Annotated in this window: 58 protein-coding genes and 1 tRNA gene (2 of these 59 running past the window's edge); 25 read left to right on the top strand and 34 right to left on the bottom strand. The window is 67.9% G+C overall.

Annotation, left to right across the window (positions count from 1 at the left end; genetic code table 11):
- A protein-coding gene (locus tag G6N16_RS00815; protein WP_083029259.1) for an adenylate/guanylate cyclase domain-containing protein crosses the window boundary here: on the top strand, positions 1-1,219 show its 3' portion. 380 nt of this gene lie to the left of the window's left edge; 1,219 of the gene's 1,599 nt are visible here — the last part of the coding sequence; its start codon lies off the left edge, out of view; its stop codon occupies positions 1,217-1,219.
- A 20-nt stretch (positions 1,220-1,239) separates the two neighbouring features.
- Here G6N16_RS00815 and topA read toward each other — a convergent pair whose 3' ends face one another.
- The 3 genes from topA to G6N16_RS00830 all read right to left on the bottom strand — a co-directional run bounded on the left by topA (position 1,240) and on the right by G6N16_RS00830 (position 5,079).
- Entirely contained in the window at positions 1,240-4,062 is a 2,823-nt protein-coding gene (gene topA, locus G6N16_RS00820; protein ID WP_083029258.1) for a type I DNA topoisomerase, read from the bottom strand.
- 127 nt (positions 4,063-4,189) lie between these two features.
- Entirely contained in the window at positions 4,190-4,768 is a 579-nt protein-coding gene (locus tag G6N16_RS00825) for a hypothetical protein (RefSeq protein ID WP_083029257.1), read from the bottom strand.
- 107 nt (positions 4,769-4,875) lie between these two features.
- Entirely contained in the window at positions 4,876-5,079 is a 204-nt protein-coding gene (locus tag G6N16_RS00830; protein WP_083029256.1) for a cold-shock protein, read from the bottom strand.
- 221 nt (positions 5,080-5,300) lie between these two features.
- Between G6N16_RS00830 and G6N16_RS00835 the strand changes: the two genes are divergently transcribed.
- Both G6N16_RS00835 and G6N16_RS00840 read left to right on the top strand, forming a co-directional pair.
- Positions 5,301-7,631 carry a DNA 3'-5' helicase SftH gene (locus G6N16_RS00835; RefSeq protein WP_083029291.1) on the top strand — a complete coding sequence of 777 codons (2,331 nt, stop codon included), beginning with the start codon at positions 5,301-5,303 and terminating at the stop codon, positions 7,629-7,631.
- 147 nt (positions 7,632-7,778) lie between these two features.
- Complete coding sequence (locus G6N16_RS00840; RefSeq protein ID WP_083029255.1) at positions 7,779-8,792, top strand: PAS domain-containing protein; 1,014 nt, start codon at positions 7,779-7,781, stop codon at positions 8,790-8,792.
- On the opposite strand, the gene G6N16_RS00845 is transcribed toward G6N16_RS00840, so the two are convergent.
- From G6N16_RS00845 to ssd, 7 genes are all read right to left on the bottom strand, one after another.
- The gene (locus G6N16_RS00845) at positions 8,728-9,078 is read right to left on the bottom strand and encodes an Rv3654c family TadE-like protein (RefSeq protein ID WP_110810712.1); all 351 of its coding nucleotides are present in this window, start codon (positions 9,076-9,078) and stop codon (positions 8,728-8,730) included. The two genes, G6N16_RS00840 and G6N16_RS00845, sit on opposite strands and share 65 nt — an antisense overlap.
- A gap of 37 nt (positions 9,079-9,115) precedes the next feature.
- Positions 9,116-9,427, bottom strand: a complete 312-nt coding sequence (locus tag G6N16_RS00850; protein ID WP_234805715.1) for a TadE family type IV pilus minor pilin — start codon at positions 9,425-9,427, stop codon at positions 9,116-9,118.
- 32 nt (positions 9,428-9,459) lie between these two features.
- Positions 9,460-9,654 carry a DUF4244 domain-containing protein gene (locus G6N16_RS00855; RefSeq protein WP_083029253.1) on the bottom strand — a complete coding sequence of 65 codons (195 nt, stop codon included), beginning with the start codon at positions 9,652-9,654 and terminating at the stop codon, positions 9,460-9,462.
- A gap of 72 nt (positions 9,655-9,726) precedes the next feature.
- A complete protein-coding gene (locus G6N16_RS00860) occupies positions 9,727-10,296 on the bottom strand; it encodes a type II secretion system F family protein (RefSeq protein ID WP_083029252.1) in 570 nt (189 codons plus the stop codon).
- Entirely contained in the window at positions 10,293-11,090 is a 798-nt protein-coding gene (locus tag G6N16_RS00865; RefSeq protein WP_083029251.1) for a type II secretion system F family protein, read from the bottom strand. The genes G6N16_RS00860 and G6N16_RS00865 overlap by 4 nt, the downstream gene beginning before the upstream one ends.
- Positions 11,087-12,247, bottom strand: coding sequence for a TadA family conjugal transfer-associated ATPase (locus tag G6N16_RS00870; protein ID WP_083029250.1), 1,161 nt, complete (start codon positions 12,245-12,247; stop codon positions 11,087-11,089). Before G6N16_RS00870 ends, G6N16_RS00865 begins: the two co-directional genes overlap by 4 nt.
- Positions 12,244-13,293, bottom strand: coding sequence for a septum site-determining protein Ssd (ssd, locus tag G6N16_RS00875; RefSeq protein WP_083029249.1), 1,050 nt, complete (start codon positions 13,291-13,293; stop codon positions 12,244-12,246). Before ssd ends, G6N16_RS00870 begins: the two co-directional genes overlap by 4 nt.
- A gap of 521 nt (positions 13,294-13,814) precedes the next feature.
- Here ssd and G6N16_RS00880 point away from each other — a divergent pair.
- Positions 13,815-14,690, top strand: coding sequence for an HAD-IB family hydrolase (locus tag G6N16_RS00880; protein WP_163787948.1), 876 nt, complete (start codon positions 13,815-13,817; stop codon positions 14,688-14,690).
- 661 nt (positions 14,691-15,351) lie between these two features.
- Here the strand turns inward: G6N16_RS00880 and G6N16_RS00885 are convergent.
- Entirely contained in the window at positions 15,352-16,092 is a 741-nt protein-coding gene (locus tag G6N16_RS00885; RefSeq protein ID WP_083029247.1) for a Fic family protein, read from the bottom strand.
- A gap of 108 nt (positions 16,093-16,200) precedes the next feature.
- Between G6N16_RS00885 and acs the strand changes: the two genes are divergently transcribed.
- Positions 16,201-18,165 (top strand): acetate--CoA ligase, encoded by a 1,965-nt coding sequence (gene acs / locus G6N16_RS00890; RefSeq protein WP_083029290.1) that lies wholly within the window; start codon positions 16,201-16,203, stop codon positions 18,163-18,165.
- A 5-nt stretch (positions 18,166-18,170) separates the two neighbouring features.
- On the opposite strand, the gene G6N16_RS00895 is transcribed toward acs, so the two are convergent.
- Positions 18,171-18,866, bottom strand: a complete 696-nt coding sequence (locus G6N16_RS00895; protein WP_083029246.1) for a S1 family peptidase — start codon at positions 18,864-18,866, stop codon at positions 18,171-18,173.
- Positions 18,867-19,067: 201 nt separating this feature from the next.
- On the opposite strand from G6N16_RS00895, the gene G6N16_RS00900 reads away from it, so the two are divergent.
- Positions 19,068-19,577, top strand: a complete 510-nt coding sequence (locus G6N16_RS00900; protein ID WP_083029245.1) for a phage holin family protein — start codon at positions 19,068-19,070, stop codon at positions 19,575-19,577.
- A gap of 4 nt (positions 19,578-19,581) precedes the next feature.
- The gene (locus G6N16_RS00905; protein ID WP_083029244.1) at positions 19,582-20,535 is read left to right on the top strand and encodes an alpha/beta fold hydrolase; all 954 of its coding nucleotides are present in this window, start codon (positions 19,582-19,584) and stop codon (positions 20,533-20,535) included.
- A 2-nt stretch (positions 20,536-20,537) separates the two neighbouring features.
- Here the strand turns inward: G6N16_RS00905 and marP are convergent, their stop codons facing one another.
- From marP to nth, 4 genes are read right to left on the bottom strand one after another with little or no spacing between them, the layout of a single operon-like run.
- Positions 20,538-21,725 (bottom strand): acid resistance serine protease MarP, encoded by a 1,188-nt coding sequence (gene marP, locus G6N16_RS00910; RefSeq protein WP_083029243.1) that lies wholly within the window; start codon positions 21,723-21,725, stop codon positions 20,538-20,540.
- Positions 21,722-22,489 (bottom strand): NUDIX hydrolase, encoded by a 768-nt coding sequence (locus tag G6N16_RS00915; protein ID WP_407663610.1) that lies wholly within the window; start codon positions 22,487-22,489, stop codon positions 21,722-21,724. The genes marP and G6N16_RS00915 overlap by 4 nt, the downstream gene beginning before the upstream one ends.
- A gap of 49 nt (positions 22,490-22,538) precedes the next feature.
- On the bottom strand, positions 22,539-23,150 hold the full coding sequence (locus tag G6N16_RS00920; RefSeq protein ID WP_083029241.1) for a TlpA disulfide reductase family protein: 612 nt from the start codon (positions 23,148-23,150) through the stop codon (positions 22,539-22,541).
- A 4-nt stretch (positions 23,151-23,154) separates the two neighbouring features.
- Positions 23,155-23,889: an endonuclease III gene (nth, locus tag G6N16_RS00925; RefSeq protein ID WP_083029240.1), complete on the bottom strand. Its 735-nt coding sequence runs from the start codon at positions 23,887-23,889 to the stop codon at positions 23,155-23,157.
- 140 nt (positions 23,890-24,029) lie between these two features.
- Between nth and G6N16_RS00930 the strand changes: the two genes are divergently transcribed.
- Both G6N16_RS00930 and G6N16_RS00935 read left to right on the top strand, forming a co-directional pair.
- A complete protein-coding gene (locus G6N16_RS00930) occupies positions 24,030-24,323 on the top strand; it encodes a hypothetical protein (RefSeq protein WP_083029239.1) in 294 nt (97 codons plus the stop codon).
- Positions 24,324-24,455: 132 nt separating this feature from the next.
- Positions 24,456-25,130, top strand: a complete 675-nt coding sequence (locus G6N16_RS00935) for a Crp/Fnr family transcriptional regulator (protein ID WP_083029238.1) — start codon at positions 24,456-24,458, stop codon at positions 25,128-25,130.
- Here the strand turns inward: G6N16_RS00935 and G6N16_RS00940 are convergent.
- Genes G6N16_RS00940 through G6N16_RS00950 form a run of 3 tightly spaced genes read right to left on the bottom strand, consistent with a single transcriptional unit; the run spans position 25,127 to position 26,564 of the window.
- The gene (locus G6N16_RS00940) at positions 25,127-25,936 is read right to left on the bottom strand and encodes an MBL fold metallo-hydrolase (protein WP_083029237.1); all 810 of its coding nucleotides are present in this window, start codon (positions 25,934-25,936) and stop codon (positions 25,127-25,129) included. The genes G6N16_RS00935 and G6N16_RS00940 overlap by 4 nt on opposite strands.
- Positions 25,937-25,939: 3 nt before the next feature.
- Positions 25,940-26,395 carry a RidA family protein gene (locus G6N16_RS00945; RefSeq protein WP_083029236.1) on the bottom strand — a complete coding sequence of 152 codons (456 nt, stop codon included), beginning with the start codon at positions 26,393-26,395 and terminating at the stop codon, positions 25,940-25,942.
- Positions 26,396-26,402: 7 nt separating this feature from the next.
- Positions 26,403-26,564 (bottom strand): Sp36 family protein, encoded by a 162-nt coding sequence (locus G6N16_RS00950; RefSeq protein WP_110810711.1) that lies wholly within the window; start codon positions 26,562-26,564, stop codon positions 26,403-26,405.
- Between the two features lie 47 nt (positions 26,565-26,611).
- Between G6N16_RS00950 and G6N16_RS00955 the strand changes: the two genes are divergently transcribed.
- Both G6N16_RS00955 and G6N16_RS00960 read left to right on the top strand, forming a co-directional pair.
- The gene (locus tag G6N16_RS00955) at positions 26,612-27,619 is read left to right on the top strand and encodes an ATPase BagA (protein ID WP_083029235.1); all 1,008 of its coding nucleotides are present in this window, start codon (positions 26,612-26,614) and stop codon (positions 27,617-27,619) included.
- Between the two features lie 2 nt (positions 27,620-27,621).
- The gene (locus G6N16_RS00960; protein WP_083029234.1) at positions 27,622-28,749 is read left to right on the top strand and encodes an ATPase BagB; all 1,128 of its coding nucleotides are present in this window, start codon (positions 27,622-27,624) and stop codon (positions 28,747-28,749) included.
- 52 nt (positions 28,750-28,801) lie between these two features.
- Here the strand turns inward: G6N16_RS00960 and G6N16_RS00965 are convergent, their stop codons facing one another.
- Positions 28,802-29,155, bottom strand: coding sequence for a WhiB family transcriptional regulator (locus G6N16_RS00965; RefSeq protein WP_083029233.1), 354 nt, complete (start codon positions 29,153-29,155; stop codon positions 28,802-28,804).
- 272 nt (positions 29,156-29,427) lie between these two features.
- Here G6N16_RS00965 and ponA2 point away from each other — a divergent pair, with 272 nt between their 5' ends.
- Both ponA2 and G6N16_RS00975 read left to right on the top strand, forming a co-directional pair.
- Positions 29,428-31,857, top strand: coding sequence for a transglycosylase/D,D-transpeptidase PonA2 (gene ponA2, locus G6N16_RS00970; protein ID WP_083029232.1), 2,430 nt, complete (start codon positions 29,428-29,430; stop codon positions 31,855-31,857).
- Between the two features lie 38 nt (positions 31,858-31,895).
- Positions 31,896-32,855 (top strand): metallophosphoesterase, encoded by a 960-nt coding sequence (locus G6N16_RS00975; RefSeq protein WP_083029231.1) that lies wholly within the window; start codon positions 31,896-31,898, stop codon positions 32,853-32,855.
- 14 nt (positions 32,856-32,869) lie between these two features.
- Here the strand turns inward: G6N16_RS00975 and G6N16_RS00980 are convergent, their stop codons facing one another.
- Positions 32,870-33,016: a hypothetical protein gene (locus G6N16_RS00980; protein ID WP_163787717.1), complete on the bottom strand. Its 147-nt coding sequence runs from the start codon at positions 33,014-33,016 to the stop codon at positions 32,870-32,872.
- Between the two features lie 220 nt (positions 33,017-33,236).
- Here G6N16_RS00980 and G6N16_RS00985 point away from each other — a divergent pair.
- Positions 33,237-33,310 (top strand) — tRNA-Pro (locus tag G6N16_RS00985).
- Between the two features lie 52 nt (positions 33,311-33,362).
- Here the strand turns inward: G6N16_RS00985 and G6N16_RS00990 are convergent.
- Positions 33,363-34,532 carry a tyrosine-type recombinase/integrase gene (locus tag G6N16_RS00990; RefSeq protein ID WP_067992226.1) on the bottom strand — a complete coding sequence of 390 codons (1,170 nt, stop codon included), beginning with the start codon at positions 34,530-34,532 and terminating at the stop codon, positions 33,363-33,365.
- A 168-nt stretch (positions 34,533-34,700) separates the two neighbouring features.
- Here G6N16_RS00990 and G6N16_RS00995 point away from each other — a divergent pair, with 168 nt between their 5' ends.
- From G6N16_RS00995 to G6N16_RS01005, 3 genes are all read left to right on the top strand, one after another.
- Positions 34,701-34,898 (top strand): helix-turn-helix transcriptional regulator, encoded by a 198-nt coding sequence (locus G6N16_RS00995; RefSeq protein ID WP_062657835.1) that lies wholly within the window; start codon positions 34,701-34,703, stop codon positions 34,896-34,898.
- 133 nt (positions 34,899-35,031) lie between these two features.
- Positions 35,032-36,615 (top strand): AICE element replication initiation protein, encoded by a 1,584-nt coding sequence (locus G6N16_RS01000; protein ID WP_062657834.1) that lies wholly within the window; start codon positions 35,032-35,034, stop codon positions 36,613-36,615.
- A 78-nt stretch (positions 36,616-36,693) separates the two neighbouring features.
- Complete coding sequence (locus G6N16_RS01005) at positions 36,694-37,161, top strand: transposase (protein WP_131805338.1); 468 nt, start codon at positions 36,694-36,696, stop codon at positions 37,159-37,161.
- A 5-nt stretch (positions 37,162-37,166) separates the two neighbouring features.
- Here the strand turns inward: G6N16_RS01005 and G6N16_RS01010 are convergent, their stop codons facing one another.
- Both G6N16_RS01010 and G6N16_RS01015 read right to left on the bottom strand, forming a co-directional pair.
- A complete protein-coding gene (locus G6N16_RS01010; RefSeq protein WP_133052865.1) occupies positions 37,167-37,964 on the bottom strand; it encodes a hypothetical protein in 798 nt (265 codons plus the stop codon).
- A 542-nt stretch (positions 37,965-38,506) separates the two neighbouring features.
- Positions 38,507-39,202: a TetR/AcrR family transcriptional regulator gene (locus tag G6N16_RS01015; RefSeq protein ID WP_062655116.1), complete on the bottom strand. Its 696-nt coding sequence runs from the start codon at positions 39,200-39,202 to the stop codon at positions 38,507-38,509.
- A gap of 155 nt (positions 39,203-39,357) precedes the next feature.
- On the opposite strand from G6N16_RS01015, the gene G6N16_RS01020 reads away from it, so the two are divergent.
- The 3 genes from G6N16_RS01020 to G6N16_RS01030 all read left to right on the top strand — a co-directional run bounded on the left by G6N16_RS01020 (position 39,358) and on the right by G6N16_RS01030 (position 41,024).
- Entirely contained in the window at positions 39,358-39,816 is a 459-nt protein-coding gene (locus tag G6N16_RS01020; RefSeq protein WP_275991490.1) for a PaaI family thioesterase, read from the top strand.
- A complete protein-coding gene (locus tag G6N16_RS01025; RefSeq protein WP_062655117.1) occupies positions 39,813-40,484 on the top strand; it encodes a TetR/AcrR family transcriptional regulator in 672 nt (223 codons plus the stop codon). The genes G6N16_RS01020 and G6N16_RS01025 overlap by 4 nt, the downstream gene beginning before the upstream one ends.
- Positions 40,485-40,559: 75 nt before the next feature.
- Entirely contained in the window at positions 40,560-41,024 is a 465-nt protein-coding gene (locus tag G6N16_RS01030) for a DUF6188 family protein (protein WP_062655118.1), read from the top strand.
- Between the two features lie 47 nt (positions 41,025-41,071).
- Here the strand turns inward: G6N16_RS01030 and G6N16_RS01035 are convergent, their stop codons facing one another.
- Positions 41,072-42,121, bottom strand: coding sequence for an LLM class flavin-dependent oxidoreductase (locus tag G6N16_RS01035; protein ID WP_062655119.1), 1,050 nt, complete (start codon positions 42,119-42,121; stop codon positions 41,072-41,074).
- Between the two features lie 181 nt (positions 42,122-42,302).
- Entirely contained in the window at positions 42,303-42,686 is a 384-nt protein-coding gene (locus G6N16_RS01040) for a PaaI family thioesterase (protein WP_078281697.1), read from the bottom strand.
- On the opposite strand from G6N16_RS01040, the gene G6N16_RS01045 reads away from it, so the two are divergent.
- The gene (locus G6N16_RS01045; protein WP_162291742.1) at positions 42,654-42,887 is read left to right on the top strand and encodes a hypothetical protein; all 234 of its coding nucleotides are present in this window, start codon (positions 42,654-42,656) and stop codon (positions 42,885-42,887) included. The genes G6N16_RS01040 and G6N16_RS01045 overlap by 33 nt on opposite strands.
- Positions 42,888-43,111: 224 nt before the next feature.
- Here the strand turns inward: G6N16_RS01045 and G6N16_RS01050 are convergent, their stop codons facing one another.
- The 8 genes from G6N16_RS01050 to G6N16_RS01085 form a co-directional block, all read right to left on the bottom strand.
- Positions 43,112-43,780: a transglutaminase-like domain-containing protein gene (locus G6N16_RS01050; RefSeq protein ID WP_043985051.1), complete on the bottom strand. Its 669-nt coding sequence runs from the start codon at positions 43,778-43,780 to the stop codon at positions 43,112-43,114.
- Positions 43,777-44,877: a BtrH N-terminal domain-containing protein gene (locus G6N16_RS01055; RefSeq protein ID WP_043985049.1), complete on the bottom strand. Its 1,101-nt coding sequence runs from the start codon at positions 44,875-44,877 to the stop codon at positions 43,777-43,779. The genes G6N16_RS01050 and G6N16_RS01055 overlap by 4 nt, the downstream gene beginning before the upstream one ends.
- A 271-nt stretch (positions 44,878-45,148) precedes the next feature.
- A complete protein-coding gene (locus tag G6N16_RS01060) occupies positions 45,149-46,255 on the bottom strand; it encodes an NDMA-dependent alcohol dehydrogenase (protein ID WP_043985048.1) in 1,107 nt (368 codons plus the stop codon).
- A gap of 46 nt (positions 46,256-46,301) precedes the next feature.
- Positions 46,302-47,930 (bottom strand): fatty acid--CoA ligase, encoded by a 1,629-nt coding sequence (locus tag G6N16_RS01065; RefSeq protein WP_043985047.1) that lies wholly within the window; start codon positions 47,928-47,930, stop codon positions 46,302-46,304.
- Positions 47,931-47,966: 36 nt separating this feature from the next.
- Positions 47,967-48,377, bottom strand: coding sequence for an SCP2 sterol-binding domain-containing protein (locus G6N16_RS01070; protein WP_043985046.1), 411 nt, complete (start codon positions 48,375-48,377; stop codon positions 47,967-47,969).
- Positions 48,378-48,576: 199 nt separating this feature from the next.
- On the bottom strand, positions 48,577-49,779 hold the full coding sequence (locus tag G6N16_RS01075; protein WP_043985045.1) for an NAD(P)/FAD-dependent oxidoreductase: 1,203 nt from the start codon (positions 49,777-49,779) through the stop codon (positions 48,577-48,579).
- A complete protein-coding gene (locus G6N16_RS01080) occupies positions 49,776-51,164 on the bottom strand; it encodes a cytochrome P450 (RefSeq protein WP_062655120.1) in 1,389 nt (462 codons plus the stop codon). The genes G6N16_RS01075 and G6N16_RS01080 overlap by 4 nt, the downstream gene beginning before the upstream one ends.
- 26 nt (positions 51,165-51,190) lie before the next feature.
- Complete coding sequence (locus G6N16_RS01085) at positions 51,191-51,511, bottom strand: 2Fe-2S iron-sulfur cluster-binding protein (RefSeq protein WP_043985043.1); 321 nt, start codon at positions 51,509-51,511, stop codon at positions 51,191-51,193.
- A 122-nt stretch (positions 51,512-51,633) separates the two neighbouring features.
- Here G6N16_RS01085 and G6N16_RS01090 point away from each other — a divergent pair, with 122 nt between their 5' ends.
- The 4 genes from G6N16_RS01090 to G6N16_RS01105 all read left to right on the top strand — a co-directional run.
- Positions 51,634-52,647 (top strand): helix-turn-helix domain-containing protein, encoded by a 1,014-nt coding sequence (locus G6N16_RS01090; protein ID WP_165605269.1) that lies wholly within the window; start codon positions 51,634-51,636, stop codon positions 52,645-52,647.
- Between the two features lie 221 nt (positions 52,648-52,868).
- The gene (locus tag G6N16_RS01095) at positions 52,869-54,377 is read left to right on the top strand and encodes a carboxylesterase/lipase family protein (protein WP_043985041.1); all 1,509 of its coding nucleotides are present in this window, start codon (positions 52,869-52,871) and stop codon (positions 54,375-54,377) included.
- 386 nt (positions 54,378-54,763) lie between these two features.
- Positions 54,764-55,531 carry an enoyl-CoA hydratase/isomerase family protein gene (locus tag G6N16_RS01100; RefSeq protein WP_011895438.1) on the top strand — a complete coding sequence of 256 codons (768 nt, stop codon included), beginning with the start codon at positions 54,764-54,766 and terminating at the stop codon, positions 55,529-55,531.
- Between the two features lie 2 nt (positions 55,532-55,533).
- On the top strand, positions 55,534-56,103 hold the 5' portion of the coding sequence (locus G6N16_RS01105; protein WP_062655121.1) for a TIGR03084 family metal-binding protein. It continues 243 nt past the right edge of the window; 570 of the gene's 813 nt are visible here — the first part of the coding sequence; it begins with the start codon at positions 55,534-55,536; its stop codon lies beyond the right edge, outside the window.

Raw genomic sequence — 56,103 nt, forward strand, 5'->3', positions numbered from 1 at the left:
GGCGAACTGGATGACCGGCGGCATCGTGTTCATCACCGCCGCCGCCCCGGCCGCCCACGGCGCGATCCCGGTGCTCGTGGTGGCCACCGCGCTGGGCGCCACCGCGACGGCCATCATCGGCTACCTACAGTCCGAGCGGGTACTGCGCCCGGTGGCGGTGGCCGCGCTGCGCGGCGGGGTGCCGGAGAACTTCCACGCCGCCGGCGTCATGCAGCGCCTGGTCCTGACCTGGGTGCTGTCCACCGGGGTGCCGCTGCTGGCGATCGTGCTGGCCGTCGTCGCGTCGAAGACATCCATCCTGCAGGCCAGCGCCGACCAGATGAACACCCCGATCCTGATGCTGGCCATCACCGCGCTGGTGGTGGGCCTGGCCGGAACGGTGCTGGCCGCCATGTCGATCGCCGACCCACTGCGCCAGTTGCGCTGGGCCCTCGGCGAGGTGCAGCGCGGCAACTACAACGCCCACATGCAGATCTACGACGCCAGCGAGCTCGGCCTGCTGCAGGCCGGGTTCAACGACATGGTGCGCGACCTGGCCGAGCGGCAGCGACTGCGCGACCTGTTCGGCCGCTACGTCGGCGAGGACGTCGCCCGACGGGCCCTGGAGCGCGGCACCGAGCTGGGCGGTCAGGAACGCCACGTCGCGGTGCTGTTCGTCGACCTCGTCGGCTCGACGCACCTGGCCGCCACCCGACCGCCCAGCGAAGTGGTGATCCTGCTCAACGAGTTCTTCCGGGTGGTCGTCGACATCGCCGACCGGCACGGCGGGTTCGTCAACAAGTTCCAGGGTGACGCGGCGCTGTGCATCTTCGGTGCGCCGATCGAACATCCCGACGCCGCCGGTGCCGCGCTGGCCGCCGCCCGCGAGATGCACGACCATCTGCTTCCCATCCTGGGCGACGAGTTCGGGATCGGGGTGTCATCCGGGCGGGCTATCGCCGGGCACATCGGCGCACAGGCCCGGTTCGAGTACACCGTCATCGGTGATCCGGTGAACGAGGCCGCCCGGCTGACCGAGCTGGCGAAACTGGACCCGGGCCGGGTGCTGGCGTCGGCGACAGCGGTCAGCGACGCCAGCGACACCGAGGCCTTCGCCTGGACCGTCGGGGGCATCGTGCAGCTGCGCGGACGCACCGAGCCCACCCAGCTGGCCCACCCCGTCAAGCTCGCCACCCTGCACCCCGCGGGTGATCGGGTAAGCGATCACGCGGAGGGCTGACGGGCGCAGGCGGTCCCCGGCTACGCCTTCTTGGCGGTCTTCTTCGCCGGCGCCTTCTTGGCCGCCGTCTTGCGGGCCGGAACCTTCTTGGCCGCAGCCTTCTTGGCCGGTGCCTTCTTCTTCACCGGCCCGCGGGCCCGGCGGTCGGCCAACAACTCCGAAGCCCGCTCGTCGGTGATGGCGGCCACCTCGTCGCCCTTGCGCAGGCTGGCGTTGGTCTCGCCGTCGGTCACGTACGGACCGAAACGGCCGTCTTTGATGACCATCGGCTTGCCCGACACCGGGTCGGTGCCCAGCTCTCGCAGCGGCGGGGTGGCCGCACCCTGGCGGCCCCGGCGTTTCGGCTCGGCGTAGATCTTCAGCGCCTCGTCGAGGGTGATGTCGAACATCTGCTCCTCGGTGGCCAGCGACCGGGAATCGGTGCCGCGCTTGAGATACGGCCCGTATCGGCCGTTCTGCGCGGTGATCTCCTCACCGCTGGCCGGGTCGACGCCGACCACCCGCGGCAACGACAGCAACCGCAGCGCGTCCTCCAGCGTCACCGTCTGCAGGTCCATGCTGCGCAGCAACGACCCGGTCCGCGGCTTGGGCCCGGTCGGCTTCTTGGACTTCTTGGCCCCGACCCCGTCCTCGGGATCCTCCGGCGGTGCGGGCAGCACCTCGGTGACATACGGGCCGTACCGGCCGTCGCGCGCGACGATCTCGTGCCCGCTCACCGGGTCCACGCCCAGGCTGCGGCCCTCCTGCGGGGTGGCGAACAGCTCCTCGGCCAGTTCCGGGGTCAGCTCGTCGGGTGTCAGCGCGTCCTTGAGGTTGGCGCGCTGCGGGGTCGGCTCGCCGTCCTCGCCGAGCACCATCCGCTCCAGGTACGGGCCGTTGCGGCCGACCCGCACGTACACCGGGATGCCCTGGGCGTCGTCGAACAGGAAGATCGAGTTGACCTCGCGGGCGTCGATGCCCTCCAGGTTCCCGCCGACCAGCTGCTTGAGGCCCCCGGCGCGGGAGATGGAGCCCTCCACGCCGTGCTCGCCACCGAAATAGAAGTTGTGCAGCCAGTTGGTACGCCGCTCGGTGCCCGAGGCGATGGCGTCGAGCTCGTCTTCCATCGCCGCGGTGAAGTCGTAGTCCACCAGCCGGCCGAAGTGCTGCTCCAGCAGCCCGATCACCGCGAACGCCACCCAGGACGGCACCAGCGCGCTGCCCTTCTTCACGACGTAGCCGCGGTCCTGAATGGTCTTGATGATCGACGAGTAGGTCGACGGGCGGCCGATCCCCAGATCCTCCAGCGCCTTGATCAGCGACGCCTCGGTGAACCGGGCCGGCGGGTTGGTCGAGTGCCCGTCGGGCGTCAGCGACGACGCGGCGACGGCCTGGCCCTGGTGCAGCTGCGGCAGCCGGCTCTCGGCGTCGTCGGCCTCGCCGCCGGCCAGCTCATCGACGGTCTCCACGTACGCCTTGAGGAACCCGGCGAAGGTGATGGTGCGGCCGCTGGCGGCGAACGTCACCGACCGGCCGTCGGCCGCCGAACCGGAGATCCGCAGGCTCAGCGTGGTGCCGCGGGCATCGGCCATCTGCGAGGCCACCGTGCGCTGCCAGATCAGCTCGTAGAGCCGGAACTCGTCGGAATCGAGCTCCCGGCGCACCGCATCCGGGGTGGCGAACACGTCACCGGCCGGCCGGATCGCCTCGTGGGCCTCCTGGGCGTTTTTGACCTTGCGGTTGTACTGGCGCGGTGACGGGTTCACGTACTCGTCGCCGTAGAGCTGGCGCGCCTGATTGCGCGCCGCGTTGATCGCCGACTCCGACAGCGTCGTGGAATCGGTACGCATATAGGTGATGTAGCCGTTTTCGTACAGCCGCTGCGCGATGCTCATCGTCCGCTCGGAGGAGAACCGCAGCTTGCGCCCGGCCTCCTGCTGCAGCGTGGAGGTCATGAACGGGGCATACGGCCGGCGGGTGTAGGGCTTGTCGTCGACCGAGGCCACCGACAGCGTCACGCCGGACAGCCCGTCGACCAGCGCCCGGGCGTCGGCCTCGGTCAGCACCGTCACCTCGGTGGGCTTGCGCACCGCGCCAAGGGAGTCGAAGTCGCGGCCGGTGGCCACCCGCAGCCCGTCGACGTTGACCAGCCGCGCGGAGAACACCGGCGGGGTCGCCCCCGGATCGGACACGCTGGCGTCCAGCTCGGCGACGATGTCCCAGTAGCCGGCGCTGCGGAAGGCCATCCGCTCGCGCTCACGGTTGACGATGATGCGCGTCGCCACCGACTGCACCCGGCCCGCCGACAGCTTCGGCGCGACCTTCTTCCACAGCACCGGCGACACCTCGTAGCCGTACAGCCGATCGAGGATGCGGCGGGTCTCCTGGGCATCGACCAGATCGATGTCCAGCTCGCGGGGGTTCTCGGCGGCCGCCCGGATGGCCGGTTCGGTGATCTCGTGGAAGACCATCCGATGCACCGGGACCTTCGGCTTGAGGATCTCCAGCAGGTGCCAGGCGATGGCCTCACCCTCGCGGTCACCGTCGGTGGCCAGATAGAGCTCGTCGACGTCGCGCAGGAGGCCCTTGAGCTCGGCGACCGTGGTCTTCTTATCCGGGCTGATGACGTAGAGCGGCTCGAAGTCGGCGTCGACGTTCACCCCGAGGCGCGCCCACGGCTCCGATTTGTATTTGGCCGGCACGTCGGCGGCATTGCGCGGCAGGTCACGGATATGACCGCGGGAGGACTCGACGACGTAATCCGAGCCCAGATAACCGGCGATCTTGCGCGCCTTGGTCGGCGACTCCACAATGACCAGCCGCCGCACCCTACCGTTGCCGGTGCGGGTTTTTTCGCCTGCCAACTGCCCCTACGCTCCTCATTCGCGGCCCGTGAGAGGCCTTATATATTGGGCCGCCTGCACGGTCCCGATGCGGCCAATCTTGCATTCTGCACCGGGGGACGCAAACCGACCACCCGCGCACACCGTGTCACACGCGCGGCCAATGCGCGAACGCTTCGGTGTCACCGGGTGGTTCTCCGACGTTTTCCACCAGCCTCGTCAGGCGCCGGCGACCGCTGATCCGCAGCGCCGGGTGACCGCCGCGGGTGCCGATCAGCGTCGGTGCGATACCCACTCGGATCAGCGCCGATGCCAGCGGGGAATGGGTGTCGGGGGCGTGCGGGTCCAGACCGAGCAGGAACCGGTCGGCGTCGGCGTCACCGGCGGCGAGCACCCAGATCCGCAGCTCACGCGACCCCGGCAACCAGGCCGAGGGCACCGTCTTGACCGCACCCCGGGTCCAGGCCGCCGCCATCGGGAGCAGGCGCTCGTCGACGCCGGTGCGCACCAGCGGGGTGTCCTCCTCGGTGTGGGTGATCTCGGCGATGAGCCCCGCCTCGGTGATCATCTCGGCGATCCCGACGGCGCGCCACAGCGCGTCGACCACCACCGACAGCCGCGCGCCCGCGCCGCTGATGACGATCTGGCCGGCCGCCGCGAGCAGCCCGGACAGGTCGGTGACCGCAGGGGGCACCGACTCGGCCGAGAAGAACGACAGCTGTTCCACGCCTCGACACTAGGTCAGCGGCGGGCCCATCGGGCGGCGGCGGGGCCGAGAATGCAAAATCCCCCCGTCTCCTAGGCGGAGAGCGGGGGGATTTCGGCTACCTAAGTTCAGAGGGGGCGAACGCCGGTGGCCTGCGGGCCCTTGGGGCTCTGGCCGACCTCAAACTCGACGCGCTGGTTCTCTTCCAGGGTGCGGAAGCCCGACCCCTGGATCTCCGTGTAGTGGACGAAAACGTCGGCGGAGCCGTCCTCAGGCGCAATGAACCCGAAGCCCTTTTCGGCGTTGAACCACTTCACAGTTCCCTGTGGCATTTTTCGATCATTCCTTACGTGTACTTCTCGGGTACGGCACACCACTTCGGAGCACCGTGGCCCGTTGTGACCGCCATCCTTCGCAGGAAAAACGATCGCAACGTCGATCCTGCGAAAGCTTTAACACCACACAGAAGCTGCGACCGTCCTTATCCAATCACGATCTGACGCTTCGCGACACCCCACCTGTGTGAATCTGGTGAACAATTCCGGATGTGACGGTGAACTTCGGCGACGAATTGCTCGCGACCCTGCGCCGCGGCGTTCCCGGCGCGGCCGTTCCCGCGCAGCTCGATGGCGAGGACCCGATCCGCCACATCGCCCAGCTGCCCGCCGCCACCGGGCGCACCGCGGCCTGGCCGTGGTGGGCCCCGCCGCAGGTGGTGGACGCCTTCACCGACCGCGGGATCGCCGTCCCCTGGTCGCATCAGGCCCGCGCCGCCGACCTCGCGCATGACGGCCGGCACGTAGTGATCTCCACCGGCACCGCGTCGGGCAAATCCCTGGCCTACCAACTGCCGATCATGAGCGCACTGGTCGCCGACCCCACCGCCCGCGCGCTGTACCTGGCACCGACCAAGGCACTGGGCCACGATCAGCTGGCCACCGCGCACCGGCTGTGCGCGGCGGTGCCAGACCTGGCCGACGCCGCACCGAGCGCCTACGACGGCGACTGCTCCGACGAGCTCCGCCGGTTCGCCCGTGAGCGGTCCCGCTGGGTGTTCACCAACCCGGACATGATCCACCTGGGCATGCTGCGCAACCACCCGCGCTGGTCGGTGTTCCTGCGCGGGCTGCGCTATCTCGTCGTCGACGAATGTCACTACTACCGCGGCGTTTTCGGGTCGAACGTGGCGATGGTGCTGCGCCGGCTGCTGCGGCTGGCCGCCCGCTACGGCGCCACCCCGACCGTCGTGTTCGCCAGCGCCACCACCGCCGAACCTGGCCGCAGCGCCGCCGAGCTGATCGGCGAGCACGTCGAGGAGGTCGGTGACGACGGCTCCCCGCACGGTGCGCGCACCGTCGCACTGTGGGAGCCGCCGCTGCGCACCGACATCACCGGGGAGAACGGGGCGCCGCTGCGACGCCCGGCCGGCACTGAGGCCGCGGCGATGATGGCCGAACTGGTCGCCGAGGGTGCGCGCACCCTGACCTTCGTCCGGTCGCGGCGGGGCGCCGAGCTCACCGCGCTGGCCACCCGGACCCGGTTGGCCGACATCGCGCCGGAGCTGGTGCCCACGGTGGCCTCCTACCGGGCCGGCTACCTGGCCGAGGACCGCCGAGAGCTGGAACGCGGGCTGGCCGACGGGACCCTGCGCGGCCTGGCCACCACCAACGCCCTGGAACTCGGCGTCGACATCTCCGGGCTGGACGCGGTGCTGCTGGCCGGCTTTCCCGGCACCGTCACATCGTTCTGGCAGCAGGCCGGCCGCAGCGGGCGGCGCGGCCAGAGTTCGCTGATCGTGCTGGTCGCCCGCGACGACCCGCTGGACACCTACCTGGTGCACCATCCCGCCGCACTGCTGGACAAGCCGATCGAGCGGGTGGTGATCGACCCGGCCAACCCGTACGTACTCGGCCCGCAGCTGTTGTGCGCGGCGACCGAGCTGCCGGTGACCGAGGCGGAGGTGCGCGGGTGGGCGGCCGACGCCGTCGTCGACGAACTGGTCGACGACGGGTTGCTGCGGCACCGCTCGGGGCGCTACTTCCCCACCCCGGGTCCCGACCCGCATCCGGGGGTGGACATCCGCGGGTCGGCCGGCGGGCAGATCGCCATCCTGGAGACCGGAACCGGGCGGCTGCTCGGCAGCGTCAGCGCCGACCGCGCCCCGGCGACGGTGCACCCGGGTGCGGTCTATTTGCACCAGGGCGAGATCTATCTGGTCGACGACCTGGATTTCGCGGACGGCATCGCATTCGTACACGCCGAGGACCCCGGCTACAACACCTCGGCCCGCGAAGTCACCGACATCGAGGTCACCGGGTTCGGGGAGCGCCGCGAGTTCGACGGCGTGTGCCTGGGCCTGGTGCCGGTGACGGTGTCGCACCGGGTGACCGGCTACCTGCGGCGCACCCCGGCCGGTGAGGTGCTCGACTTCGTCGAACTGGACATGCCGATCCAGACGCTGCCGACGTTCGCCGTCGTCTACACGATCGACCCCGAGCTGCTCGCCGGCGCCGGTCTGGACGCGCTGCGGACCCCGGGGTCGCTGCACGCCGCCGAGCACGCCGCGATCGGGTTGCTGCCGCTGCTGGCCAGCTGCGACCGCGGAGACATCGGCGGGTTGTCGACGGCGATCGGCCCGATGGACGGGTTGCCGACGGTGTTCGTCTACGACGGCTACCCGGGTGGTGCGGGGTTCGCCGAACGCGGCTACCAGCGGGCCGCCGACTGGCTGCGCGCCACCGCGGAGGCCATCGAGGCGTGCGGCTGTCCGGCCGGGTGCCCGTCGTGCGTGCAGTCGCCCAAATGCGGCAACGGCAACGACCCGCTGGACAAGGCGGGGGCGGTCGCGGTGCTGCGCCTGGTACTGGGCCGGATTTCAGTGTGATGTCGGTCGCTCGCGAGCCCCGCGGTGAGCGACGACACCCCGCGGCTGCGGCGGTCACCCGCCCACCTGCGGCGCACCGGCCGGGCGGGCCCGTCGGGCGCGCAGTTGTGAGCGGGATTCCGCCCGGCACAGCTAAACTCGAAAACCATGCAACACAATTGGTTGCTGTTGGAGACCCTGGGCAGTGAGCCGCTGGTCGTCGCCGATGGCCAGGTTCCCACCGAACCGACTCCGGTCAGCACCTACCTGCGGCGCAGCCCGCACCTCTCGGCGCTGCAGACGGCGATCGCCGAGACGGTCACCACCGGCAGCCCGCTGGCCAGCATCACCCCCAAGCAGAAGGCGGTGATCCGCACCGAGCCGACGGCGATGGGCGACGGCCGGGTGCACGGCGTGCAGCTGTGGGTGGGCGCTCTCGACGAGGATCCGCCCGAGCGACCCATCCCGGGGCCGCTGCTGTGGAACCTGACCACCGGCGTGGCGATCGACAGCCCGGCGGCGCTGGCAAACCGGGGCGAGGATCCCGACGCCGCGCCCGTGCACGCCCGCGCATTCGCCGACGACCTGCCGATCGGCAGCCCGCGCGCCGGCGAGACCCGGCTGCTGGCGCTGATCCTGACCCGCACGCCTGGCGAAACGCTGTGTGAAAACTGGCATCTCGTCGACCGCTACGGCGCGTCCATCGCGGTGGCGTTCGTCGCGCGGGTGGTCGAGGAGGAGGCCGAGGACGGGTCCATGCAGCTGATCGGGCGCGGCATGAACTGGCGCAGCGATCCCGACACGGTGACCGACGAGCCGGAGACCCTCGCCGAGCGCATCCTGGAAGGCCTGGCGATGCCGGGCCAGCACCGCGCGCTGATCGACCTGCACACCGGGACGTTGCTCAAATGGCTCGACCCGCCGTTCCCGGGTTACGACTGGCGCACCCACACCGTGCATCCCGACGACCAGGAGGCGCTGTATGCCCTGGCCGACGAGTTCGGGCCGCGCGGCACGTCGCGGGTGCTGCGCATGGCCACCTACGACGGCGGCTGGCTTCCGGTGCACATCACGCTGAATCGCATCGAGATCGAACCCGGGATCTTCGCCGGGCTGCTCACCCTGCGTGACGCGACCCCGTGCGACGAGGCGGACCCGCCCGAGCCGACGCCCGAGCCGTAGTCAGGTTTCCCACCGCCAATCCCACCGGTGTCTGCACGCCCAGCACGACGTCGAGGTTCTCGACGCGGCAGTCGGTGACGCTGGCCCCGTTGGCGGCGACGGCGGCTACGGCGCGTTGGCAGGCGATCACCGGGCCAGCGGGTAGTGCCTCGGCCCCGGCGAGCGCGCCCAGGTCGGCCGCGGTCTGCGCCCGGTGCCGCGCCGCGACGGCCGAGCCCAGCGTCGTGATCAGGACCGCGACGCACAGCAGCGCGACGATCATCACCGCGGCCAGTACGGTCGCCACGCCGGCTTGGCCTGTGCGGTCCCGGTCGGGCTCGTTGTCACGGTTCGGCGACGGCGACCGCGTTGCCGGTGACCGTGATCCCGGGCAGCAGCGGCGCCGGGACCGCCACCTGTACCCGGATGAGATCACCTGGGGCCCTGACGATCTGGATCCGGGCACCGGGCGGCGCGATGCCCCGGGCGACGTCGAGGGCGGAGGCGTCCCGGGCAGCGGGTTCGCCGCGGGCGACCAGGCGGGCGGCCTCGCGGGCGGCGTCGACGCAACGCACCTGCGCGGACAGCGCCGAGAACCCGGCCAGCAGCAGCACGGCCACCACCGTGAGGGTGGCGATGGCCAGCGCGGCTTCCACCGTGCTGCTGCCGGTGTCACGGGTGGCATCGGTCAGTTCCGGGTACTCAGTGCCCGGCCGATGATGTTGGTGAGCGCGCCGACGACCGAATCCCCGGTCACCACCGTGTAGAGGATCGCCCCGAACGCCGCCGCGGCGACCGTGCCGATCGCGTACTCCACGGTGGACATCCCGTCGTCGTCGACTGCGAGTGACCGGATCCATTGGGATAAACGGGTTTTCACGATGGTTTCCTTTCGTAGAATTCGTACTCCGATTACCGGCCGGGTCCGCGCCGGCCGGCGCGCCGTGTCCGCCGGTCACCACATCTCCGATCCGAGGATCCGGCCGGCCAGCCCGGCGAGCACCGGGACGATGCCGAAGCAGACGAAGGCCGGCAGGAAGCACAGCCCCAACGGCCCGGCGATCAGCACCCCGGCCCGCTGTGCGGCGGCCGCCGCGTCGTGGCGCGCGGCGTCACGGACCCGGTCGGCGAGTTCGCAGACCGATTGCGCCAGTGCGGTTCCCGAGCTGGCCGACCGGCGCGCCAGCCGCAGCAGTGCCGCGGTGTGCGCGTCGGGATCGGTTCCGCGCGGGAGCGCCCAGGCGGTATCGGGATCGGATCCAAGCGCCAACAGGTCGGCGGCGTGGACCAGTACCCGCGCCAGCGCGGGCGGGGCCGTGCTCGCCGCGGCATGCGCGGCGGCCGGCACCGACAGACCGGCGGTAAGGCAGACCGCGAAAAGTTCCAGGGTTGCCGCCGTCGCCAGCGGGTCGGGCTTTTTCGGCCGCGCGGGGCGACCGAGTCCTTTCGCGCGCCGGGAGCGGGTTCGGCCCGGTGTTGCGGTCAGCAGCAGCGCGGCCGCCAATGCCCAGGCCGACAGCATCATGGCGCGACCCGGTCGGTGATCGCCCCGGCCCACAACACCCCGGCCGTCAGGAACGCACCGCCGGCGATCAGGCACCAGCCGCCGAGTCCGGATCCGGTCAGGAACGCCAGGGGTCGGGCGCCGAGCCCGTGGCCGAGGAGTATGCCCAGTGCCGGGAGTCCGGCGAGGATCGCGGTGCTGGCCCGGGCGCCAGCGAGTTCGGCGTCGACGGCCGCGCCGTGGCGGTGCCGCTCGTCGATGTCGTGCTGAGCGGAACTCAGCAGCGCGGCGATCGCCACGCCGTGTTCGGCTGCCATCCGCCAGACCGATGCCAGTCGCAGCCATTCCTCGGCGATAGGTGAGCCGTCGGCGACCGCCGTCAGCGCCGCCGGCACGTCTCCGCCCAGGCGGGCTCTGGCCGCCACCGCGCCCAGGGTAGCCGCGGATGTCGAATCATGCTCGGCGGCAGCGGATTCCAGGGCCTGTACCGGGTGCGCGCCGATGCGCAGGCCGGCGACCATCGATTCCAGGACCACCGCCAGCGCGGCGCGGTGCTCGGCTACCCGGCGCCGGCGGGTCCGCGCTCGCCGGCGTACCGCGAGCCCTGCGGTGAGCAGCAGTGCGCACCCGGCGGTCGCGGGGGTTGCCCCGGCGGCCAGGCCGGCCGTCGCGGCCGTGACCGCGGCGATCAGCCAGGTGGCGCGAGGCAGCCGCCGGAACCCTCGCCTGGCGTGACCGCGGAGCGAGGACGGGCCCGGCAGGACGAGGACGGCGGTGGCCAGCAGGACCGGTGCCAGCAGCTGCCCGCCGGTCATGGCCGGCCCCGGTTCAGCAGGGTGCGCAGCATCGTCTCGCCCGGGCCCGCGCCGTGTTCGGAGCTCCAGGCGGTGACCGCCCGACAGCGCCGGTCCGGATCGACGGCCAGTACCGCGATCTCGCCGACCCGTCGGTGTCCGGCGCGGTCCCGGTCGAGGTGGACCAGCACCCGGATGGCGGCGGCCAGCTGCGCGTGCAGCGCCGCGGCGTCCAGGCCGCCGGGTGCGGCCAGCGCCTCCAACCGCGCGGGCACCTCGGCGGCGCTGTTGGCGTGCACGGTGCCCGCGCCGCCGTCGTGCCCGGTGTTCAGCGCGGCCAGCAGGTCGACGACCTCGGGCCCGCGGACCTCCCCGACGACGATGCGGTCCGGGCGCATTCGCAGCGCCTGGCGGACCAGCTGGCGGACGGTGATCAGGCCGGCGCCTTCCACGTTGGCGCCGCGGGCCACCAGTTTCACCAGGTGCGGGTGGGCGGGGGCGAGTTCGGCGGCGTCCTCCACCACGATGATCCGCTCGGCCGCGGGCACCTCGGCCAGCAGCGCGGCGAGCAGGGTGGTCTTGCCGGCGCCGGTGCCGCCGCAGACCAGAAACGCCTGGCGGGCCGCCACCACCTCCCGCAGTAGATCGACGGCGGGTTCGGCGATCGACCTGGCGGCGGCCAACGCGTCCAGGGATTGGTCACTGGGCCGCAGCACCCGCAGCGAGATCGTGGTCCCGGCCGCGGCGACCGGTGGGAGGACGGCGTGCAGCCGCACGTCGAACCGGCCGCCGCACCCGGCCAGCAGTCCGTCGACCCAGGGTTGGGCATCGTCGAGTCGGCGTCCGGCGGCCAGCGCCAGGCGTTGCGCCAGTCGGCGGACCGCGGTCTCGTCGGCGAATCGGACATCGGCGCGACGCAGTCCGTGGCCGTCGTCGACCCAGACCGAATCGGGCGCGGTGACCAGGACGTCGGTGGTACCGGGCGCGGCCAGCAGCGGTTCCAGCAGGCCGGCGCCGGTGAGTTCGGTGGCCAGCATGCGCAGGCCGGCAAGCACCTCGGTGTCGCCGAGGACTCCGCCGGCTTCGGCCCGGATCGCCGCGGCGACGACGGCCGGCCGCAGCGGCGTCGACTCGGCGGCCAGCCGCTCCCGGACGCGGTCGATCAACGGCGCGGTCATGCCACCCGCCCCGATGCCACCGCGCGGGCCAGGGTGCGCAGTACCCGGTCGGCGCCGCGGGCCAGCGGGCTACGCCCCGCCAGCTGCAGTCCGCCGCGCTCGAGTTGTTCGGCCAGTTGCGGTTGCGGCCGCATGGCGCCGAGCAACGGAAGGCCGACTTCGCCGGCGATGTCGGCGGCACGCAGTCCGCCGGGTGCGGGTCCGCGCACCACCAGCCCGGCGTTCGGGTTCGCGCGCCGCAGTTGCCCGGCGGTGACCGCGCCGGCCGCCGCCCCCCGGAGGGTGGCCTGCGCACACAGCACCGCCAGGTCCGCGCCGGCCACCGCGATGTCCGAGGGCCCCGGGGTTCGTACCGCGTCGCACACCACGGTGGTACCGCCCCGGCGCCCGGCGTCGAGCACCGCTTCCACCGCAGCGGATCCGGGCGCTTCGGGTCCGGATGCCAGCACACTGACCCCGCCGACCCGCGGCAGCACCTGACGCAGCGACGGGAAGTCCAGACCGCCGTGCGCGACGGCGATGTCGGCCCACCGCGGCCCGGGGCTCCGGATGCCCAGCATGCGATCGATGCCGCCGCCGAACGGGTCGAGGTCGACCAGCAGGGCGTCGCCGCTGCGCAGTGCGAGCGCGGCTGCGAACACCGAACCGCCCGCGCCGCCGTGCGCGGACAGCACGGTCAGCACCCGGCCCTCCGAGGTCGCGGGGGTGCGGCCGGCGTCGGCGAGTGCGCGCAGCAGTGTGGTGGCCGAGGCCGGGAGTTGCACCAGCAATTGCGCTCCGACCGCGACCGCAGCCGCGTACCCGGGACCGTCGGGTTCGGTGCCGCACACTAGGAAGGTGCCGGCCCGGCGCGGCAGCGCGCGTTCGGTGAGCCCTGCGACGGCGGGCGCATCGACGATCACCGCTGCCGCCGCCGTCCAGGCCTTGCGGTCGACGGCATCCGTCGCCGGCTGGTGGATCACCCGCAGGCCGGCGGCCGCGACGATCCGGTCGATCTCGTCGCGCAGCCCGGGATCGGAGACCACCGCCAGCACACCGCAGTTCATGGGTTCACTGTGCGCGGGTTTTACCGGCCGGCGCGAGGCGATTGCGGGCAACTGTGGATGGATCGCCGACTGTGGATGCCGTCGCCGGCAGCGGGTGCGCACCGCCGGTCCGACGGCGCAAATCTCGCCGCAGGGTGTGCGGGCGAACAATTGCGCCGTGCGGCAATGTGGCGTGCAGCAAAAACGACACAGCGCGCGGCCCGGAATTATCCGAGACCGACAGTCTCAGCGAATCTGGGGGGAGAAAGGAGACGACCCCCGCCAGGGGGGGAGGAGGCGAGGGTCGTCGTGCATCAGCCCCGGGGGGTCGGGCTGATACGCCCCGGCATAAGCCGGGTAATGACCACTATACACACGATCCCCCGGATCGTGACAAGTGTCGATTCGGCGTGCCACGTCACACCGGAGCCAAAGAGTGGAGTCGCTTTCACTTGGCGTGAGCTGCCATTTTGCGTGCGATACCGGAACGGCCGGCCGAGGCGCCCTATCCTGGGTCGGTGCCCGACTCCGCATCAGCACCGCTGCCCGCAATCTCCGCCGATCCCGCAGCCGACTCCGGGCAGAGCAGCCCGATCCGCGCGGCGGCGTTCTTCGATCTCGACAAAACCGTCATCGCCCGATCCAGCGTTCTCGCCTTCAGCAAACCCTTTTTCAACCAGGGACTGCTGAATCGCCGGTCCGTCCTGAAATCCAGCTATGCGCAGTTTCTTTTTCTCATGTCCGGCGCCGACCACGACCAAATGGATCGGATGCGCTCGTTCGTCACCGCCATGTGCACCGGCTGGGATGTCGAGCAGGTCAAATCGGTGGTCAACGAGACCCTGCACGAAGTGGTGACGCCGCTGGTATTCGCCGAGGCCGCCGATCTGATCGCCGGGCACCGGCTCTGCGGACGCGACGTGGTGATCGTGTCGGCATCCGGTGAGGAGGTGGTGGCGCCGATCGCCAAGGCGCTGGGGGCCACCCACGCGATGGCCAGCCAGATGGTGGTTGAGGACGGGCGGTACACCGGCGAGATCGCGTTCTACTGCTACGGCGAGGCGAAGGCCGCCGCAGTGCGTGAGCTGGCCGAGCGGGAGGCCTATCAGCTCGAGCACTGCTATGCGTACTCCGATTCGGTGACCGATGTACCGATGCTGTCCGAGGTCGGGCACCCGGCCGTGGTCAATCCGGATCGGGCGCTACGCAAGGAGGCGGCCGCCCGCGGCTGGCCGACGCTGACGTTCACCAAACCCGTGTCGCTGCGCGACCGGCTGCCTGCACCGTCCCGCGCCGCCGTTGCGACCTCGGCTGCGGTGGCCCTGACAGCCCTGGCCTCCGGTGCCATCGGCTACCTGGCGTTCAGCCGGTTCGCCGAGCTGCGCGCCAAACAGACCAAACGCAACAAAGACTCCTGACGCGGCGCGCAGGGAGAGCGGGACCGGCTGCAAACAGCACAGCCGGTTCGCCGAGCTGCGCGCCGCCCGCAACAATCCGGAGAAGTGAACCTGACGCCGGCCCGCAGGGAGAGCGGGACCGGCTGCAGACAAAAACAGCCACCAGGCTGGGCCATGTGCACCCAAATCGGCCGTGCCGGATAACTTTTCGGGCCGAAGTTCACGTTGATACTTGCTGTGACCCCGATCACGTAGTACAAAGGAAGCACGGCAGCCCGGAAGGCCAAGATCGATCCGAAAGAGAAGGGTCGGTCTCCCGTACCGGACTACCCAGCACGGACCCCGGCACCCACGCGGAGCCATAGCCGCTGACAGGGCAGAAGTGTTGCGGGCCTGCGGAATTGCGAAATACGGACGGTACACCGGACCCCAGGGGTGGGGTCGTATTCGTAGCGTGTCGCAACTACGCCGAGGCCACCCCGCGCAACCCACCTAGCACGCCTGGTAACCGGAATTCCGTGCTAGCGGGCGACGAGCCGAGTTACTCGGGTCGTCGCCCGCTTCGCATGTCCGGCTAGCCATTCCCCGTCGACTCAGAACCGGCGCAGGTGGCTATCGACGTTTTCCCGGCGTAGCGTCTGACTCAGCGCGAAATCCACACGGAAACAGCCGCTTTCGTCGCCTACTTCTTGAGATCCGCGATGGCGATAGCCTCGCGGGCACCCTCCTGCAATGCCCGGCAACTGAGCACCAGCCAGTCGGTCAGCCCCTGCTCGGTGCCGGCGGCGAATCCGGCCGCGGCCGCCCGGTAGTCGGCCGACCGGCGCATCCAGTACACCTCGGGAACGCCCAGACCGTGCGGATCCAGCCCGCTGGCGATGGTCACCAACCGGCTCACCGCCCGCGCCACCACGCCGTCGGCGCTGCCGAACGGGGCTAGCGCCAGCAACTCCCCGTGCGCGACGGCGGCGAGGATCGGCGCCGGGACACTCGAACCGCCGGTCACCAGCCGGCACAGCAGATCCAGCCGCGGCGACACCTGCGGGTCGAGTCGGGGCCGGCCCAGCTCGTCGTCGTCGACGAGGTCGGCGGCGGCCAGCATGTGCAGGCGGGCCAGCGCCTGCATGGGGGCCCGGCGCCACACGCCGATCAGGGAGCCCTCGCCGCCCTCCAGCGCCTGGGTCACCCGCAGCGCCCCGGCAAAGATCGGGTCGCTCGCCGAATCCTCGTCCAGGGCCGGCGCGCCGCCGTCGAGCACCGAGGAGGCCCGGGCCGCGCGCAGCGACGCCTCCGCCGCGGTGACCGGCCAGCCCCGCAGGTTCGCCCGATGTCGATGCGCGCGGCCCAGTTCGTCGCGCGCGGCCTCGGCCGCCTCGGCGACACCGGGCAACGCCGCGAGCGGGGCCAGTGGGTCGGGGTTCACCCCGGTCACGCTACGGGAACCGGTTCGGCCGCAACGAAACCAGCCGGGCGTCGGCCGATTCTATGACAGGCAACCCCCGTGCAACCCTCAGTGACTAAGCTCACCCGCATGACCGAGGCGCATACCGAAGCCCCCACTCACTACCCGCCGTCGGCCGCGTTCGCCGCAACGGCCAATGCCACCGCCGAGATCTACGACCGGGCCGAGGCGGACCGGCTGGGGTTCTGGGCCGAGCAGGCCAACCGGCTGTCCTGGGCCACCCCGTTCACCGAGGTACTCGACTGGTCGGAGGCGCCGTTCGCCAAGTGGTTCGCCGACGGCACCCTCAACGTCGCCTACAACTGCGTGGACCGCCACGTCGAGGCCGGCCACGGGGACCGGGTGGCCATCCATTGGGAGGGCGAGCCCGTCGGCGACGATCGCGACATCACCTACGCCCAATTGCAGGACGAGGTCTGCCGCGCCGCCAACACGCTGACCGAACTGGGGCTGAAGGCCGGCGACCGGGCCGCCATCTACATGCCGATGATCCCGGAGGCGGTCATCGCGATGCTGGCCTGCGCCCGGCTGGGCGTCATGCACTCGGTGGTGTTCGCCGGATTTTCCGCCGCGGCCCTGCGCGCGCGCATCGAGGACGCCGGCGCAAAACTGGTCATCACCGCCGACGGGCAGTTCCGCCGCGGCTCCGCGGTGCCGCTGAAGGCGCACGTCGACGAGGCCCTCGGCGGTCTCGGCGACGCCAGCCCCGTCGAGCACGTCCTCGTCGTCCGTCGCACCGGCATCGACTGCCACATGACCCCGGGGCGCGATCTGTGGTGGAACGAGGCCGTATCCAAGGCGTCCACCCAGCACACCCCCGAGGCGTTCCCCAGCGAGCAGCCGCTGTTCCTGCTGTACACGTCGGGCACCACCGGCAAGCCCAAAGGCATCGTGCACACCTCGGGCGGCTACCTCACCCAGGCCGCCTACACCCACCACCAGGTGTTCGACCTGAAGCCGGAGACCGACGTGTTCTGGTGCACGGCCGACATCGGCTGGGTCACCGGGCACACCTACATCGTCTACGGCCCGCTGGCCAACGGCGCGACCCAGGTGCTCTACGAGGGCACCCCCGCCTCACCCGATGAGCACCGGCACTTCCAGGTCATCGAGAAGTACCGCGTCACCATCTACTACACCGCCCCGACGGTCATCCGGACCTTCATGCGCTGGGGCCGCGAGCTGCCCCTGGTGCACGACCTTTCCAGCCTGCGGCTGCTCGGATCGGTCGGTGAGCCGATCAACCCGGAGGCCTGGCGGTGGTACCGGCTGGTGATGGGCGAGGACCAGACGCCCGTCGTCGACACCTGGTGGCAGACCGAGACCGGCGCGGCGATGATCTCCCCGATCCCCGGGGTCACCGTCTGCAAACCCGGCTCCGCGATGCGGACACTGCCCGGCATCTCCGCCAAGATCGTCGACGACGACGGCGTCGAACTCGCCCCGATGCCCGAGCACTCCGAGCCGGTCACCGGCTACCTGGTCCTCGACAAGCCGTGGCCGGCGATGACCCGCGGCATCTGGGGCGACACCGAGCGGTTCGTCGAGACCTACTGGTCCCGGTTCGCCGATCAGGGCTGGTACTTCGCCGGTGACGGTGCCCGCTACGGCGCCGACGGCGAGATCTGGGTGCTGGGGCGCATCGACGACGTGATGAACGTGTCCGGGCACCGGATTTCCACCGCCGAGGTGGAATCGGCGCTGGTCGGGCATGCCGGGGTGGCGGAGGCCGCCGTCGTCGGCGCCACCGACGAACACACCGGCCAGGCGATCTGCGCGTTTGTCATCCTCAAGGAACACGCCCGGGAGCGGTCCCGTGAGGAGATGATCGAGGAGCTGCGCGCCGAGGTGGCCCGGGAGATCTCACCGATCGCCAAGCCGCGGGAGATCCACGTCGTCCCCGAGCTGCCCAAAACCCGCAGCGGCAAGATCATGCGGCGGCTGCTCCGCGACGTCGCCGAGGGCCGTCCGCTCGGCGACACCTCGACCCTGCTGGACCCCGGCGTCTTCGAGGCCATCCGCGCGGCGAAGTAACCCCCTCAGGTGCCGTAGGGGCGGAACCCGGTACCGGGCCGGTCCTTGGCGGTGATGTCGGCCAACTGGGTGGTGAACGACATGGTCACCGCCGGCGTGTGCAGCGGGATGTACTTCATGACGCAGGTCGGCAGATTGTCGGTGTAGGCGCCGTGGATCATGCCGACCAGCTTGTTGTCGACGGTCACCGGCGCACCGGAATCGCCGGGCGCGCCGCACACCTGGTTGACGATGGTGCCGGGGTCCTGCCCCGGTCCCCAGGTCACGCCGCACGACTGGCCGGTGGTGCGGCCCAGCTTGCAGGCCACCTGGCCGAACGTCGGGTCCGGCCCGAGCCCGTTGATGACGAAGCCGTTCACATTGTTGGTGGGGGTGACCTTGGCCGGGTCGAAGCGGATCACCGCGTAGTCCAGGGCCTCGTTGCCGGCGACCATGGTGCCGACGACCCCGGCGGCCGGGTCGGATTCGGCAGCGACGGTGGCGCCGGGCCCACCGCAGTGCGCGGAGGTGAACCCGATCAGGTCGCCCCGGCTGTCGGTGCCGATGGTGGTCAGGGTGCAGTAGGCGTCATTGTCGATGACGATTCCCGACCCGCCGCCGAGGACGACGGGCCCGTCGGCCTCCGCCACCCCGGTCGGGGCCAGCAACGCCACGGCGCCTACGACCGCCGCAAACCGGCCGAGCACAGCAACGGTCCGCACAGCAGGATCCTCCCGATTCCTCTGGGTCGGGTCCCTAACAACGACAGACCGCAACACACCAGCCAACAAGTCTACCGGCGACCTCCGGCATGCCCTGTTTGTCGCGGGTGCGGGCCGAGTCGTTACCGGCGCGCCCGGGGTCGTGTCACGGGGTCCCGCATGGCAACATGAAGACCGACCGTCACCCCGGGAGGACCGTACGTGAGCAAGCCTGACCGTAACAGCGGCGTGCCCGCGACCGTCGCGTCGATCCCGCTGATCGACCCGCACCAGCTGACGCCGGACGCATCCATCGGCGACCTGGTCCGCGAGGCCAGCGCCCAGGTGTCGACGCTGGTGCGCGCCGAGGTCGAGCTGGCCCGCTCGGAGATCACCCGCGACCTCAAACGCGGTCTGACCGGATCCGTGCTGTTCATCCTGGCCGGCGTGATCCTGCTGTACTCCACCTTCTTCCTGTTCTTCACCCTCGCCGAGGTGCTGGACAGCTGGCTGTACCGGTGGGCCGCGTTCGGCATCGTGTTCCTACTGATGGTGGTGGCCGCGGCCGCACTGGCGTTCCTGGGCTGGCTGCGGGTACGCCGGATCCGCGGGCCGCAGGAGACCATCGAGACCGTCAAGGAAACCCGCGCCGCGTTCAGCGGGGACCAGCGGCCCGGCGTTTCGCCGGCGCCCGGCCAGGCGCTCGCCCCCCGCGACCCGTCCGGTTGGTGACGGCTTGGCGCCGCCCGACCCGTCGCTAGTCCGCATCGACGGCCCGTGGCGCCACCTCGACGTTCACGCCAACGGCATCCGCTTCCACGTCGTGGAGGCCGAGGCGCACACCGACGCCGATGCGGCGGTCGCGCCGTCGTCGCGACCCCTGGTCATCCTGCTGCACGGATTCGGCACCTTCTGGTGGTCCTGGCGCCATCAGCTGCGCGGGCTGGCCGGCGCCCGGGTGGTGGCCGTCGACCTGCGCGGATACGGCGGCAGCGACAAACCGCCGCGCGGCTATGACGGCTGGACGCTGGCCGCGGACACCGCCGGCCTGATCCGGGCGCTCGGGCACACCTCGGCCACCCTGATCGGGCACGCCGACGGCGGCCTGGTCTGCTGGGCCACCTCGGTGCTGCACCCGCGGGTGGTCGACGCCATCGCGGTGGTCGGCTCCCCGCACCCGGCCGCGCTGCGCCGCTGCGCCGCCACCCACCCCGGCCAGGCCCGGGCACTGCTGCCGACCCTGCTGGCCTACCAGTTGCCACGCTGGCCCGAACACCAGCTGACCCGCGACGACGGCGCCGAGATCGAGACGCTGATGCGGGCCCGCGCCGGACCGGCCTGGCAAACCACCGCGGACTTCGTCGAAACCGTCGGCTACCAGCGCCGCGCGGTGCAGATCCCGGGTGCGGCGCACTGCGCGCTGGAATACCAGCGCTGGGCGGTGCGCAGCCAGCTGCAGCCGGAGGGCCGCCGCTTCATGCGGGCGATGGATCAACCACTGGGTGTCCCGTCGCTGCACCTGCGCGGCGCGCAGGATCCCTACGTGCTGGCCGACGCGGTGGCGGAGAGCCGGCGCTGGGCGCGCGACGGCCGGTTCGTGACGCTGGCCGCCGCCGGGCATTTCACCCACGAGGAGTCCCCCGACGAGGTCAACGACCTGCTGGCCGAGTTCCTCACCTGGTCGCGCTGAACTCAACTGACGCAGGATCCCGTCGGGACCCGGGTGCTGTTGCCCACCTTGTCGCGCTGGCGCTGGACCTCGTTGGCGGTCAACACGAAGCCGGTGTCGTCGTCGTCGACGGCGGCGCCGAACACCACGCCCAGCACCTTGCCGTTGCGGTCGATCAGCGGGCCACCGGAGTTACCCTGCCGCACGGTTCCGCGGATGGTGTAGACCTCGCGGTTGAGCTTGGTGGTCTGGTAGATGTCCGGGCCGTTGAGCTCGATGACCTCCCTGATCCGCGCCGGGGTCGCCTGGAACTCGCCGCCGCCCGGGTAGCCCAGGACGATGGCGTCCGAACCCGGCTTGGCCCGCTCGTCGTTGAACTCCAGCGGCGGGGCCGTCAGGTCCGGCACGGCCAGGATCGAGATGTCCTCGTTGGGGTCATAGGAGACGACGGTCGCGTCGTACTTCTGGCCGTTGGACTCCACGGTGACGCTGTCGGAACCGGCCACCACGTGCGCGTTCGACATCACCCGGTTGGGCCCGAACACGAACCCGGTGCCTTCGAGCACCTTCTGGCAGCCCGGTGACACGCCGCGGATCTTGACCACCGACGGCGAGACCACACCCACCACCAGCTCATTGGCCAGCGCCGGGTCCGGCGGGTCCACCTCGGCGATCGGGGTCCGGCCGAAGGGCTCCAGCACGTCGGGCATCCCGGAGGTGTCCCACAGCGCCGACAGCCGCTTGGGCACCCCGCGCAACCACTCCGGGGCCAGCTTGTCGACCTGGGTCAGCACCTTGGACCCGCGCACCGCGGCCGCCAGATTCGGCTGACCCGACGACGTCAGTGGAGTGGCCAGCAACCAGGTCGCGGCCAGCACCAGGACCAGCTGCACGGCCACGCCGACGGTCGAGTCGATGACCCGCAGACCGCGGTTGCGGATCGCCCCGCGCACCGCGCGGCCCAGCACGACACCGGCGATCTCGCCGACCACCACCAGCGCCAACACCAGGAACAGGGTGGCGAACAGTTTCATCCGGGCGCCGTCGATGTGGTTGACCAGGTGCGGTGCCAGCAGCACGCCGGCGACGGCGCCGAGCACCACGCCGACCAGCGACATCACCGATCCCAGCGCTCCGGACCGCCATCCGGAGACCGCGGCGACGAAGCCCACCGCAACGATCGCGATGTCCAACCACTGCGATGACGTCATCGGCTTATGTCCTCTCCACCGACAAGTGCCAGCGCATCGTCGAGTTCCATGACCCGTTTACTGTCCCAGGGGGCCGCCCAGCCGGCGACGTCGAGCAGCGCCGAGATGACCTGGCCGGTGAAGCCCCAGACCAGCATCTGGTTGAGCAGGAACGCCGGGCCCGCGTAGCGGCGGGTATTCGCCGAACGGTAGACCATGATCCTGTTGTCCGGGTTGATGAACGCCCGCAGGGGTACCCGGGACACCAGGGCGGTCTCGGCCGGATCGACCACCTCGACCGGGCCCGGGTCGGCCGAATAGGCCAGCACCGGCACGACGTGGAAGCCCGACGGCGGGATGAACATCTTGTCGAGCGTGGCCAGCGGATTGAGCCGGCCGGGGTCCAGGCCGGTCTCCTCGGTGGCCTCGCGCAGCGCGGTGGCGATCGGGCCGGCGTCACCGGGATCCGACGCCCCGCCCGGGAATGCGGCCTGGCCGGCGTGATGGCGCAGGGTGCCGGCCCGCACGGTGACCAGCAGGTCGGCGTCGGCCGGCGGGGTGCCGTCGGCGCCGCCGTCGGGGGACCCGGAGAACAGGACCAGCACGGCGGCGTCGCGTTTGTCGCCGGTGAGGGCGGCCGCGGCGCTGGCCGCGGTGATCGCGGCGAGCACCGAGCGCGGTACCCGGTTGCGGTAGGCGCCGCGGATCTCGGTGGCGTTCTCCACCAGGGGACGCAGCCAGGCCGGGCTGGCCTCGGGAGTGGGCAGCAACGCGGGGCTGTTCACCACACTCCTTCCACCTGGTTGCACGACGGTTTGCCGGTGCCCGACGGGTTCATCGCAGCGCGGCGGCGACCGCGTCGGCGATCTGCGCGGCCGAGTCGAACTCGCGGGGCAGGACCTGAGCAACGCTACCGTCTGAACGCAGTACGACGGTTGCTGGCATCACGTTGGGAACGCCCAGCGCCCCGGCGATGCGACGGTCGGGATCTTGCAGGGTGGGCAGCGCCACCCCCAGGTCGGCCAGCCGGGCCAGCCCGGTCGCCTCGGCGGGGTCCTGGTGCACGGTCACCACGGTGACCGCGGGCCCGGCGTCGCGCTGGTACTGCGCCAGGGCCGGCAGTTCACGGGCGCACGGTGCGCACCAGTAGGCCCACAGGTTCAGCACCACCGGGGTGCCGACCGCCAGCGCCCGCTCGACGGCGACGGTGCTGCCGTCGTCCGCGCACCCCACGCTGATCCCGTGCAGCGCGGGGATGTCGCCGGTGCCCGCCGGGCAGGGCGGCAGCGCGGCGTGCTCGCGGGCGGCGGCCAGCGCGGCGGGGTCCGGCGCGACGTCGCCGGGGCCCGTCAGGGCGGTCGGCTGCCGCAGCTGCAGGGCCAGCGCGACGACCAGCGCCGCCACCACGGCCAGCCCGGCCAGGGTCCAGCGTCCGGCGACGGTCATCGGGCTACAGTCCGGCCAGCGCGAGCAGGTGTTCGGTCTCCGGGCCGCGGACCAGGGCCGCGGCCGTCGGCGGGTCGGTCGGCCCGATTCCGTACGACGGGCAGTCACGGGCGAGCACGCACACCCCGCAGGCCGGTTTGCGGGCGTGGCAGACCCGGCGGCCGTGGAAGATGACCCGGTGGCTGAGCAGAGTCCACTCCTTGCGTTCGATGAGTTCCCCGACGGCCTTCTCGACCTTGACCGGGTCCTCCTCGGCGGTCCACTGCCAGCGCCGGACCAGCCGGCCGAAATGGGTGTCGACGGTGATGCCCGGGATCCCGAAGGCGTTGCCCAGCACCACGTTCGCGGTCTTGCGGCCAATGCCGGGCAGGGTGACCAGCTCGTCGAGGGTCCGCGGCACCTCTCCGTCGAAACGTTCGGTGAGCTCGCGGCCCAGCCCGATCAGCGACGTCGCCTTGTTCCGGTAGAAGCCGGTGGGCCGGATCAGCTCCTCCAACTCGGTGCGGTTGGCGCCGGCGTAGTCGGCGGCCGTGCGGTAGCGGGTGAACAGCGCCGGGGTGGTGAGGTTGACCCGCTTGTCGGTGCTCTGCGCGCTCAGGATGGTGGCGACCGTCAGCTCCAGCGGGTTGGTGAAGTCCAGTTCGCAGTACACGTGCGGGAACGCCACGGCCAGCGTGCGGTTCATCCGCCGGGCCCGCCGGACGAGCCCGAGATGGGTTTCCGGCTTGCCTCTGCTCACCCGATCAAGGTTAAGCGACTCGGGCGCGTCGGGATCCCGGTGCCGGGCAACCCGCGCGGAAGACACGGCGCGCCGCTTTGCGACCGACCGGGTGACAAAACGTGACCGTCCTGAGATTTTCGGGCGGTTAACTCCCATGGGTGTCCTGGTTGCTCGCCACTCTGGTTCCCAGCATGCTGATGCTCGGAACCTTCGGGCTGGATCGCGTCGAGTCCCTGTTGGGCAAGACCGACAACCGCGACCTGGCACTGATGGAGCTGATTGAAAAGACCCGGCCGCGCGCCCTCGGCGCCGGACCGGGCACCAGCTCCGGGCACCGCGGCTATCCGATGGCCAGCGTGCTCGACGGCGAACCGGGTTTGCCGACGCGGGTATTCCGGCCGTCGGTGGTCAATCCGCAGTTTCAGCCATCCCGCCGCGTCGACGGTGTGTAGCCTCTGGCACCAAGTGGCCGGGCACAATATGTAGGCGCGCGATGTGACGGCGTTTACACTGGCCAACGCTGGCCTTGCCGATCACGTTCGGTCTGCGAGCACCTCACCATCCGCTGATATCTAAGGGGCACTGTGGACGAGATCCTGGCCAGGGCCGGAATCTTCCAAGGAGTCGATCCGACGGCCGTCGCCGCGCTGACCAAGCAGCTGCAACCCGTCGATTTCCCGCGAGGACACACCATCTTCGCCGAGGGTGAGCCCGGGGACCGGCTCTACATCATCACCGCAGGCAAGGTGAAGCTGGGCCGCAAGTCGCCCGACGGCCGGGAGAACCTGCTGACCGTCATGGGCCCGTCGGACATGTTCGGTGAGCTGTCGATCTTCGACCCGGGTCCGCGGACCTCCAGCGCGACGACGATCACCGAGGTGCGCGCGGTGTCGATGGACCGCGAGGCGCTCAAGGGCTGGATCCAGGATCGCCCGGAGATCGCCGAGCAGCTGCTGCGGGTGCTGGCCCGACGGCTGCGCCGCACCAACAACAACCTCGCCGACCTGATCTTCACCGACGTCCCGGGCCGGGTGGCCAAGCAGTTGCTGCAGCTGGCTCAGCGGTTCGGCACCCAGGAGGGCGGCGCGCTGCGCGTCACCCACGACCTGACCCAGGAAGAGATCGCCCAGCTGGTCGGGGCGTCGCGGGAGACGGTCAACAAGGCGCTGGCCGATTTCGCCCACCGCGGCTGGATCCGCCTGGAGGGCAAGAGCGTGCTGATCAGCGACTCCGAGCGCCTCGCAAGACGGGCCCGTTAACTGCGCAGGTAGTCCAGCTGCGCCTTGACCGAGCTCTCGGCGACCGGCCAAAGCTTCTCGTCGACGTCGACGTAGACGTGTTCGACCACCTCGCGAACACCCGCGTCCTCGCCGAGGACGACCAGCGCGTCGTGGATCTGCTGCAGCCGCTGCTCCCGGTGTTCCAGGTACTCCTCGGCGACGGCGACGACGTCGGGCAACTCCGGCCCGTGCCCGGGCAGCACCGGCCGCGGCCCCAGGCCCCGCAACCGGTGCAGGGAATCCAGGTAGTGGGCGAGGCTGCCGTCCTCGGAGTCGATGACGGTGGTGCCGCGGCCGAGCACGGTGTCGGCGGTCAGTACCGCGCCCGGTTCCCCGCGCGGGTCGTCGAGCAGGAACGACACCGAGTCGGCGGTGTGTCCGGGAGTGGCGAGCACGGTGATCCGGACACCGGCCGCGTCGATGACCTCACCGTCGGTCAGCGGGCCGCCGAGCCCGCGTTGGAAGCCGCTGCCCACCGATCGCACCACCGCGCCGGTGGCGGCGACGACGGTGTCGATCCCGTCGGTGTGATCCCCGTGCCGGTGGCTGATCAGCACCAGTGAAATCCGGCCGAGCGCGGCGAGTGCGGCCAGGTGTTCGGCGTCGTCGGGACCGGGGTCGACGACCACCATCTCGTCGCTGCCGGGGCCGCGCAGCACCCAGGTGTTGGTGCCGTCGAGGGTCATCATGCCCGGGTTGTCGCACAGCAGCACCGACGCCGTCGCGGTCACCGGCCGCAGCACGCCGTAGGCGGGATGCCGCGGTTGCTCCGAGGACTCGGACATCGGCTATCCGACCGCGACCGTCAGCTCCACCTCGACCGGGGCGTCCAGCGGCAACTCCGACACCCCGACGGCCGAGCGCGCGTGCGAGCCCGCGTCGCCGAAGATCTCGCCGAGCAGCTCCGAGGCACCGTTGATCACCCCGGGCTGTCCGTTGAATCCCGGTGCGGAGGCGACGAAGCCGACGACCTTGACCACGGACACGACGGCGTCGATCCCGACCAGGGCGTCGACGGCGGCCAGCGCGTTAAGCGCGCACTGGCGGGCCAGGCCGGCGGCCTCGGTGGGAGCGATGTCGGCGCCGACCTTGCCGGTGGCGAGCAGGGTCCCGTCGCGCACGGGTAGTTGGCCGGAGGTGAAGACCAGTTCACCGAAGCGTTTGGCGGGCACGTAGGCGGCCAGCGGCGGCACCACCGCGGGCAGTTCGATGCCGAGGTCGGCGAGTCGCTGCGAGTTGGTCACCGCGGGCTCACTTGGGCCGTTTGAGGTAGGCGACGTGCTGTTCGCCGGTGGGGCCGGGCAGCACCGCGACCAGTTCCCAGCCGTCGGCGCCCCACTGGTCGAGGATCTGCTTGGTGGCGTGCGTCAGCAGCGGAATGGTGGCGTATTCCCAGGCGTTCGGTTGGCTCATATGGCCGAGCTTAACCGCGGCCAACACCCGTTGTTTAGGCTGCACACATGGCGCCCACTTCGCATGTCGGTTGGCCGGCTCGGCTCACCGACGCCCGGCTGCACTTCGTCAGCGGCAAGGGCGGTACCGGAAAATCGACTGTAGCGGCCGCCCTGGCGCTCACCCTGGCCGCCGGCGGGCGCAAGGTGCTGCTGGTGGAAGTCGAAGGGCGCCAAGGGATTGCGCAGCTTTTCGACGTGCCGCCGCTGCCCTACGAAGAGGTGAAGATCGCCACCGCCGACGGCGGCGGGCAGGTCAACGCGCTGGCCCTGGACATCGAGTCGGCGTTCCTGGAATACCTCGACATGTTCTACAACCTGGGCCTGGCCGGGCGGGCGATGCGCCGGATCGGTGCCATCGAGTTCGCCACCACCATCGCCCCGGGCCTGCGTGACGTGCTGATCACCGGCAAGATCAAGGAAGCCGTGCAGCGGGTCGGCAAGGACCGCAAGCCGGTGTACGACGCCATCGTGGTGGATTCGCCGCCGACCGGGCGGATCGGCAAGTTCCTCGACGTCACCAAGGCGGTGTCGGAGCTGGCCAAGGGCGGGCCGGTGCACGGGCAGGCCGAATCGGTGGTGCGGCTGCTGCACTCCGAGGAGACCGCGGTGCACCTGGTGACCCTGTTGGAGGCGCTGCCGCTGCAGGAGACCGTCGAGGCGATCGGCGAGCTGCGGTCGATGGACCTGCCGGTCGGCAGTGTGATCGTCAACCGCAACATCCCGTCGTTCCTGCCGTCGGAGGTGCTCGAGCGCGCCGCCGACGGCGACGTCGACGCCGACACCATCCGGGCCGAGCTGGTCAAGGTCGGCATCCACCTCGACGACGACGAGTTCGCCGGTCTGCTGACCGAGGTCATCGAGCACGCCTCGCTGATCCGGGCGCGCAGCGAAAGCGCGGCCCAGCTCGACGCGATCGACGTGCCCCGGCTGGCGCTGCCGGCCATCAACGACGGGATCGACCTCGGCAGTCTCTACGAACTGGCCGAATGCCTGGCCGAGCAAGGAGTGCGCTGACCATGACCGGAACTCGACCGGCCCTCGATATGGCGGCCATCCTGGGCGATCGCACCAACCGGGTGGTGGTGTGCTGCGGCGCCGGCGGCGTCGGTAAGACGACGACGGCCGCCGCGATGGCGGTGCGCGCCGCCGAATACGGGCGCAATGTGGTGGTGCTGACCATCGACCCGGCCCGGCGGCTGGCGCAGGCGCTCGGCATCGAGGACCTGGGCAACAACCCGCAGCGGGTGCCGCTGGAGGAGGGGGTGTCCGGCGAGCTGTACGCGATGATGCTCGACATGCGCCGCACCTTCGACGAGATGGTGCTGGAGTTCTCCGACCCGGAGCGCGCCGACGCGATTCTGAACAACCAGTTCTACCAAACCGTGGCGACCTCGCTGGCCGGCACGCAGGAGTACATGGCGATGGAGAAACTGGGCCAGCTGCTGGCCCAGGACCGCTGGGACCTGGTGGTGGTGGACACCCCGCCGTCGCGCAACGCGCTGGACTTCCTGGACGCCCCGAAACGGCTCGGCAGCTTCATGGACGGTCGGTTATGGAAGCTGCTGTTGGCGCCAGGCCGCGGTATCGGCCGGCTGGTCACCGGCGCGGTGGGTCTGGCGATGAAGGCCCTGTCTACCGTGCTGGGCTCCCAGATGCTCTCCGATGCTTCGGAATTCGTGCAGTCCCTGGATGCCACCTTCGGCGGTTTCCGGGCCCGCGCGGATCGCACCTACGAACTGCTGCGTCGGCGCGGCACCCAGTTCGTCGTGGTGTCTGCGGCCGAACCGGATGCGCTGCGTGAGGCGTCGTTCTTCGTCGACCGGCTGTCCGGGGAGTCGATGCCGCTGGCCGGGCTGATCCTCAACCGGACCCATCCCACCCTGTGCGACCTGACGGTCGAGCGGGCCACCGACGGTGCCGAGGACCTGGAGCGCGAGGACCCGTCGTCGCTGGCGGCCGGGGTGCTGCGGGTGCACTCCGATCGCGCGCTGACCGCCAAGCGGGAGGTGCGGTTGCTGTCTCGGTTCACCGGCGCGAACCCGCACGTGGCGATCGCCGGGGTGCCGTCGTTGCCGTTCGACGTGTCGGATCTCGACGCGCTGCGCGCCATCGCCGATCAGATCACCGGGCCGCTGCCCGGCTGAGAGAGGTCCTACCGGCGCCCGGTCCCGCCGAACGGGGGCCGGAGGGAAAGGACTAGCCGGCAGTGCGGTGCTTGCGCTGGGCGGCGAAGAAGTCGGCCCAGGAGACGACGTCGGGGTGCTGCTTGAGCAGGGCGCGGCGCTGCCGTTCGGTCATGCCGCCCCACACGCCGAACTCGACGCGGTTGTCCAGCGCGTCGGCGCCGCACTCGCTGATCACCGGGCAATGTCGGCAGATCACCGCGGCCTTGCGCTGCGCGGCACCGCGGACAAACAGCTCGTCGGGATCGGCCCCCCGGCATCTGGCCTGCGATACCCAGGCGATTCGGGCTTCGGCCTCGGCGCCCTGCAGGACGCCACCGACGGCCGAAGTACTGGTCCTACGCGCTGCGGGCCGGCTACCTGACACCAGCGATCCCCTATCGCTCGGGCCGCCCTGCGGCGGCGCAACACCTCTGCGTGCAGATCGTTGTTCAACCGAAGCTGCGATCTACGCCACACTGCGTATACGTGTGTTACGTATGTCGCATTGTGTGTTTAAAGTAGGACTTGAGGGCCGCCGAGCGCAACACCGGGTTTTGCCCTTTTTTGGGACGGACGTTCCGACCTGCCGAGACGCCGCATTCCCGGCTGAAATTGCCCTACCACCTGACCGCCGCTAGGCGCCGTTACGCTGTAGCCATGTCGGAGCGACCGCCGCTGGCCGTGAGTCTCGTGAAGATGGCCTGGTGCTGTCTACTGGCCAGCGTTCTGGTCGCTGCGCTGCTGTTTCCGTTCGCCGGCGGATTCGGGCTGGCCTCCAACCAGGCCACCGACGTCGTCGCCAACGGTTCGGCCCAGCTCCTCGAAGGCGACGCCCCCGCCGTCACCACCATGTACGACGCCAAGGGCAACCCGATCGCCTGGCTGTACTCGCAGCGTCGCTTCGAGGTGACCAGCGACCAGATCGCCGACACCATGAAGCGGGCCATCATCTCGATCGAGGACAAACGCTTCGGCGACCACAACGGGGTGGACTGGAAGGGCACGCTGACCGGGCTGGCGGGCTACGCCTCCGGCGACAACGACACCCGCGGCGGCTCCACCATCGAGCAGCAGTACGTGAAGAACTACCAGCTGCTGGTCGTCGCGCAGACCGACGCCGAGCGCCGAGCCGCCGTCGAGACCACCCCGGCGCGCAAGATGCGTGAGATCCGGATGGCACTGACGCTGGACAAGACGTTCACCAAGTCCCAGATCCTGACCCGATACCTGAACCTGGTGTCCTTCGGCAATGGCTCCTACGGCATTCAGGACGCCGCGCAGACCTACTTCGGGAAGAACGCCTCGGACCTGAACTGGCAGGAGTCCGCGCTGCTGGCCGGCATGGTCCAGTCGACCACCACGCTGGATCCCTACACCAACCCCGAGGGCGCCCTGGCCCGGCGAAATCTGGTGCTCGACACCATGATCGCCAACTATCCCGAACACGCCGCCGAACTGCGCGCGGCGAAGGGCGAGCCGCTGGGCATCTTGGCGCAGCCCCGGGAGTTGCCGCGCGGCTGCATCGCCGCCGGTGACCGGGCGTTTTTCTGCGACTACGTGCAGGAGTACCTGGCGCGCGCGGGGATCAGCAAGGAGCAGGTGGCCAAGGGCGGCTACCGCATCGACACCACGCTCGACCCCGACATCCAGGCCACCGTCAAGGGTGCGGTCGACTCGATCGCCGCGCCGGACCTGAACGGTGTCGCCAGCGTGATGAACGTGATCAAACCGGGCAAGGACTCCCACCCGGTGCTGGCGATGGTGTCCAACCGCACCTACGGGCTCGACGGCGCCGCCGGCCAGACCATGCAGCCGCAGCCGTTCTCCCTCGTCGGCGACGGCGCCGGATCGATCTTCAAGGTGTTCACCGTCGCGGCGGCCCTGGAGATGGGCATGGGCATCGACTTCAAGCTCGACGTGCCCAACCGATTCGACGCCAAGGGGCTGGGCAGCGGCGGCATCAAGGGCTGCCCGAAGGACACCTGGTGCGTGCAGAACTCCGGCGGCTCGTCGTACCGGTCGCCGCTGAGCGTCACCGACGCGCTGGCCACCTCGCCCAACACCGCGTTCGCCAAGCTGATCTCCCAGATCGGCGTGCCGCGGGTGGTCGACATGGCCGTCAAGCTGGGGCTGCGGTCCTACAACGATCCCGGCACCGCGCGCGCCTACGATCCCGAGAGCGCCGAGAGCCTGTCGGAGTTCATCAAGCGCCAGAACATCGGGTCGTTCACCCTCGGCCCGTTCGAGGTGAACCCGCTGGAGCTGTCCAATGTGGCGGCGACCCTGGCCTCCGGTGGCACCTGGTGCCCGCCGAACCCCATCAACCAGGTCTTCGACCGGCACGGCAAGAAGGTGGCCGTCACGACGGCGACGTGCGAGCAGGTCGTCCCCGAGGGGCTGGCCAACACGCTGGCCAACGCGCTGAGCAAGGACCATTCGCCCGGCGGCACGGCCGCCGGTGCCGCGGGCGCGGCCGGCTGGGACCTGCCGATGTCGGGGAAGACGGGGACCACCGAGGCGCACCGCTCGTCGGGCTTCCTGGGGTTCACCAACACCATCGCCGGCGCCAACTACATCTACGACGACTCCACCGACCCGGGTGAGCTGTGCTCGTTCCCGCTGCGTCAGTGCGGCGACGGAAACCTGTTCGGCGGCAACGAGCCCGCGCGCACCTGGTTCACCGCGATGAAGCCGATCGCCACCCAGTTCGGTGACGTGGCGTTGCCGCCGACCGATCCGCGCTACGTCGAGGGCGGCTCGAACTCCCGGGTGCCCAATGTGGCCGATCTGACCCCCGACCAGGCCCGGGCGCGGCTCAAGGAGGTCGGCTTCCAGGTCGCCGAGCAGCCCCAGTACGTCAACAGCGGCGCGTCCTACGGCACCGTCGTCGGCACCTCACCGGGCGGCCAGACGATCCCCGGGTCGATCATCACCATCCTGCTGTCGAACGGGATCGCGCCGGCGCCCCCGCCTCCGCCGGTCGCCATTGCGCCGTCGATCGATTTGCCGGCGATCGGTTCGACGGTCGTCGAGATCCCGGGTCTGCCGCCGATCACGGTGCCGGTGCTCGGGCCGCCGCCCCCGTAATCCGGGCACCGCAAAGGCGCGCACAGTAGTCTGACGCCATGCGTGTTCTCTCCGCTTTGAAGACGACGGCCGCGGTGACGCTGGGGGCTACCGCAGCCGGCATCGGCTACGCATCGCTGATCGAGCGCAACATGTTCACCCTGCGCGAGGTGACCGTGCCGGTACTGCCGCCGGGGTCGTCGTCGCTGCGGGTGCTGCACCTGTCGGACATTCACATGCGGCCCGGGCAGCGGCTCAAGCAGGCCTGGTTACGCGAACTCGTCGCGCTGGAGCCGGATTTCGTCGTCAACACCGGGGACAACCTGTCGCACCCGCGGGCGGTTCCGGCCGTCGTGCAGGCGCTCGGCGATCTACTCGCGGTGCCCGGGGTGTTCGTGTTCGGCAGCAACGACTACTTCGGCCCGACGCTGAAGAACCCCGCCAAGTACCTGACCGACAAGGACCACCGGGTGCACGGGAATCCGCTGCCGTGGCAGGACCTGCGGGCGGCGTTCACCGAGCGCGGCTGGCTGGACCTGACCCACACCCGTCGGGACATCGAGGTCGGCGGGCTGACCATCGCGGCGGCCGGTGTCGACGATCCGCACATCCAGCGCGACCGCTACGAGACCATCGCCGGGCCGGCCAACCCGGCGGCGGATCTGCGCCTGGGTGTCGTGCACGCGCCGTATACCCGGGTGCTGGACGCGTTCGCCGCCGACGGCTACCAGCTCGTGATGGCCGGGCACACGCACGGCGGTCAGCTCTGCGTGCCGTTCTACGGCGCGGTGGTGACCAACTGCGATCTGGACCGCTCCCGCGCCCGCGGTGCATCGCGGTGGGGTGCTGATATGGCGCTGCATGTCTCGGGCGGGATCGGCACGTCGCCGTTCGCTCCGCTGCGGTTCTGCTGCCGCCCGGAAGCGACGCTGCTGACCCTGACCGCTGCGCCGACCGGTGGGCGCGACGCCGACCGAGGGCACGAGCTCAAACAGCCGACGGCCGTCACTACCGGATAACCGGGGCTATCGCCTCAGCGGCGATCGGCGAGCACCCGCTGCTTGCCGTCGACCACGTTCGCGCGGTCACTGATCTCGTCGGAGGACTCCGCGGTCGCTATGAGCCACAGTGCGGCCATCACGAAGAAGCCACCGTAGAGGCCGGCACCCAATGCGGTCATGGTCGGCGATCCTTTCCCTGGTCCGGAAACTCGACGAGCGGCCCGTAGGTCCACCACAAGTTTTTCGCTCCGTGTGGGTTTAACCGTCTCGACACTCCCCGTTCATCCCGAATCGTTATGTGATTGCCAACGAGTCCCCAGGTCGGTGTGGGCGGAGTCACCGGCGCCGGGCCGTTTGGCTTCCCGGCACCCCCGTGCGATAGGCTGTCGACGCTTCACACGGGGTGTGGCGCAGCTTGGTAGCGCGCTTCGTTCGGGACGAAGAGGTCGTGGGTTCGAATCCCGCCACCCCGACTGGTGTGTTCGCAGGTAGAGGCCCTGACCGGGAATTCTGGTCGGGGCCTTCTTACTTCCCAGTCCGCAGCTGGTCCGCAGTGGATTCCAAAGACCGCATCCGCGCCGCATCTAGTGCAACCGAAACCTGCTCCAGGTCGTCCGGGAACAAGTCTGCATAGGTGTCCAGGGTCAGGACTGCGGACGCGTGCCCGAGCATCGTCTGGACGGCCTTGACGTTGGCCCCCGCGCTGATCGACAGCGACGCCGCCGTGTGGCGAAGGTCGTGCGGTGTCACGGTGGGGTACGCCGGGTCTGCTGCCTGGAGACGTTGGACGGCCACGTTGAAGACCCGCGGCCGCCACGTCGACACTCGCAGCAGTGCTCCTCCTGGCGATGTGAACACCAAGTCCTCACGCCGCTTACCCATCATGAGCACGGCCAGCGGCTCGGCCAGGAACGCCGGGAACGGCACCGAGCGACGTTCGTGGGATTTCGGCGACGACCACACCACACGTCCCTTCACCTCGGCGACCGCCTCACGGATATTCACCCTGCGACGCAGCATGTCGAATGACTCCACCCGCAGCGCTGCCATCTCGCCCCAGCGCAACCCGGTGTAGGCCAGAAATCGAACAACGATGGCGTACTCGCCGACCTCGCGGGCCAGAAGTTCCACCTGCCGGTGCGTCAGGTAGCCCCGTGCTCGGTGCTGTCGTCGCGGCGACTTCACTCCCATACACGGATTGCGGGGGATCCGTCGATCGTCGACGGCCATCTCCAGAATCTGTCTCAGGACGCTAAGCGCATTCTCGATGGTGGCCGGTTTGGCTCCACCCGCCGCCAATTGCTGCACCCACGCCCTGATATCCGACGATTGCACGTCGGCTACTGCGACCGCGGCCCACCGGCCTTCGACGTAGCCCGACCATGCGAACGCGCGTGTCGCAACCGTCGTCTCCTTCAAATGGCCCTGGGTACCAAGCCACTTGGCGTGCAATTCACGGACGGTAATGCGCCCGGCTTTTGGCGCGACATAGGTTCCTATCGTCTGCGCGGCTGTGATCTCGTTGAGAAAGGCCTGAGCGTCCACCTTGCGGTCGAACGAACGGGTGTTCTCACCGCCTTGATCATCGACATACCGGGCCAACCATCGGCGCCCTTTGCCATTGCGCGCGGCAGGGGTCCCGTCCGATCGACGCCACCTGTCCTCGACGCCGGCGCGGCGGTTTCGTCGCTGCATGTGAGCCACCTCCGTTGGGTGCCAGATTCCCACCGACCACCGACAGCCGACGAAATCGTTCGACTGGAGCCAATTTATAGGCGAAGTTGAGGGTACTGGTGGACAAATGCAGGGCGCCACCACCACCGTTGGATTCGTTGACAGAACCCACTATTGAGGAGCAGCTACATGGATCTACTGAGTGCCAAACAGGTTTCAGACATCATCGGCATTCCCGTTGGAACTCTCCGCTACTGGCGCCACTGCGACATCGGACCGGCCAGTTTCACCTTGGGCCGCCGAGTCGTCTACCGGCGCGACGAAGTGCTGCGATGGATCTCGGAGCAAGAAAGCGCAACCCGGCGCGGAGGCGGAGACGCCGCGTGAACCGCACCCACGAAAAAGACCCCGGGGCCTAGCCGAGGTCTTTGTTCGAACCACCTGATCATCCGACACGGAAGTTCCACATGAGAATAGCTCGTCAACGCAGCCTGCATAAGCACCGTATGCAGGAAATCCTATGAGCGACAACACCGAGACGGACAAGAAGTCGGTAGCCGCACGCTTGGTCAGCATGGCACAGGAACGCTACCTGCTCGGGCTCTCAGAAGAGGGCGAGCCGTTCGGCGCTGACCGCGACCGCCCGCACTTGGTGATGCTGCTCCGCGCCGGCAAGGCCGGTCTACGCGCCGACCTCGCCGCACGGTACTTCGCCGAAACCGGCGCGGTCGCCGGCGGCCAGGCGCTGACTGACGCCACCCTGATCCTCGAAGGTTTGGCTGCCACGAAGCCGCCCGAACGCCTCAACCTCCGCGTCGCTGACGATGACGGCACCATTTACATCGACACCGGACGGCCCGATGGCCAGACGATTCGTATCCGACAGGGCCGGTGGACGCTCACCGAACGGGCACCTGTGCGCTTTCTGCGTACCAAGTTGACCGGGGCGATGCCGCTGCCGGCTCAGGGCGGGAATGTCGAGAAGCTCTGGGATTTCGTCAACGTCGACTTTGAAGACCGACCGGTCCTCCTTGCTGCCCTCGTTGCCGCTCTTGTCCAGACGGACGTCCCCCACCCGATCTTGGCGCTGTTCGCCGAGCAGGGCAGCGCCAAGAGCACAACCACGCGCATGCTGGTCGATCTCATCGACCCGTCACCGGTCCCCCTGCGGCAGGCACCGCGTGACTCCGACTCGTGGGTCACTGCAGCCTCCGGTTCGTGGGTCGTTGCCTTGGACAACCTGTCGACTATCTCGCCGTGGTTGTCGGATTCTCTGTGCCGCGCCGCCACCGGCGACGGCAACATCAAACGGGCGTTGTACACAGACTCCGATCTCGCAGTCATCAAATTTCGGCGGTGCGTCATCATCAACGGCATCGACGTCGGAGCAGTGCGGCCCGACCTCGCGGAGCGACTGGCGACTGTCGACCTGCGACGCATTGATCGCCACATGCGACAACCGGAAGCCACGATGCGACAACAGTGGCGCACGGCTCTACCAGGGATTTTGGGCGGGCTTCTCGATCTGGCCGCCGTCGTCCATCAACGGCTGGAAACCATTTCGGTCGACGTGTCGCCACGGATGGCGGACTTCAGTCGCACGCTGGCGGCCGTTGACGAGATTCTGTCGACCCATGGCTTCCGGCGTTACCTGTCACGCGCCAATCAACTCTCCGAAGACAGCCTGTCCGCCGACCCGTTCATCGAACAGCTACGGCTGCACATCCGGGAACCGCTCGTCGCAAAGTCCGGAGGCGACCTGCTGGCGACAGTCACGCCAACCGGCGACACCTGGCGCAGGCCGAAGGAGTGGCCCCGGAACGGGCGGGATGTCACGGCCGTCCTACGACGGCACGCACCCGCGCTACGGAGTCTGGGTTGGGCGATCGAAGACGATGGCGCTCGAAATCATCGGAATGTCCTGTTGTGGACCGTCTACCCGCCCTACAAAGATGTGTCGGCCAAACAACACTCGCAATCCTCGCGTCCCTCGCGCATTTCGGCTCCGCGGGAGCAGTCGTCCTCTGTTCAAGAGCTGCCCGCGCACCGCCAGACTGTCCCGAAGGGTCATTCAGCCGACGATCTAGACGTCGAGGCGTCGTGACCGCGCTTGTCGGGCTAGCGGCGTCGGCACCATCGGGCAGAATCTGGACCAGGTCCCTCAACGGGAGGAGTGGTCTTCGTGAGCACGCAATTCGACGCGATCGTCCAGGCGGTCATCCACGACTGGCCTGACTACGGGTGGTCAGGCCAGTTGGAGGCGGCCATCAAGCAGCTGTATCTGTCAGATCTTTCTTATCCAGCAACATGGTCCAGCGAACGCCGCGAGGAGTTCGCAGAGCGCCACGCCGGCGACGATGCGCTTCTTCTCACCACCTCGTTGGACGATCTCATCGATACCGTCACAGATCGCTATGCGCGCGATCACGGAGTTCTCCCCCATCGTGACGATGCGACCCTGCTTCTCGAAGCGGCGCGACGAGACGCAATCGACGAACTGGAGCTCCGCTTCGTGGCTGACCTGCCCGCCGAGATCGCCGCGCTGACAACGCACGGTTCGGGTAGGGCGGATGGCTCTCTGACTGCATGCGGGCCTGCACAGCGGCGGCGGGACAGCCGGGCGCGCCGCCGCCGTTCTCGGCGGCGCTGAGCTGTTCAGCTGCGGTACGGATAAACAACTTTGGCGAGATCACGCGTAGCCGTCAGGGTGGCCCGTTCGAGGTCCTTCCGACGTGCGCGCTCTGTGAGACTCACCAGTAACGCGCACAGCGCCCGTTCGTCACGGGAGGCGATGTCTGCGGCGTCGAGCGCGCTGATGGGGACAGAAGCGGGCGAATCCCTAGGAGTCGTGTCGAGATCGGTATCGGAGCCAGCTCGCGGCACCTCGACAACGCGGATAGGCGTTCCGTGGCGCTCGGCAGCCATGCGGGCCGCAGATGAGTCGCGTCGGCACGTGTCTGAGCAGTAGAGCCGGCGGCGTCCGCGACGTGGTCTATCTTCGCGATCCATCATCAGCGCATCGCATCTCACGCACCGCGGCCATTCGGTGTCCGCGCGAGCGTCCCGCCCTGCACCAGCGCGCGCAGCAGGTTGCGCCTTAACAGTTTTCGCAGCCTTGCTGCGCAGCAGCGCACGTATCTCGCGGACATCGACACCGACCAGCTCCGCGACGGCCGCCAACGTCGCGCCGCGCTCTCGCATGTCCTTGATCGACGCACAGGCATCCGCGTAGTAGCGGCTGCGCCTGAGCTGCGCCTCTGCCTCCACCTGTTGACGAGACTGCGCGACGCGACGCGCTTGCCATTCGTCCACATCCTGCAGGCGTCCGATCAACGTACGAACGGCGGTCGCGTCAGCTGTGTTGGCGCGATCCCGTTGTGCTCGTGACTCAATCGCTCGGCAGTGCGCCTCCCACGCGCGACGCCGAGCTTCCAACTTCGATACAGCAGCCATGTCGACAAGCTACGGAGAAACACGAGGATCGGTCCACGACCAGAGCCACCTTCGCCTCAAGTTCGTGCGTCGCTCAGCGTCATTTACCCCGTGCTCCCCACTGCTGCCGCCACTGCCGAGTACCCCGCCCCGCTTGCCACCAAGCCACCCCCTGCCAGCCACTTCCTCCATTTCCCACACACCTCTTGCACTAAGGACCCCGAACTGTCCCTTTTCGACGGACGGAATGCGTCTACGCGTCCGCGCGCCGAGACAGCCAGACTCCCAAGAAGTACCAACCCGTGCATGCGAGGTCCCGCCGAAAGATAGGTGGTCGAGGCGGGGACGACTACTTCCCGATGCGGTCACCGGCGGTTAGAAGCCTGAAGTGGTTTGGTCGTTTTTGCCGGGCCTAGTCGTCAGCCGAATGCCCATGCAATGTACGCACCCGCCGACCGTTGATGATGGCAAACGGTCCGTTGCTGCCACCGCCGACACGACTTGGAGCACCGAGAAAGCGGGTCGCAGATCAGCCGGGCTGGGTGCTTTGAGATTCGTGGCGACTAAAGAGATAGACGCGGGGGTTGCGACGTCTGGGGGGTAGCGGCGTTTGTCTTATTGCTGGCGTCGTCGTCGGTCCTACGATGGGCGGCGAGAAAGCCATCGACGAGGTTCTCGCAGTCGTCGTGAGTGATGCCGCGAATCCCGGTCATCCGGGCAAACGCCACTGGGCCGACCAGTTGGCACAGCGCCAGTTCTCGGTCGAAGTTCTCCAACTCGGCTTGCGCCGTCGGGCTAGAGAGTATGGCGTCGAACGGTTGCCGGTACTGCTCGACGACTCGGGCCCGCAACGCGCCGGATGTGTGTCGATCATCGGCTTCGTTCGTCGGGCCGGTGGGACCAAGGGACAGCCATGCCAGCGTCGTGACATGCAGTGGCGCGTCGTTGAAAAGAGCGGCTTGGCGGCTTAGCAATTCGATCAACTGGTCACGCAGAGGGCCGCTGGTCGGTACCGGAGTCGTCACCTGGGGAAGCAAGCGTTCGAACGTGGCTGCGAGCAGGTGCGACGAACTTTGGAAATGGCGGTAAAGCGTGGTTCTGGCCACTTTGGACGCTTTGGTGACGGCATCGATCGTGACGGCTTCCACGCCGCCAGTGCTCAGAAGGGTCGCGGCTGCATCCAGCAGTCGATTTCGAGACCGGATTCGCCGCGGGTCCACGTCATCGTCAGGGACCGGCGCTGGCTGACTGTCGCTCACTCATTCACCTCGGCGGTCGATTTCACGCGATGCTGTCCTGGCAGTCTAGCAGTGTGGTACTAACGGTATCGAAGCGAAACCGATAGTATTGGAGCGTGATTGTGCCGGAAAGCGCGTCGCTGCCGAAGCGGTTACCTTCGCACACGACAACGTGCATGGGTTGCGGCCCCGACAATCCCCACGGACTGCAGTTGGTGGTGCACCGCCGCGGCGACGCGGTGTACTCCGACGTGATTTTCGACGAGCGCCACATTGGGGCTCCTGGGCTGGCCCATGGCGGAGCAGTTGCGGCGGCGTGCGATGACGTCTTGGGATTCACATTGTGGATCGCCGGCACACCAGCGGTGACTCGCAGCCTGACAGTGGAGTATCTGCGGCCGGTACCTCTGCATCAACCCCACAGGATCACCGCCCACATCCGGTCCCGCGAAGGACGGGCTCTGCACGTCATGGCGACGGGCACTGATTCCGATGGGGCCAACCGCTTCACCGCCACTGCGGTATTTGTCGCAGTCAGCACGGATCACTTCGCTGCGCACGGCGACGTCAGTGCTTTTGGCGGCCTTCTCGAGCAGTTCTCACGTCACGGCGGCCTCGACGACGGGCGATTATGACGCACGCTCTTTCTCGCAGCCATGGCAAAACCCGACCGCTGGAAGCAAATTCGGCTGGCGGTCAGACGCGGACCGCTGTAGCGCCCGCCTCGCGTTCATCCGCCCAGCGCCGGGAAGCGATTCTGGACGCGGCCCTGCTCGTGGCCACGTCAGGTGGCTATGAGGCGGTTCAGATGCGGTCGGTTGCCGAGCGGGCCGGTATCGCCGTCGGCACGCTCTACCGCCACTTCCCGGCGAAGACCAACTTGTTGGTGGCGGCGCTATCGCGCGAGTTTCGCCGACTCGACTCGGCTGACGACTGGGCTAGCGGTGACGGCACGCCATTGGAACGGCTCGAACGTCTCACCACACACCTACATGACCGCTGGCAGCGCGATCCCTGGCTGACATCAGCCATGACACGAGCGTTCGCCGTTGCAGACACCCGGGCAGCCGCAGAACTAGACTGCGCCGCCGCCGAAATTCAGACCCTGCTGGCCCGCACGCTCAGGGGCGGCGAACCGACTCCCGCCGATTTACACATCGCCGCGATCATCTCCGACGTGTGGCTGGCCAACCTCGTGGCCTTTTGTGGCCACCGAGCGTCGGCCGCCGATACTCGCGAACGCATCGACCTGGCCACTCGGCGCGTGGTGACCAGCCGCGCACGACCCGCGGAAACCGCATAACGCTACTAGTAGTATCGCAGCGCTACCTAAAGTACCCTTAGGGCGAGGCTCGATGACGCGGCGAAGGAGAGTGCCATGTATACCCAATGGATCGAAAATTGTGTCGTGCAACGCGTCTCCGTGCGCGACGGCCTGGTCCTGGACCTGGACGACTACAACGAGATTGTCATCTCGTGCCCCTTGCTGCTGACACTGCCTGCGGTCGACCCGTATCCCGCAGAAGCGGTACGCATCGATCCACTCAAGATCGCGACTGACGAACGCCCGTTGTTGAACCTCGCCGGCGCGGTGTGCACTCAGGCCTGGTCCGGCGACGATGGAGGGCTACACCTGAGGTTCTCGCGTGGACACAGCATCGACGTCGACCCCGATTCCGAGGAAACGGCATGGGAGTTGTACGGCAAGCGCCACGGCTACATGGCATGCCTACCCCGGGGGCGGGTACGCGTGGTCCGCCACGACCTCCCCGACAGCGACGACGCCAACATCCTCAACAACGCCGCACAACCGTCGGCGGGGTCGGCGCGACAGACGCACTAAATGCGACCGCGGACGGGGACGGGTCAACTTCGGCGGCAATGCGTGGATCAGATTGAACGTGGACCGGACTGCCCTGGCGACATCGAGGCGGGCGAGCATTCCCGAATGATGCTGTCGAGGTTTTGCTGCACGCGCTCGGGAGCGATGCCAACCGATGGTGAATACAGCATGATGTGGTCGAGGACGCCGTCGTAGCGTCTCAGCTGTTCACGGACCTCGTGTGCCGTCCCCGCGACGCCCATGGTGTCGATCATCTCCTCGGACACCGCGGCGAACATCGCCGGGAAATCGCGCTGGGCGAATGCTTCCCGGATGGTTCGGCCTTCGCTGGCGAAGCCGTTCACATCAAGTACCGTCTCGTAGGATTTGACCGAGGAGTAGAACGCAATCTGCTGCGCCAGTTCGCGCCTGGCGACCTCGGCGTCGTCGTGGATGGCGCACATCACCATGGAAATGATTTCCACGTCATTGGGGTCGCGGCCGGTGTGCGCGGCACCCCTGGCGATAGCGGGCCGGACGATCTCCTCGACGTAGGTGGTGGTGAACAGGGGATGTCCGGCCAGCCCGTCGGCCACCCGCCCGGCCGCCTCGCACATCCGAGGCCGGACACCGGCGGTGACGATCGGGATCGGCCGGCTGGAGGGTCCCACGTCGCCGGTCGGCGTGAGATTCATTCTGTAAAAACGACCCTCGTGATGGATCGGGCCTTCATGCAGGTTCCATATCCGGCGCAGCAGCATCACGAGTTCTTCCATCCGCAGCGCGGGCGCGGAGGTGTCGGGCACGCCGTGCCAGTCGCTCATCATCCGCTTGGTGCCGTTGCCGATGCCCAGCACCAGCCGTCCGTTGGAGAGTTCGTCGAGATCACGCGCCTCGGTGGCCAGCACCAGGGGGCTTCGGCCGACGCCGTAGAGAATGGAGGAACCGATCCGGCAGTTCTGTGTGCAGTTGGCCATCGCGGCCATGGAGATCGAACCCGACCGGGAGTAGAACTCCGAGGCCCATACGGCGTCGAACCCGGCCGCATCGGCGGCGTGTGCGGTCTGGGCCAGTGACTTCAAATCCGCGCCGAGAACCGACAGGCCGTAGGTGCTCATGACCGGTCTCCTGTGCGCGGGCGCGGGCCGTCGAATACGACGGCGCTGACCCGTGGCCGCCGTCTGGTGGAGGTGATCCTCGGCGACCAGGTACATGAGTGCGTTGATGATGTTTGCGTCGAGCGGGGTAAGAGACGTGGAACGCGCGCGGCCAGCCGTGCGCCACCTCCAAGGCTGGTGCTCAGCATCTTCCCTCCCTGGGTGACCGCACAATGCAGGGTGTCGAAGTCGCCTTCTGTATGGAACTAGTGAAGTGCGCCATCGTGACGACGACGAATAACCCTGAGGCGGACGCGACTAGCTGACCGGTAGTCTCCTCGCGCAATTCTGTCCGGACTTCGAGTTTCCGGCCGGTCTTGGACACCAGCTCCGCGCTGACCTCGTAGGGGACCCCCAGCAACACCGGCGCGTAGAACTCGGTATCGAACCTGCGGGTGACGGCCATCTCACCGACGACGTACAGCAACATGCCCACCATGTCGTCGAGTACGGTCATGACTGCGCCGCCATGTGCGATACCGGGTGCGCCGCGATGTCTGCCGTCGAAGATATGCCTGGCACCCACCCCGTCGCCATGCCGACGCGCTCGCAGGCGATGACCGTGCGGATTGTCTGTGCCGCAACCAAGGCACCACGGGTGGTGCGCATCAAGGTAGTCGCCGTCGGCGGCGACAGCACGATCCTGAAAGCTATGCCACCATGCGATGGCCGAATCTTCTTCCGCTTGCTCTTCGATGACGAAACCCTCCTAAATAGACCCTCGTAGCGCGTGGTTCACCACACGACTGAAGAATTGCGCCGGCGTCGACTGGGCTGATCGCCGGTAGATATGTATGTAGGACTCGTTAGCCCGCCGAGATCATCGCTGCGACACACCTTCCGATTAGGACACTGTCGGCTATCTGGTCCTGCCCGTAATCCCTTGGACTGCAGTGTATTCATAGCCGGCCAGATCGCGTCACAATGAACTGGCACACAGTCCGCAGCGCCTCACAACTCCTGGGAGAAGGCGTCACGCTGGGCTCCAGCACCAGCCATGAGCGGGCCGTACCGGTGATGCAACTCTGTAACGATGTCGGTGAAGGGGAGATCGTGGTACCAACCGCGGTCGTTGAGGTACTCCATGTGTTGGCTTCCCCCACCGTCGTAGGCATGGAGGAGCGCATCGGTGTGGCCGTCGAAGTCGATCGGAGGTACACCGAATCGCGCGCAGAGCTCGGCATTGAACGCCGGAGTAGCCTTCACCCAGCGGTTGTTGAGTTGTAATTCGCTATATCCGTGGTAGACGAACACGTCGGTACCTCCCATCCGGGCACGCAATGTGGTGGTCTGCAGATGGTTGCGCACGTCCGCGAATCCGAGCCGGGCCGGAATGCCCGCCGCACGAGCTGCCGCGGTCAGCAGCACCGCCTTCGGTATGCAATACGCCCTCGACGCTGTCGCTACATAGCTCGCCCGATAATGCTCGGGATCGTCGTCGGTGCTATAGGGATCGTACCAAATCCTGTCCCGCACAGCGGTGAAGATCAACCTCGCCTTCTGCACAGGGTCACGAACGTCACCGACCGCGTCCTCGGTGAAGCGCTGTACATCGTCGTGCTGCCAATCGAGGAACCCAGTTGTCTCCAGGAAACTCGATTCGTTTGAAGTGTCGCTCACAGATAGCCTTTCAGATAAGCCTCGAGGCCGGTATCGACAGTGCCAACGGATCGACTGGCCGTTTCGAGGGCTTCGACGAGGCGTGTTTCGGAGTCCGGGATCGTCGCGGCGATTTTGGCCGCAGCGAGACTACGACTCCGTAGCGATGTGCCGGCATCGGTGGCTGCGGCCGCAAGCTCAGACCACGCTTGGGAAGCGTGTCGGGCCGCGGCCGCCGCTTCGGCTGCGGCGGCGTCCCCGAGGAGATCGGCGATATTCTGGCAACCTTGTGCTTGCAGCATACGAAAGAGCCCGCCACCGGTTCCGGCTTTCTCGATGAACGCCCCGAGCCCGAACAATGCCGCGGTCAGGGCGTCGTCATCAAACACCGTTGGCCAATGCCGTACGTCATCGGCGAACTCCTGCACACCCTTCAAACCGGAAGCCTCGACTTCAGCTGCCTCGATGCGCAGTAGCGGCGCACCTACGGCACCGCCGCGCATGAAAGCTGCGCTCGCGGCTAATGCAGTGGCGGCAATCGGCCCAAGGTCGGGCACTCGCTCCGGCCAGTCGACGTGATATGTGGTGTGCCGGGTCGGTGTAGGGAACCCTACCGAGGACCGCGCCCGGCGCAGGTCATCATAAGCCACCGTTTGGGTGGTCTCGCGGTCATTATCGACCACATAGGCAACCCCTTGTTCGTCATCATATCCGGTGATGACGATGTCGTGACGGCTCATGTGCAATCGGACGCGCAGGTAAGGAAGTTCGCCGATGTCAGCCCAGACCATGACGGGTCGGCCCTTGTCGACTTCGTCGGTAACAAATGACCATCCCACGTCTGCGTCATCGGTCGATCGCACGACGCAGTTTGCACCAACTCGGGAGAGGTAGTCTTTTTCCAGGTCGCTTCCTCGTCCTACCAGGTAGATCTGGGGAAACAATTGCGTAGAGCGGACGTACGAGAAGTCCAAGGCTCCGCCGAGGGTGAAGACCAATCCTTCACTGAGTGTTTCTGTCCCCCATCCTAGTTGTGCCCATTCAGTAAGGTCACGCAGCGCACCGGAACCACAGTGCCCTCCTCTCCTATGGAGATAGGGAATTTCAATCCTCGCCATCGCCGCTTCCTCTCTTATCCAATAGCACTGTTAACACTCATCGAAAGCTACATACCATCAAGGCGTCCCGGCTGGCGGTAGGTGCCAGAACTGTTCGACCGCAGCCAATCTCACCCGCGCAGCTCGAGCGCCTATGACTATGGGAAACATTGCTTTCGATCGCTATCCCGCATCGAAGCGTCAACGGTGAGAGCCCCTGACCCGCAGCATCGCCATCGTTGTACTGAGCTCGCTTGGTGCCGTTTTGCGCTTCCCTGCTTTGGGTGCTCTGTCAGAATCGGATGAGTCCTCGGATGTTGCGGCCTGACCGCATGTCGTCGTAGCCCTCGTTGATCTGATCGAGGGTGTACTCACGGGTGATCAGCTCGTCGAGTTTGAGGTGTCCGGAGTTGTAGAGTTCGACGAGCCGCGGGATGTCGTGGGCGGCGTTGGACGAGCCGTAGAGGGCGCCGCGGATCTGCTTTTCATACAGCGTTAATTCCAGCAGTGAACCCGACATCGATGTGTCTTCGGGGTGCCCGATCGCGGTAACGACCACACGACCGCGTTTACCGACCAAGGACAGCGCCTCACCGATGTAGGACCCTTCGGCGACATCGGTGGTCAACACGCAGACATCGGCGAGTTTGCCGCGGGTGATGTCACTGATCAGTGACCAGGCCTCGTCGACCGTGCCAACGGCATGCGTCGCACCGAAACCACCGGCTTGTTCACGCTTGAACGCCACCGGATCGACAGCCACGATGTTCAACGCGCCCGCGATGCGGGCACCCTGAATCGCATTCATACCGATGCCACCGGCTCCGATCACCACCACGGTGTCCCCGGCACGCACCTCACCGGTGCGCACCGCCGACCCGTACCCGGTCGTCACACCACACCCGATCAACGCCGCCTTGTCCAGCGGTGTCCCCTGGTCGATTTTGACCAGAGACGCCTTGGGGACCACGGTGTATTCCGAGAACGTGCCCAGCAGGCACATCTGGCCGACGTCCTCACCGCGGGCATGGAAACGGTACGTCCCGTCGATCTGGGGTCCCATCATGAGCGCCGCACCCAAGTCGCACATGTTGCCCATCCCCCGCGCGCAATAGGAACAGTGCCCACACGACGGCAGGAACGTCAGGATCACCGAATCGCCCTCGGCGACGTTCTCGACACCCGCACCCACTTCGACCACGGTGCCGGCACCCTCGTGGCCACCGACGACGGGCAGCGGAATGGGCAGGTCACCGGTCACGAGGTGCTCATCTGAATGGCACAACCCGGTCGCGGTCAACCGGACCAGCACCTCATCGGGGCCGGGCGGATCCAACTCGACCTCCTCGACCTCCCACTTCTCTCCCAGGCCCCAGAGCACTGCAGCGCGTGTCTTCATATGTGTCTCCTTAACATCGATGTTTCGGTCGCAGTGGATTGATGATTCACGCCAGTGTCTCGACGGTGAGATCACCGTCGGCGTACTGGCGGCGCAGCTTCTTCTTGTCGAACTTGCCGGTCGAGGTCAGCGGAATGTCGGTGACGAACGCCCACCGTTCCGGTAGCCACCACTTGGCCACCCGCGGACGGAGGAACTCGGTCAATTCCGCGGCGGTGGCGGTGCGGTCGGCAGCCAGGACGACCACCGCCAGCGGTCGTTCCTGCCACTTGTCATCGGGAACCCCGATCACGGTGGCGGTGCGCACCGCAGGGTGAGCGGCCAAATCGTTCTCCAGCTCCACCGAGGAGATCCATTCGCCCCCGGACTTGATGACGTCCTTGGAACGGTCGGTCAGCGTGATGAACGCATCCGGGCTGATCGTCCCGACGTCTCCGGTGCGCAACCACCCGTCCGGCGACACCGCCGAAGTGTCATGCTCGTAATACGACCCGGTGATCCACGGGCCGCGGATCTGAATCTCCCCCACCGACTTTCCGTCCCAGGGCTGCTCGGCGCCGGCGTCGTCGACGATGCGGGCTTGCACACCGGCCACCACTCGGCCCTGGGTTCCGCGCAGGTAAAGGGACCTCTCCGGGGTGTCGCTGTTCCGCGGCAATGCGACCGCGGCCAGCGGGGACGTCTCGGTCATCCCCCAGGCCTGCACAATGCGGACGCCCAGCTCGTCATAGGCGGTCATCAACGACCGCGGAACCGCCGAACCACCGCAGGCCACCATCTTCAGCGAACTCACGTCGTGGCCGGGATTGTCGCGAAGATAGTGCAGAACGTCGGTCCAGATCGTCGGCACAGCGCCCGCCATCGTCGGGCGCGCGGCCTCGATCATCTCCACCAAGGGCGCCGCCTGCAGGAAACGGTCGGGCAGCAGAAGCTGCGCGCCCGCCATCATCGCCGCGTACGGGAGCCCCCACGCGTTGGCGTGGAACATCGGAACGATCGCCAACACCGTGTCGTCAGGACCGATGCCCAAGGCATTCGTGGTGCACGCCGCCTGAGAGTGCAACCACGTCGAACGATGACTGTAGACAACGCCCTTCGGGTGCCCGGTGGTACCGCTGGTGTAGCACATCGCGGCGGCCGACTGCTCGTCGACGTCGGGCCAGTCGAACGTGCTCGGCTGGTCGGCCACCACGTCGTCGTACCGAAGGACGTCCTTGCCGCACCCCTGGACCGCGGCGAGGTCACCCGTGCCGGTCACCAGCACCGTGCGGACCGAGGTCATCGACGGCAACGCCGTCGCCAACAGGCCCAGCACCGTACCGTCGACGATGATCACCCGATCATCGGCGTGATTGGCGATCCACGTCAGCTGGTCCGGCGGCAGCCGCAGGTTCAACGTGTGCAGCACCGCGCCCATCGACGGCACCGCCGCGTAGGCATCCAGATGCTCCTGGTTGCTCCACTGCAGCGTCGCGACACGCTCGTCTCCACGAATGCCGATCTCGCGCAACGCATTCGCCAGCCGTGCCGCGCGCTCCCCCACCTCGCGGTAGGACACCCGAGAGATCTGTCCGGGCCCTCGCGCCGTCAGCACATCGCGATCGCCGTGGATCGTCGAGGCGTGGCGCACGATCCCGGCCACCGTCAACGGAACATCCTGCATGGTGCTCTTCATCGCACGCCCGTCCTGCAGCCCGCGGTGAAGCGTCGTTCACGCATCGATGAGGTCCTGCCGATTCTCGTTCTGCAACAGCAACCGGTACTCCGGGAACAGGTTCTTGGCCTGCGGGATCATTTTGATCAGCTTCGCCGCCGGGCCCTTTGCGCGCACCGTTCCCCTGGCCATCGCCATCGTCAGGTTCACCTTGCCCAACCAGAACTTGTTCCCGGTGTCTGCCGACATGAACAGCTCGACATTGGGCACCGCGGTGCTGTCCGCACCCGTCTCCACCACCTTGTTCGCCATGTCCACTGTCACCACTGCGTCCGGATCGGTGTAGTGCACCCGCAACACCACACCCGAACTCACGAGCTTATCGGCCAGCCCTTCCTTCTCCAGGCCCCGCCGAAAGATTCCAGCCAGAAAGGTATAGACCTCGTCCTCATCCTTGAAAACCGCCATCGTCAACCTCCACCAATCTCGTTGTCAGCATTAAAATATCGCGAGCATCGACTCCATCACGATGCCCTCACTGGATAGTAAACCGTCACACCGCTTCGCAAACCCCACTCGGTCCTCATGCCGGACGCCGCCCAGAACGCGGGCGTACGACCGGGGTCCGCACGAGGCGGGGCGGCCGCGCAGCGGCGGGGTCTTCGCCTCAGGCCGAGCCGGCGAGCACCAGTTCGGCCCGGTCGACGGGGACCTGCTGCGTGATGACCCGCTTGCTGAACATGAAGTCGCGGGGGCGGTTGACGCAGTCGGCGGCGATGAGCTCGCCGGCGCGCAGGTAGAAGCAGGTGAAGTCGCGGTCCCGGGTCGGGTCGCCGCTGAGGACGACCTCGTCGTAGCCGGTGTTAAGACCGGCGATCTGGAGCTTGAGGTCGTATTGATCTGACCAGAACCAGGGCAGCGCCGCTATCGTCTTGGACTTCCCGCAGATGGTCGCCGCGGCGACTTTGGCCTGCTCGGCCGCGCTGGGCACGGACTCCAGGCGTATGCGGCGCCCGTAACGGGCCATGTCGTGGCTGACGCAGTCCCCGGCGGCCACGATCGCGGGGTCGCTGGTCCGGGCCTGGTCGTCGATCACGACGCCGTTGTCGACGACCAAGCCCGCGGCGGCGGCGAGCTCAGTGTTCGGCTCGACGCCGATGCCGACGATGACGAGGTCGGCGGGAATCGATTCACCACCGGCCAGGACTACTTCGCGGACCCTGCCGTCGCCGGACAGAGCCTCGACCAGCGCACCCGTCCGGATGTTGACGCCCTCCTCCCGGTGGATCCGGTCGAAGAACGCCGATACCTCCGGGGCGGTGACCCGTTCGAGGACACGCTCGGTCGCCTCGAGCACGGTGACCTCCAGGCCCAACGCACGCAACGAGGCGGCCGTCTCCAGTCCGATGTAGCCGCCGCCGACGATCACGGCTCGACGCCCCGGTCTGGTGGCGTCTCGGATCTTCTCGACGTCCGCCGCGGTGCGTAGGTAGAAGACTCCGGCCAGGTCGGCTCCCGGGGTGGGGAGCCGACGAGGGCGGGCGCCCGTGCACAGCGCGAGCCTGTCGTAGGGCAGCGACTCGCCGGTGCTCAGCGAGAGGTGGCCCGCCGCACGGTCGACCGCCTCCACCGTCGCATCCAGGAGTTGGATTCGCTGCTTGGTGTAGAACTCGGCGCTGCGGATCGCGAGCTCCTCGAGGGTGCACTTGCCGGCCAGGTATGCCTTCGACAGCGGAGGGCGTTGGTAGGGCAGCGCCGACTCGTCGCCGACGAGGACGATCTCACCGGTCCACCCTTCCTGGCGCAGACTGGCCGAGAGTTGGGCCCCGGCATGGCTGGCCCCGACGATGAGCGCCCGCTCCAATGTCATGCGTCGGATTTCGGGGTGAGGCGGACCATCAGCTTGCTGATACCCCTCACGAAGTTGGACTGCACGTACTCGGGTTCGCCGACGACCTCGATGTTCTCGAAGCGAGGAAGCAGCTCCTCCCAGAGAATCCGCAGCTGCAGCTCGGCCAGCCGGTTGCCCATGCAACGGTGGACACCGAAGCCGAAGGAGATGTGGTTGCGGGCGTTGGCCCGGTCGATGATGAAGTCGTCGGGCTGATCGAATACGCGCTCGTCGCGGTTGCCCGAGGCGTACCACATCACCACCTTGTCGCCCTTGCGAATGAACTGCCCGTTGAGCATGGTGTCGGCCGTGGCGATCCGGCGCATATAGGCCAGCGGCGTCTGCCACCGAATGATCTCCGAGTTCATGTTGGGGATCAGGTCGGGGTTGGCCTTCAGCTTCTCGAACTGGTCCGGGTACCGGTTCAACGCGAGAACACCGCCGCTCATCGAGTTCCGGGTGGTGTCGTTGCCTCCGACGATCAGCAGCACGAGGTTGCCCAAGAACTCCATCGGTCGTTTGATCAGATCCTTGGTGCTCTCGTTGCTCTGCAACATGGTGATCAGATCGAAGCCGGGTTCCTCCCCGGCAGCGGTCCGGGCCGCCTTGTCGTGCCAGTGCTCGCTGAGACCCCGCGCCATATCGCGCATGCCTGCGAACGTCTCGTCAAGGTCCGAGGGACCGCCATTGGCCTGCTCCATCGAGGTTGCCAGATCTGACCACTCGACGAGCTTGCGACGCTGCTCGTACGGGAAGTCCAGGAGGGTCGCAAGCATCCGAGCGGTCAGCTCGATCGAGACATTCTGCACCCAGTCGAACGGCTGATCCAGGGGCAGATCGTCCAGCACCTCCTGGACGCGCGAGCGGATCAGCCCCTCCATCTCACGCAGGTTCTTGGGCGCGACCACCCCTTGGACGGCGGCCCGCTGCCTGTCGTGGCGTGGCGGATCCATCGCGATGAACATCGCGACATCCAGGAAACGAGGGGGGGACCCGATGACGATGAACGGCTCGGAGGAGAAGACCTCATGGTTCTTCTCGACGGTCACGATGTCGGCATGCCGCGTGACCGACCAGAACGGACCGAACGGACTGTTGGGCTGGTAGTGGACCGGAGCTTCGTTGCGCAGGCGCTCGTAGTACGACTGCCAGAGCCCCTGACGATAGAGGAAAGGGTTGCTGAGGTCGATGTCGGCGAGTTCGACGTCCTCGACCGGCGGGAGGGGGCTCTCGACGAAGATCTTCTTGCCGTTCGTTCCGGTCACCAAACGCCGGGTCTTGTCATACAGGTGTGCACCTTGAATCTGCAGGTCGATCGGGATGGTCGCCTGAACTTTCTCGGTGATTGCTTCAGAAACCTTCATTACGTCTTATTCCTTTTCGCTCGTCATTACATCTGGAACTCGGGCAGTTGGACGATCAAGCCGTCCCACTCCTCGGAGACCGGCATCTGACAGGACAGCCGGGAGGTCGGGTGACGCTCCGGGTTCATCGCGAGCATCTCTTCTTCAGCGGGGCCGGAGAGGCCGACCTTGTCGGTCCATTGCGGATCGACGATCACATGGCAGGTGCCGCACGCGGCTTCGCCTCCGCAGTCGCCGTCGATGCCGGGTACCGCATTGTTGGTCGCGACCTGCATCAGTGACTGGCCTTCATCGAGAGGCACCTGGTGCTTGTCGCCGTCGTGGGAGACAAAAGTGACAACGGCCATTACCGACTCCTCTTAAGTTGCCCTGAATGTGAATACTTGTTAACAGGATTGTCCAATCCGAGCGCTTCCGCTATGTTTGCGCGGATCAGGAACTTGTGGATTGGGCTCAGGGGGCACGATCGGTGAAGTTCAGCAACGCCGGTGTGCCTCCGGTCGCGTTCGTGCAAATGCTGGAGAGCCAGGCACTCGACCCGGACGCCGTCGCGCGGCTTCGCACCATCATGGCGCGCGAGGGAACCGACGAGGCGACGCTGATGCAGCACGATGTCCAGGCGCCACTGCGGTGGTTTCGCGATCTGTACCCCGATCTAGACGTCGACCGGGCAACCCTGCTCGGCTTCTCGTTTGCAGGACAGGCACAGTTGACATCTTTCGGCCCGTTGAGCGTCCCGCTGGTCAGCGCAGGCTCGGTAGCCGAGATCGTCGAGCTGCTCACCTATCTACCGTTGATCACCACGGCGATCAATGCACAATTCCGTCCAAACGACCAAGGTCTCACCGTCGGGCTCTGGGGGCACACAGGCGATCGGGCCCTGGACTGCTTAGCAGTCACATATACCGGCTTGGCGTTGTTACGACTGCTGGACATGCTCGTCAGTGACGCGCTGACCGTCACGCTCCACTTGAGTTGGTCAGCGCCGGTCTCCCTGAACAAACTCGCGGCAGAGATGGTACTAGCCGGGCGCCTGTTCTTTGACGCACCGATGTCCTACCTTCATGTTCCCGTCAACGCGCTCAATGAAGTGTGCCGGTTCTCCGATCCCCTTGCGTATCGACTCGCCGTCGCCGAGCTGAGGCGGACCCTCGACGAGCAGAGCGGAGCCACGTCCTTCTCCAAGAAGGTGAGACGGTTGTTGGACGAGGATCCCGGACAGCGAAGTTGCCAGCGGGTCGCAGACGAACTCTCGGTATCCACCAGCACACTCAAACGCCGGCTCGCCGAAGAGGGCACCACCTTTCGCGAGTTGCGCCAGTCGTGTCTGCGGGAGAGCGCGATGATGCTGTTAATCACCCGATCAATGTCGGCAAGCCAGATCGCGACCGAGCTCGGATACGGCGATCTTGCTAACTTCTCACACGCCTTCAAGCGATGGACCGGCCGCTCTCCGAGCGAGTACCGACGCTCACAACGCTGAGGATGTCCCCGCACGCCCGGAGATAGCCGGTCATGGGTAGCTTCTTCTTCTGAAAAGATGTAACCGGTGCTTAAGAATCAGCCACGACGTCACCGAACGGCCGTGGAGGCCGCTGACCGAAGTCGAGTGAGTCATCAGTAGCAGGCCAAACCGTGCCCGACACGGCGACTGAACGGCAGAGCCGGGCGCTGGTGTGAATAGTCATTCGCTATTGTCGATACATGCCAGCGAAGACAGTCCGCACCGAACTCACCTCGGGCGCCATCGAAGGATTCACGCGGGACGGCGTCAATCGCTGGCGTTCCATTCCCTACGCCAAGCCACCAGTCGGCGCGCTGCGGTTCAAGGCTCCCCAGCCGGTCGAAGCGTGGGACGGCGTCCGACCCTGCCACCGATTCCGCTACTGCGCTCCACAGCCCCGCCGATACACCATCGTCGGTCCGGGCAAGTTCCAGCCCATGAGCGAGGACTGCCTCACCCTCAATGTCGTTGCACCCGACGGCGGCTCGGACCGACCTCTGCCCGTGATGTTCTTCATTCACGGCGGGGCGTACTTCCTGGGCAGTTCCGCGACACCGATCTATGATGGCGCGTCGCTTGCCCGCAGCGGTTGCGTGTACGTATCGACAAACTACCGCCTCGGCGCGCTAGGGGCTGTCGACCTGTCGTCGCTGTCCACCGCAGACATCCATATTGACGACAACCTCTACTTGCGTGACCTCGTGTCGGCGCTCAGGTGGGTACGCGAGAACATCGCGGCATTCGGCGGCGATCCCGATAACGTGACGATCTTCGGAGAGAGCGCGGGCGCGCACGCCGTTACCACTTTGCTGGCCGTGCCAGCGGCTAAAGGGCTTTTCGCACAGGCTATCTCACAAAGTCCGGCCGGCGCGCTATCCCGCTCCCAGGAGCTGGCCGCGGAGTTCGCCGCCAAGTTCGCATCCATTCTCTGCGCCGACGAGCGGGAGCCCGCCCGCCTCCTGTTGGCGGCGCGTCCGGCTCAACTGGTGAATGCATTCGATCGCTTGCTCACCACGAGTGCATCGGACCTTGCTGGCGGTTACCCGGTGGGATGCACATTCGGAACCGACTATCTACCGTCCGAGCCCATTCAAGCGATGCGCGACGGCAAGGCGTACCGTGTGCCGCTGATCGTCGGTACGAACGCCGACGAGGGCCGGTTGTTCACTCGCTTCCTCAAACTCCTCCCGACGAACGAAGCCAAGATCGAAGCGTTACTAGCGGGAGCGGAACCCACCTGTCGCGAGCGAATTACTGCTGCCTATCCCGAATATCCGGCCCCCGATGCCTGTATCCGACTGGGGGCCGACTTCACATTCGGATCGACACTGTGGCAGCTCGCGGATTCCCACAGTCGGCACGCCCCCACATATCTGTACCGCTATGACTTCGCCCCGCGAACTCTGCAATGGGCCGGGCTGGGTGCCACCCATGCGACGGAGCTTCTTGCGGTGTTCGACGCCTACCGCACGCCGCTCGGTCGGCTACTCAGCGCCGGAGCCGATCGCCGCTCGGCCCTACGCGTGAGCGACGACATGCAAGGGCGCTGGGATGCTTTCGCACGCACCGGAGTTCCAGGAGACGGCTGGCCGCGCTACACCAGCGACGCCCGTCCGGTCCTCGTCTTCGATCGCGCTTCGCGAGTGGACAACGACCCCCACGCCGACCGCCGGAAAGCATGGGAAGGTTTTCAAGTCCTCGGACGCTGACGAGCGGTTCCCCGCGGCGACGCATGCGTTCACAGCATTTGGCACCGATTGTTTCTGGGAGCCAAGGGTGAAACGGTGGCAAGGAGCACCTCCGGCGTGCCAATCCCAAAAGGCCGAAGAGGGCCACATTCTTGCCGAGGACTTGACGTACGAATGCAACCCCGTGTTGCGGCCTTGGGATCCGATCTCGTCAATCGCTCGAACCGAATGCGGCCGACGAGGTGGCGAACCCAACATTTACGGAGCTGGCCACGCCGGTCGGGTTGCGCCGCCGGACGCAACGCGTTCGCTCACCAACTGGTCCTCGCGACATTCTGCCGGGTAACGTACTGCGAGTGAACGAGCCCTCACATCGGGAGGGCGGGTGCCGATCAGGACGGGGATTGATGAGCGAGGAAGCGATCACCTACGAGGTCGTCGACGGGGTGGCCTGGTTGACGATCAATCGCCCCGAGGCACGGAACGCGCTCAACGGGGCGGTCCGGCAGGGACTGTTCCACAGCGTTCACCGCTTCAACGCCGACGACTCCGCCAAGGTTCTGGTGCTGACCGGGGCAGGCGATAAGGCGTTCTGCGCCGGAGGGGACCTTAAAGAGATGGCGGAGACGGCGCTCACGGTTCCGCCGCCAGACTTCGCGCCGCAATTCGGGCGCAACATCCAGGTCGCCAAGCCGACCATCGCCGCGGTGAACGGCGTCGCCTTCGCCGGCGGATTCCTACTGGCCCAGCAGTGCGACCTCGTCATCGCAGCCGAGCACGCCAGGTTCGCGGTCAGCGAGGTCAAGGTAGGCCGCGGCTCGCCATGGGCTGTCCCGCTGTCGTGGCTGCTGCCGCCGCGGATTGCGCTGCAGATTTTGATGACCGGCGACCCGATCACTGCCGAGCGCGCCCGCGAGGTAGGCATGGTGAACGAGGTCGTGCCCGCAGCGGAGCTGCGGGTACGAGTTCAGGAGATCGCCCTGCGGATCGCTTCCAACGCACCGCTGTCCGTACTCGCGGCAAAAAAGACCGTATACCTCTCCGCAGCGCACCACCTGACGGAGGCCTACGCCCACGCCGACCAGATATGGGAGCCGGTGTACCTCAGCGCCGACGCGCTAGAGGGTCCCGCCGCGTTCCGCGAGAAGCGCACACCGGTTTGGAAGGGACGTTAGACGTGGCCGTGCCGATGGAGTCCTTGATCACCGACATCGGGGCGGAAACGGCCGAGCTGTGGTCACTGATCGCCGAGCTGCCCGAGGGGCAAGCCGGGTGGGACGCGCCCACCCCCGCGGCAGGCTGGGCGGTCCGCGATCAGATCAGCCATCTTGCGTTCTTCGACGACGCCGCGGTGCGCTCAGCCACCGACCCCGAAGGGTTCACGGCCGAGGTGCTGCCCATGCTCGCCGACGGCCGGATCTCCCCGGACACCATCGCCGAGCGCTACCGGCCGATGCCGACAGCGGAGCTGCTGTCCTGGTTCGACGGCGCGCGCCGCGCCCTCGTCGCTGCCTTCGCAGCGATCGACCCCTCGATGCGGGTGCCGTGGTTCGGCCTCCCTATGAGCGCGGCTTCCTCGCTGACCGCGCGGATCATGGAGACCTGGGCGCACGGTCAGGACATCGCCGACGCGCTGGGAGTGACCCGTGTGCCCTCGGCCCGGTTGCGCCACGTCGCCCACATCGGCGTGGGAGCGCGGGCGTTCAGCTACATGGCCAACGGCCTGGAGGTGCCCGAGGAACCCGTC

It is taken from the genome of Mycolicibacterium insubricum (genome assembly GCF_010731615.1).
GTDB lineage: Bacteria > Actinomycetota > Actinomycetes > Mycobacteriales > Mycobacteriaceae > Mycobacterium > Mycobacterium insubricum.

Coding starts and splice junctions, on each gene's coding strand:
- G6N16_RS00830 (WP_083029256.1), bottom strand. CDS start 5,079: ATGCCACAGGGAACTGTGAAGTGGTTCAACGCCGAAAAGGGCTTCGGG.
- G6N16_RS00840 (WP_083029255.1), top strand. CDS start 7,779: ATGCAACACAATTGGTTGCTGTTGGAGACCCTGGGCAGTGAGCCGCTG.
- G6N16_RS00860 (WP_083029252.1), bottom strand. CDS start 10,296: ATGATGCTGTCGGCCTGGGCATTGGCGGCCGCGCTGCTGCTGACCGCA.
- G6N16_RS00865 (WP_083029251.1), bottom strand. CDS start 11,090: ATGACCGGCGGGCAGCTGCTGGCACCGGTCCTGCTGGCCACCGCCGTC.
- G6N16_RS00870 (WP_083029250.1), bottom strand. CDS start 12,247: ATGACCGCGCCGTTGATCGACCGCGTCCGGGAGCGGCTGGCCGCCGAG.
- ssd (WP_083029249.1), bottom strand. CDS start 13,293: ATGAACTGCGGTGTGCTGGCGGTGGTCTCCGATCCCGGGCTGCGCGAC.
- acs (WP_083029290.1), top strand. CDS start 16,201: ATGACCGAGGCGCATACCGAAGCCCCCACTCACTACCCGCCGTCGGCC.
- marP (WP_083029243.1), bottom strand. CDS start 21,725: ATGACGTCATCGCAGTGGTTGGACATCGCGATCGTTGCGGTGGGCTTC.
- G6N16_RS00920 (WP_083029241.1), bottom strand. CDS start 23,150: ATGACCGTCGCCGGACGCTGGACCCTGGCCGGGCTGGCCGTGGTGGCG.
- G6N16_RS00940 (WP_083029237.1), bottom strand. CDS start 25,936: ATGTCCGAGTCCTCGGAGCAACCGCGGCATCCCGCCTACGGCGTGCTG.
- G6N16_RS00950 (WP_110810711.1), bottom strand. CDS start 26,564: ATGAGCCAACCGAACGCCTGGGAATACGCCACCATTCCGCTGCTGACG.
- G6N16_RS00955 (WP_083029235.1), top strand. CDS start 26,612: ATGGCGCCCACTTCGCATGTCGGTTGGCCGGCTCGGCTCACCGACGCC.
- G6N16_RS00960 (WP_083029234.1), top strand. CDS start 27,622: ATGACCGGAACTCGACCGGCCCTCGATATGGCGGCCATCCTGGGCGAT.
- ponA2 (WP_083029232.1), top strand. CDS start 29,428: ATGTCGGAGCGACCGCCGCTGGCCGTGAGTCTCGTGAAGATGGCCTGG.
- G6N16_RS00975 (WP_083029231.1), top strand. CDS start 31,896: ATGCGTGTTCTCTCCGCTTTGAAGACGACGGCCGCGGTGACGCTGGGG.
- G6N16_RS00980 (WP_163787717.1), bottom strand. CDS start 33,016: ATGACCGCATTGGGTGCCGGCCTCTACGGTGGCTTCTTCGTGATGGCC.
- G6N16_RS00990 (WP_067992226.1), bottom strand. CDS start 34,532: ATGCAGCGACGAAACCGCCGCGCCGGCGTCGAGGACAGGTGGCGTCGA.
- G6N16_RS00995 (WP_062657835.1), top strand. CDS start 34,701: ATGGATCTACTGAGTGCCAAACAGGTTTCAGACATCATCGGCATTCCC.
- G6N16_RS01000 (WP_062657834.1), top strand. CDS start 35,032: ATGAGCGACAACACCGAGACGGACAAGAAGTCGGTAGCCGCACGCTTG.
- G6N16_RS01010 (WP_133052865.1), bottom strand. CDS start 37,964: ATGGCTGCTGTATCGAAGTTGGAAGCTCGGCGTCGCGCGTGGGAGGCG.
- G6N16_RS01020 (WP_275991490.1), top strand. CDS start 39,358: ATGGGTTGCGGCCCCGACAATCCCCACGGACTGCAGTTGGTGGTGCAC.
- G6N16_RS01025 (WP_062655117.1), top strand. CDS start 39,813: ATGACGCACGCTCTTTCTCGCAGCCATGGCAAAACCCGACCGCTGGAA.
- G6N16_RS01030 (WP_062655118.1), top strand. CDS start 40,560: ATGTATACCCAATGGATCGAAAATTGTGTCGTGCAACGCGTCTCCGTG.
- G6N16_RS01035 (WP_062655119.1), bottom strand. CDS start 42,121: ATGAGCACCTACGGCCTGTCGGTTCTCGGCGCGGATTTGAAGTCACTG.
- G6N16_RS01045 (WP_162291742.1), top strand. CDS start 42,654: ATGTCTGCCGTCGAAGATATGCCTGGCACCCACCCCGTCGCCATGCCG.
- G6N16_RS01055 (WP_043985049.1), bottom strand. CDS start 44,877: ATGGCGAGGATTGAAATTCCCTATCTCCATAGGAGAGGAGGGCACTGT.
- G6N16_RS01060 (WP_043985048.1), bottom strand. CDS start 46,255: ATGAAGACACGCGCTGCAGTGCTCTGGGGCCTGGGAGAGAAGTGGGAG.
- G6N16_RS01065 (WP_043985047.1), bottom strand. CDS start 47,930: ATGAAGAGCACCATGCAGGATGTTCCGTTGACGGTGGCCGGGATCGTG.
- G6N16_RS01070 (WP_043985046.1), bottom strand. CDS start 48,377: ATGGCGGTTTTCAAGGATGAGGACGAGGTCTATACCTTTCTGGCTGGA.
- G6N16_RS01075 (WP_043985045.1), bottom strand. CDS start 49,779: ATGACATTGGAGCGGGCGCTCATCGTCGGGGCCAGCCATGCCGGGGCC.
- G6N16_RS01080 (WP_062655120.1), bottom strand. CDS start 51,164: ATGAAGGTTTCTGAAGCAATCACCGAGAAAGTTCAGGCGACCATCCCG.
- G6N16_RS01085 (WP_043985043.1), bottom strand. CDS start 51,511: ATGGCCGTTGTCACTTTTGTCTCCCACGACGGCGACAAGCACCAGGTG.
- G6N16_RS01095 (WP_043985041.1), top strand. CDS start 52,869: ATGCCAGCGAAGACAGTCCGCACCGAACTCACCTCGGGCGCCATCGAA.
- G6N16_RS01100 (WP_011895438.1), top strand. CDS start 54,764: ATGAGCGAGGAAGCGATCACCTACGAGGTCGTCGACGGGGTGGCCTGG.